Source organism: Streptomyces sp. NPDC029044 (assembly GCF_040637495.1).
In the GTDB taxonomy this organism is placed as follows: Bacteria; Actinomycetota; Actinomycetes; order Streptomycetales; family Streptomycetaceae; genus Streptomyces.
Genome location: NZ_JBEZWN010000061.1, coordinates 1 through 45,009 on the forward strand (window position 1 = coordinate 1; position 45,009 = coordinate 45,009).

Sequence of the window (45,009 nt, forward strand, 5' to 3'; positions counted from 1 at the left end):
GCGTCGATGTCGTCGCCGTCGTCGCTGCTGCACTGGACCCGCCGCATGATCGAGATCCGCAAGCAGAACCCGGCCTTCGGACTCGGCTCGTACACGGAGCTGCCGTCGACGAACCCGGCGGTGCTGGCGTTCCTCCGTGAATACGAGGACGACCTGGTGCTGTGCGTGAACAACTTCTCGCGTTTCGCACAGCCCACGGAGCTGGACCTGAGCGCCTTCGAGGGGCGGCACCCGGTGGAGCTGTTCGGCGGGGTCCGCTTCCCCGCCATCGGCGAGCTGCCGTACCTGCTGACCCTCGGAGGGCACGGGTTCTACTGGTTCAGGCTCCGCAAGGAGACCATGTGAGGCCTGAAAAGGCCTGTTGAGGCCTGATCCGCGGGGCGGGCGGCAAACCCCCGCGGCGGGGCGTTTCCTCCGCCCCGCCCGGGGCACGCATGAGTAACACCCCGCCCGCCCGCGTGAGCCGGAGGGGCGCCGTCCGGAGCCGGCCGCAGGCGCCGGAGGCGCACCGAGAATGGGTGAAAGGACGCGACGCCATGTCGGAAGCCGTCACACGCACCGTCACCACCCCGCCCGGCCTCCTTGTCTCCCTCGATCCGCTGCTGCGGGAATGGCTGCCGCGGCAGCGCTGGTTCGCGGGCAAGGGACGGCCGGTCACCGGGTTCACGCTCGTCGAGGCCACCGAGCTCCTTCCGGCCACGTCCAAGCTGGGCCTGTACCACCTGCTCGTCCGCGCCCATCAGCCCGTCGTGCCGTCCCACGGGGCCCCCGGTCACCCGGGCGACTGCTACCAGCTGCTGATAGGCGTGCGCGAGGCGCTGCCGCCTCGGCTGGCGCCCGCGCTGATCGGACACGTGCCGACGGGACCGCTGGCCGGCCGGACGGTCTACGACGCCCTGCACGACACCAGGCCCGCGGAGCTGCTCCTGGAGGCACTGCGCACCCGGGCCCGCATCGGCAGGCTGCGCTTCGACCGGGACCCCGGCCACGACATCCGCTCGGGTCTGGTGCCGCGCGTGGTGACCGCCGAGCAGTCCAACTCGTCGGTCGTCTACGGAGATACGTTCATCCTGAAGCTGCTTCGGCGGATCGTGCCCGGGGTCAATCCCGATCTGGAACTGCCGCTGGCCCTGGCCCGCGAGGGCTGCCCCCGGGTGCCCGCGCCGACGGCCTGGATGGTCGCGGACATCGCCCCGACGGCGGACCCGGTCGTCCCGGCGGGCCCGGTGGGCCTCGCCGGCCAGCCGTACGTCCTGGGCGTGCTCCAGCCGTTCCTCCAGGGCGCCTCCGACGGCTGGGAACTGGCGCTGCGCGAGCTGGCCAAGGGCGAGGACTTCAGCGCCGAGGCGCGGGCTCTCGGCCGGGCCACCGCCGAGGTGCACACCGCGCTGGCCCGGGCGTTGCCGACGGTCACGCTCGGTCACATGCAGCTCCAGCTGATGGTCGACGGCATGATCGAGCGGCTGGACGCGGCCGTCCAGGCGGTACCCGCGCTGCGGCCGTACGCCGGCGGGCTGCGGTCCGCGTTCACGGCGCTGGGCGACCTGGCCGCCGAGGGCCGCACCTGGACCGCGCAGCGGGTGCACGGCGACCTGCACCTCGGCCAGTGCCTGCGCTCGCCGTCCGGCGCGTGGTGGCTGATCGACTTCGAGGGCGAGCCGGCCCGGCCGCTGGCCGAGCGGCGCATGCCGCAACCGGCCGTGCGGGACGTCGCCGGGATGCTGCGGTCCTTCGACTACGCGGCCCGCTCGGCCGATCCGCCCCAGGCGGAGTGGGCCGAGACCTGCCGCGCCGCGTACTGCTCCGGCTACGCGGAGGCCTCCGGCCGCGATCCGCGCACCGACCCGGTGCTGCTGCGGGCCTACGAGACGGACAAGGCGATCTACGAGGTGGTGTACGAGGCCCGGCACCGCCCCGACTGGCTGCCGGTGCCCCTGGCCGCCATAGACCGGCTCGCCTCGACCGGCCACCTGACCTGACCGACCACCCCTCGTCCTGGAGGCTCCGCCCGTGACCCCCCGCCCTGAGTCCAGCGGTTCGCGTCCCAAGGGGACCGCCGGGGAGAAGATCCCCGAGCAGCCCACGGCCGCCCAGCAGAAGAGCGCCGCGAAGAAGACGGCGGTGCCCAAACAGGCAGCGGCGAAGAAGGCGGCCCCCGCGAAGGCGACCGCCAAGAAGGCCGCCGCCGGCAAGACCACCGTCGGCAAGACGGTGGCCAAGAAGGCGGCGACGAAGAAGGCCGCAGCCGAGAACACGACGGCCGAGCAGCCGGCGGCCGGGACGGCGGCGGCGAAGAAGACCGCCGCGAAGAAGACAGCCGCCGGGAAGCCGGCCGCCAAGAAGGCCACGACGGTCAAGGCGACGGCGGCCAGGACCACTGCCGTGAAGGCCGCGGCTTCCAAGTCCACGGCCGGGGAAGCCGTCGCCGGCAAGGCGGCCGCGAAGTCCCCTGCGGCGAAGAACACCGCGAAGAAGGCCCCGGCCAAGAAGGCCACCACCGCCGAGAGCGCCGCTGCCACGGCCACCCCTGCCGAGGCCGTCGCGAAGAAGGCCGCCCCCGCCCAGGCCACCGCAAGGAAGGCCGCCGCGAAGAAGACCGCTCCCGCCACGGGCACGGTCGCCAAGAGCGGCGCGAAGAAGACCACCGCCGGCAAGGCCGTCGCGAAGAAGAGCGCGGCCAAGAAGACCCCCGCCCGGAAGGCCCCTGCTCGGAAGGCTCCTGCCCGGAAGGCTCCCGCCGGACGGGCCCCCGCCCTGGAGGCCGCTTCCGCGCAGGTCGTCCCGCCGGAGATGGAGGTCGCCGTATCGCCCGCCGTCGACGCGGCGGACCGGGAGCGGCTGCTCGGCGGCACGCACCACGACCCGCACTCCGTGCTCGGCGCGCATCCGGTGCCGGGTGGCATCGCCTTCCGGGCGTTCCGGCCGTACGCCCTGTCGGTGACCGTCGTCGCCGGGGAGCTGCGGGCCGAACTGCACGACGACGGGGAGGGGTTCTTCTCCGGCCTGCTGCCGCTGCGGGAGGTCCCCGCGTACCGGCTGATCGTGGAGTACGAGGGGACGGTCCTGGAGACCGAGGACGCGTACCGCTTCCTGCCCACGCTGGGCGACCTCGACCTGCACCTGATCGGCGAGGGCCGGCACGAGGAGCTGTGGACGGCGCTGGGTGCGCACCCGATGACCCACGAGGGCGTGACCGGCACCCGGTTCGCGGTGTGGGCGCCGAACGCGCGCGGTGTGCGCGTGGCCGGCACCTTCAACTTCTGGGACGGCACTGGGCACGTCATGCGGTCGCTGGGCTCGTCCGGGGTGTGGGAACTGTTCCTGCCGGACATCGGCGAGGGCGAGCTGTACAAGTTCGAGATCACCCGCCCCGACGGCTCGAAGACCCTGCGCGCCGACCCGCTGGCCCGCCGCACCGAGGTGCCGCCGGCGACCTCCTCGGTGATCACGTCCTCGGCGTACGAGTGGGGCGACGCCGAGTGGCTCGCGCGGCGCGCCGACGCCCCGGCGCACGAGGCGCCGTTCTCGGTGTACGAGGTGCATCTGGCGTCCTGGCGCCCCGGGCTGACATACCGTCAACTGGCGGAGCAGCTGCCGGGGTACGTGAAGAACCTGGGGTTCACGCACGTGGAGCTGATGCCGGTCGCGGAGCATCCCTTCGGCGGCTCCTGGGGCTACCAGGTGACCGGCTTCTACGCGCCCACGGCCCGGCTGGGCACGCCGGACGACTTCCGGTACCTGGTCGACAGGCTGCACCAGGCCGGCATCGGCGTCCTCATGGACTGGGTGCCGGCGCACTTCCCGCGTGACGCGTGGGCGCTGGCCGAGTTCGACGGCCGGCCGCTGTACGAGCACGAGGATCCGCTGCGGGCCGCGCACCCCGACTGGGGCACCCTGGAGTTCGACTTCGGGCGCAACGAGGTGCGCAACTTCCTCGTCGCCAACGCCGTGTACTGGTGCGAGGAGTTCCACATCGACGGGCTGCGTGTGGACGCCGTCGCCTCGATGCTCTACCTCGACTACTCGCGCGAGCCGGGCCAGTGGACGCCCAACGAGCACGGCGGCCGGGAGAACCTCGACGCGGTGGCGTTCCTCCAGGAGATGAACGCGACCGTGTACCGCAGGGTGCCCGGCGTGGTCACCATCGCCGAGGAGTCCACCGCCTGGGACGGCGTCACCCGGGCCACCCACCACAAGGGCCCGAGCGGCTTCGGCGGGCTGGGGTTCGGGCTGAAGTGGAACATGGGCTGGATGCACGACTCGTTGCAGTACATGAGCCACGAGCCGGTGCACCGCAAGTACCACCACGGGGAGATGACCTTCTCGATGGTGTACGCGTACAGCGAGAACTACGTGCTGCCGATCTCCCACGACGAGGTCGTGCACGGCAAGCGCTCCCTGGTGTCGAAGATGCCCGGCGACTGGTGGCAGCAGCGCGCCGGGGTACGGGCCTACCTCGGCTTCATGTGGGCCCACCCGGGCAAGCAACTGCTGTTCATGGGACAGGAGTTCGCGCAGGGCGCCGAGTGGTCCGAGGCACACGGCCCCGACTGGTGGCTGCTGGACCCGGGCTACGGGGCGGAGCCCGACCACCGGGGCGTGCGTGACCTGGTCCGCGACCTCAACACCGTCTACCGGGCGACCCCGGCACTGTGGCGCCTGGACACGGACCCGGCCGGTTTCGAGTGGATCGTCGGGGACGCCGCCGACGACAACGTCCTCGCGTTCCTGCGGCTGGACCCGGAGGGCGTCCCGGTGCTGGCGGTGTCCAACTTCGCGCCGGTCACCCGCCAGGACTACCGCCTGGGCGTCCCCGAGGACGTGCCCGCCTGGCACGAGGCCGTCAACACCGACGCGGCCCGCTACGGCGGCAGCGACGTCACCCACCCCGACCCGGTCAAACCGGAACCCCAGCCCTGGCACGGCCGTCCGGCGAGCATCCGACTGACGCTGCCACCGCTGGCGACCGTGTGGCTGCGGCCGGCGTAGAGAGCCGGGGAAGAGACAGGGCGTTGACGGGAGCGGCTCACACCGCCGTTCCCGTCAGCGTGTGCGCGAGGTGGTCGGCGAGGGGGCACAGCCAGTCGCTGCGTGCGTTGCCGAGCAGGTGGTCGCCGTGCGGGACCGACAGATGGGTGCCGTGGGGTGCCAGGCGGGCCAGCGGCTCGCCGTTCGTCACGCCGGGGATGACGTCCTGGCCGCCGTCGACGACGAGCAGGGGGGCCGTGATGCGCGGTGCCAGCCCGGCGAGGTCCACGGTACGGGCGAAGGCCCGGGCGGGTCCGGCGCCTCCGGCGCGCCGGGTCATGATGTCCCGCACGGGCGGGGGCAGTTCGGCCCAGTCGAGACGGAAGGGGCCGCTGACGGTGGCGACGGCCGCCACACGCGGTTCCAGGGCCGCGGTCCGCGCGGCGTGGTAGCCGCCCAGGCTGAGGCCGACGAGGCCGGCGCGTGGGACGCCGAGGGCGTCGACGACACGGCCGACCACCTGCTCGTAGTGGGGCGTGAGGGTGGTCGTGGCCGCGAGGACTCCCTGTCCGGGGCCGTCCATCGCGAACACCGCCAGTCCTCTGGCCAGCAGCGCCGAGGCCAGGTCGAGGAACTCCTCCTTGGCCGAGTCCAGGCCGGGCACCACGATCACCGTGCCGCGGGCGTCGGCGGGGCCGCGCAGCCAGCCGGTGAAGCCCTCACCGCTGACCCGCCGCGCCTCGGGCTCCAGCACGCTCAGCGCCCGGCCCAGGGCCCGGTCCGCCTCGGCGGCGGCCCGGTCCGCCTCCGCGTACGGCGCGAGAGTGGCGAGGTGGAACCACCGGGCGGCCATCAGGAGGTGTTCGCCCGCGGACCGGGCCGATCCGGCCTGCTCGGCGCGCGCGACGCAGGCGTGTCCGGTGCGGAGGAAGGAGGGGCCCCAGTCGGCCAGGGAGGTGAGGCCGTCGGTGACCCGCCGGTATGCGTGGGGGTCGACGCCCGCGCCGGTGGCGCGGGTCCACTGGGCGGCGGCGAACTCTGGGGCGTTCATCGGGTTCCTCCCGTCAGCAGGACGGCCTTGCCGCGTATCCGGCGCTCGCGCAGGTCGATCAGTGTGCCGGCGGCGTCCGTCCAGTCGGCGATCCGGCCGATCTCCGGGTGCAGCCGCTCCTGCTCCACCAGGCGCACGAGCGTCGCGAGGTCGGGCCCGTAAGGGGCGCCGGCGTAGTGGAAGTGCTGGAGGGTCACCCTCTCGGGCCCGCCGAGGAGCTCGAAGAAGTCGAGGGTCGCCGGGGTGCGGCTCGCCTGGCCGAACCAGACGGCCAGCCCGCCCGGGCGGGTCTTGAACAGGGCCACGGGCAGATCCCGTCCGCCGGTGGACTCCAGCACGACGTCGAACGGTCCTCGGGCCGCCGCCACCTCGTGCACGACGTCGGCGCCCAGCTCCGCGAGGCGTTCACCGCGCTGCGGCGTGGCCGTCACCGCGGTCAGCTCGGCTCCGGACCCGACGGCCAGTTCGGTGACGTAGTGGCCGACCCCGCCCGAGGCGCCGGTCAGCAGCACCCGGGTACCGACCAGGGGACCGGCCGTGCGCAGCAGGCGCAGGGCGGTGATGCCGGCGAGGGGCAGGGCCGCGGCCCGGACGACGTCGACGCCGTCCGGGAGCGGTGCGAGGGAGTGCGTGGGCACCGCCGCGTACTCGGCCCAGCCGCCGTACGCCGGGTGTCCGGCCACACGGGTCCCGATGGCGGGGCCCGAGCCGTCGGCCGCCGCCTGCACGACGAGTCCGGCGATGTCCTTGCCGGGCAGCAGCCCCGGGCGGGGGTGTTCGAGGAGGAACGTCTCGCCCCGGTTCGGTGCGAACGCCTCGACCTTGACCAGTGCCTCGTCCGGCTCCGGGACGGGCGGGGGGACCTCGGCGAAAGCGACCGGGCGGGCCGTCTCCCCCGTGGGAATCAGTCTTCGCATGCCGACATGCAACCCGCCCGGCCGGCGAGCGATCCAACAACGGACGAGCAGGACCGACAACTTTCGGTTGTCACCTAGGGTGGTAGGCCATGGATCTCGACATGGCGCAGGTCAGGGCCTTCGTACGCGCCGCCGAGGAGCTCCACTTCGGGCGGGCGGCCGGCACGCTCGGCCTCTCCCAGCAGGCGCTGTCCAAGCGGATCGCGCGGCTCGAATCGCTCCTCGGCACCGCGTTGTTCGAGCGCGGAGGCAAGGCGGTCGGCCTCACGGAAGCGGGGCGGCGCTTCCTCGCGCCGGCCCGGCATGCGCTGGCCTCGGCCGAGTCGGCGGTCGCGGCCGCGGTCGGACCGGATCGCCCCCTGCGGCTCGACGTCTGGGGACACCTCTACGCGCCGCTGCGGACGGTGGCCCAGGTCGCCGGAGACGCCGGGGAGCTGACGCTCGGGCACGGACGCGATCTGCCGTCGGTGACGGCGTCCCTGCTGCGCGGCGACATCGACGCGGCCTTCGGCCGGGTCCACCCACCCCTGCACACCGGGCTGACCCACCGCCTGGTCCGCCTGGAGCCGGTGGACGCCGTGCTCAGCGAGAACCATCCGCTCGCGGCCGAACCAGCGCTGCGGCCGGACCAGTTGGGGGACAGCGTGCTGTGGGCGCCCGGCGCCCTGGACCGGCTCGACTTCCTCCACCGGTTCGCCCACCGGTTCGGCGTCCCCACGACGGCCACGACGCTCAACCTGGGCCTCGTCCCCTTCCTCTCCGAAGTGGCGGAGGACCCGCGACGCTTCTCGCTGCTGCCGGCCGACGTGCCGCTGCCGGACGTGCCGGGCCTGCGTTCGGTCCCCTTGGCCGACCCCACGCCGCTCTACGCCTGGTCCCTGCTGTGGCGCACCGGCAGCGGGCACCCGGGGCTGAGGACCCTCACCGCCGCCTTCGCCGCGCAAGCGGGGCGGCGCCGATGGCTGGAGTACGACCCGGCAGGCGACTGGCTGCCCGAGCCGCCCGTGAACCCGCGTGCCGGCAGGGCGGGTTGAGCCCATGCGCTGTGACAGGCCTGTGACCGGAGGAGTGGCCTCCGCCACAGCCCGGCCGGTCCGGCCCTGGTGGGGTGGCCGCATGGATGCCATTCGGTTCACCTCGCCGGGCCTGTCGTGCTGATGGGCTTCGGAGTCTCGACGGCCTGTGCCGTCGGCGCGCTCGTCGCGGGGGCCGGGGTCGTCGCGATGGCGCTGCCCGGGCGGCCCGAGCCGTGGCCGGCGCATCTGCTGCGCCGGGCCGCGGCGACGGCGGCGTGGGCGGCCGCGGCCGTGTACTCCCTGGGGTTGTTCACCGTGCTGATGTCGGAGCAGGCGTTCGGCGACGGCGCGGACTCGATTCCGGCCCCGGCCTGCCGCGACGGCTTCGACGAGGCCACGCGGGACGGGCTTTCCCATCACCGGTCCTCCTACCTGCCGCTGCGCTTCGACTGCGTCCGCCACGACGGCTCCGTCTATTCCAGCGATGCGAGCTACGGGTGGATGAACGGGGCGAGCGCCTCCCTCGCCCTGTCCGCCGCCCTGTTCGCCATCGGCGCGGGCTACGCGACCGAACTGCGCGCCCGCAAGGCGGCCGTGACGCCATGACGCTGCTTGCCGTCTTCACCGGGCTGGTGGTCGGATGGGTCGCGCTCCGCGGGCTGCTGGCGCATCCGCTGCTGCCGCTGTGGGTGCGGACGTCGACCTTCTGGACGGTGCCGCTCACCGCGGTCACCTGGGCGTTCATCATGGTGGCGGACGATCCCGTCCTGTTCCCGGAAACCGCCCCCTGTCCCAGGGAGCCGTACCTGGAAGGCGTCCTCGGGAGCGGGAAGGTGTGGGGGGTCTCCACTCCGTTCCCACCGCGTGCCTACTGCGAATGGGAGGACGGCACCGTCTACGAGCTCACGCCCGGGGCGGAGTTCCTGTTCTGGGTGTTCTTCGCCATGACGGTCGTACCGCTCGCCACGGGGCTGTGGCACGCACTGCGGGATCCGGAGTCGCTCCTGCGGTAGGCGGCCCCGCACCCGGGCGGATGCGGGGCCGCTCCATCACTCGAAGGCCTCCGCCAGGGCCTCCGCCAGGGCCTGCGGCAGGGGCCCGGTGTGCAGGACGCCCAGCCGCTGGGTGGCCCGGGTCAGGGCCACGTACAGGTCACTGGTGCCGTAGCGGCCGGGCTCGACCACGAGGACGGAGTCGAACTCCAGGCCCTTGGCCTGGCGCGGGTCGAGCAGGACGACCGTCCGGGTGAGGTCGGGTTCGGCGCCCGCCGTGACGCCGTCCAGCCGTGCCGCGAGGGAGCGGTGCAGGTCGCGCGGGGCGATCACCGCGAGCCGGCCCTCGGCGGGGGTGAGCTCGCCGACCGCCTTGGCCACGGCACCGGGCAGGTCGTCGGTGGCGCGGGCCCAGGGGCGCACGCCCGTGGAGCGGACCGAGCTGGGCGGTTCGAACCCCGGCTGCTCGGCGCGGACCACGGCCGCCGCGACGTCCATGATCTCGGCCGGAGTGCGGTAGTTGACGCCCAGCCGGGTGTGCTCCCAGCGGTCCTCGACGAACGGGTTGAGGATGCCCGACCAGGAGCCGACCCCGGCCGCCTCCGCGGTTTGGGCCGGGTCCCCGACCAGCGTCATCGAGCGGGTCGGGCTGCGCCGCATCAGCAGCCGCCACGCCATCGGCGACAGCTCCTGCGCCTCGTCGACGATGATGTGCCCGAACGCCCAGGTGCGGTCGGCGGCGGCACGCTCGGCGGCGCTGCGGTGGTCGTCCTCCTCGTGCCGCTCGGCGAAGCGCTCGGCGTCGATGATGTCGTGCGCGGACAGCACCTCGGAGCTCTCGGGGTCGTCCTCCTCCTTGTCCTCGAACTCGTAGGTCCGGGACGCGTAGGACACGTCCAGCACGCCCTGCGCGTAGGCGATCTGCCGCTGCCGCTCGCGCTCGGCGCGGTTACGGGCGAGCCGGTCGTCGTCGCCGAGGAGTTCGGCGGCCTCGTCGAGCAGCGGCACGTCCGCGACCGTCCAGCGCCGGGTCACCGGGCGGCGTACGGCGTCGGCGTCCTCGGCGGGCAGGAACTCCCCCGGCGCGGCGAGGAAGTCCGCGACGAGCCGCTGCGGGGTCAGCAGCGGCCACAGCCGGTCGACGGCCGACCACACCTCCGGGTTCTCGGCGAGGTCGTCGCGGATCTGGGTGATGTCGCTGGGGTCGAGCAGGCTGGACCCGTCGAAGGGGTCGGTGCCGATCCGCTCGGCGTACAGGTCGGTGAGGGCGTTGAGGATGTGGCCCTCGAAGTGCTCGCGGGCGGCGTTGTGCGGCAGCTGGGCGGCGCGGGTGCGTTCGCGGGCGACGTTGACGAGGCCGTCGTCGAGCATGAGGACCTCGCGGTCGTGCTCGATGGCGATCACCGGGTCCGGCAGCGCCTGCCGGCCGCGCACGACCTCGGCGAGCACGTCGGCCATGCCGGCCCGGCCCTTCACGGCGGCGGCCTCGGGCGTGTCGGTCGCGGTCGCCTTGACGCCCGGGAACAGCTCGCCGACGGTCGCGAGGAGCACACCCGTCTCGCCGAGGGAGGGCAGCACCTCGCCGATGTAGCCGAGGAACGCCGGGTTGGGCCCGACGATCAGTACGGCCCGCTTGGCGAGCAGTTCCCGGTGCTCGTAGAGCAGGTAGGCGGCACGGTGCAGGGCGACGGCGGTCTTGCCGGTGCCCGGGCCGCCCTCCACCACCATGACGCCGCGGTGCGGGGCGCGGATGATGCGGTCCTGATCGGCCTGGATGGTCTGCACGATGTCGCCCATGCGGCCGGTGCGCGCGGAGTTGAGGGCGGCGAGCAGCACGGCGTCGCCGGTGGGGTCCTCGTGGCCGGTGCGGGTCTGGTCGCCGAGGTCGAGGATCTCGTCGTGCAGATGGGTGACCCGGCGGCCGTCGGTGGCGATGTGGCGCCGGCGCCTGAGGCCCATCGGGGTGTGGCCGGTGGCCAGGTAGAAGGGGCGGGCGACATCGGCGCGCCAGTCGATGAGGACGGGGGTGCGTTCGGCGTCGTCGGTGCGCAGGCCGATGCGGCCGATGCGGTGGGTGACGCCGGAGGTGAGGTCGATCCGGCCGAAGCACAGGGAGCCGTCCACCGCGTTCAGCGCGGCGAGCAGCCCGGAGCGCTCGGCCACGAGGATGTCCCGCTCCAGTCTGGCCTGCATGGGGGTGTTCCCCTGCGCGAGCGCGTCCGTGACGGAGGTCTCGGCGTCGCCGCGCAGCGCGTCCACGCGCGCGTACAACCCGTCGATGAATTCCTGTTCCTGTCGCAATTCATCGTCCGGAAATTCGGTGTTTGACAATTCCGCTCCCGCCCGGATATACTGTGCTCACTGAACTTCACCGTGACTTCATTCGACTTGAAGTCACGAACAAACAAATATACGCAAGGAAATCCCCCGAGCGCAATTGCTCGGGGGATTTCCTGTTGTCCGGGCGGGTCGCCTAGAGCACGTCGGCCAGCTCCTCCAGCAGCTTCCGCTTGGCCCGCGCGCCGACCATCGCCTTCACGGGCTCGCCGCCGCGGAACACCATGAACGTCGGCATGGAGAGCACCTTGTAGGCGTTGGTCGTCGTCGGGTTGGCGTCGACGTCGAGCTGCACCACCTTCAGCCGGTCGCCCTCCTCCGCGGCGAGGGCCTTGAGCACCGGGCCCATCTGCCGGCAGGGCGGGCACCAGTCGGCGGTGAACTCCACCAGCACCGGGAGCTGGGCGCCGAGCACCTCCACGTCGAAGTCCGCGTCCGTCACATCGGTCACTCCGGTCAGTCCGGTCGCTCGGGTCACCATGGGTTCCCTCCCAGCTCGCATGCGGGCTCCGGACCGCCCGGAACCTCCGCCTCGGCGGCCAGCTCGGCCCGCGCCTGCTCGGCCCGCTCCAGCTGCCGGGAGACCGTCTCCCTCACGGTGCTCAGCTGGCCGATCAGCGCATCGAGTTCGCCCAGTTTGCGCCGGTAGACCGCGAGCGAGGCCGGGCAGGAGTCGCCCTCGGGGTGCCCGGCGCGCAGGCACTCCACGAAGGGCCGCGTCTCCTCCAGGTCGAACCCGAAGTCCTGGAGCGTCCTGATCTGCCGCAGCAGCCGCAGGTCGCTCTCGTCGTACGTCCGGTATCCGTTGCCGCTGCGCCGCGCGGGCAGCAGCCCCCGCGACTCGTAGTACCGCAGCGTCCGCGTCGTGGTCCCGGCCCGTGCGGCCAGCTCGCCGATTCGCATGCGCTCGAACGTAATCCTTGACCCCGGCGTCAAGGCAACAGCGGTTTCCGCTCCACCGGAGAGGTCAGCACGATCGACGTGGTGGTGCGGCCCAGCGCGGAGACCGCCTCCAGGACGTCCTCCAGATGGGCGGTGTCCCGGACGGCGACCTTGAGGATCCAGCAGTCCTCCCCGACCACGTGGTGCACCTCGGTGATCTCGGGCCGCTCGATCAGCTCCAGGGTTCTGGGGTGCTTCAGGTTGTAGCCGCCGTGCGGGTTGACGCGGATGAACGCCTGGATGCCGTAGCCGAGCCGGGCCGGCACGACATGGGCGCCGTAGCCGCTGATCACGCCCGCCGCCTCCAGCCGCCGCACCCGCTCGGTGACGGCCGCGGGGCTGAGCCGGACCCGGCGGCCCAGCTCGCTGAGCTTGATCCGGCCGTCGGTCTGGAGCAGTTGGAGGATCTGCCGGTCCAGCGCGTCGAAGGCCACCGATGTTTCGTCGGCGGCGGTCCGCAGATGCCGTGGTTCTTTCGGTGCGGCGGCCTGAACTCCCATGGTTCCCCCTTCAGGGCGTGGACGTACGCCGGGAGAATTATGGCCATGGAGAAGGTCCTGGAAGTACTGGTCATCGGCGGCAACCGTTACGTCGGAAAGCGTCTCATCGCAACGTTCCTCGCCGAGGGCCACCGCGTCACCGTGCTGAACCGCGGATCCTCCCCGCCGCCCACCGGCGTGCAGCACCTGCGCGCCGACCGGGACGACGAGCGGCAGCTGACCGACGCGCTCGGCTCGCGGGTCTTCGACGTCGTCGTCGACCAGGTCTGCTACACCCCGCGCCAGGCCGCGATCGCCCGTCGCGTCTTCACCGGGCGCACCCGGCGCTATGTGATGACCTCCACGGTCGAGGTGTACGAGTACGAGGACTCCGACTCCCTGGTCCGGGAAGAGGCCGTCGACCCGTCCACCGTCCCGGTCGACGCCGGGCTGCCCTGGAACGATCCCGCGTTCCTGGAGGCCCACTACGGGGAGGGCAAGCGGCAGGCGGAGGCGGTCCTCGCGGCCGGGCCGGGGTTCGCGTCCACGGTGGTGCGGGTGGCCCATGTACTGGGCGGGGACGACGACTTCACGGGCCGGCTGGCCCACTATGCGGAGCGGCTACGCACCGGGGAGCCGATCGCCGTGCCGACGGTGAACCGGCCGGCCACGTACGTGTACGTCGAGGAGATCGCCCGCTTCCTGGCCTGGGCGGCGGGCGAGGACTTCACCGGGCCGGTGAACGCCGCCTCCTCCGGGACTCTGAGCACCGAGGAGCTGTGCGCGGCGGTGGCCGCTCATGTCCCGGGCGGCCGGGCCGAGTTCCGGCCCGTGGAGGTCGGCGAGGTCTCGCCGTTCTCCTTCCGCCGCTCCTACGGCATGGACAACGCCCGGGCCGCCCGGCTCGGCTTCACGTTCGGCGAGGCCCGGCAGTGGTTGCCGCGTGCCGTCGCGGAGACGCTCGGGAAGGGCGACTGACGTGCGTCACAGGATTCTTGGCGGGCTGCGGGTGAGTGCGGTCGGGCTGGGCGCGATGCCGCTGTCCATCGAGGGACGACCGGACGAGGAACGTGCCGTGGCCACCGTGCACGCCGCACTCGACGCGGGCGTGACCCTCCTGGACACGGCCGACTCGTACCACCTGCCGGGCGCGGAGCCCGGGCACAACGAACGTCTGGTGGCCCGCGCGCTGGCCGCCTACGGCGGTGACACTTCCTCCGTCCTGGTGGCGACGAAGGGTGGCCGCGGCCGCCCGGCGGGCGGTGACTGGACGGTGAACGGCCACCCCCGGCACCTCAAGGCGGCCGCCGAGGCGTCGCGCAAGCGGCTGGGCGTGGAGGCGATCGGCCTCTACCAGTTGCACAAGCCCGACCCCGCCGTGCCCTTCGAGGAGTCGGTCGGCGCGCTGCGCGAGCTGCTCGACGCGGGCACGATCCGGCTGGCCGGTGTGTCCAACGCGGACGCGGAGCAGATCCGCCGGGCGTACGAGATCCTCGGCGACCGGCTGGTGTCGGTGCAGAACCGGTACTCCCCGGCCGTCCGGGACAGTGAGCCGGAGCTGCGGCTGTGCGAGGAACTGGGGCTGGCGTTCCTGCCGTGGAGCCCGCTGGGCGGGCTGGCCCGCAGCTCCCTCGACGGTCCGTCGCGCACCGAGGGGGCGGAGCGCTTCGGTGCCTTCCACGCGGTGGCGGCAGAGCGCGGTGTCAGTCCCCAACAAGTCGGGCTGGCCTGGCTGCTGGCCCGGTCCCCGGCGGTTCTCCCCATCCCGGGAGCGAGCCGGCCGCGGACGATCAAAGACTCGGCGGCCGCGGCGGACCTGCTGCTCACCGCGGAGGAGCGGGCCCGGCTGGACGAGGCGGCCGAGCCGGATCGGGCCCCGGCCCCGTACGCCGACGCGGCGAGCTGACCAGTCCCTGGGTCGCTGTAGCGTGCTCGACGAAGGAAAGCGGGCAGCAACAAGCGGGACAGGAGCGGGAATGCCAGGCGGCATACACGGCAGCATGATGAGACCGGCGGACGGGGCGGATGAGCCGCCCGCTGAGGCCGTGAGACCGTGGAAGTCGGTGCGGCGCACCCTCGCGTTGGTGGTTCTCGGGTGGGCGACCGCTGTCGGCACTACCGGCCTCGCGTACCTGACGCTGGGGTCGCAATGGATCCCCATCACAGTCGGGGTGGTGCTGTGCCTGGCGTTCGGCGTGGCGCTGATCTTGCTCCATCAGGCCTTGTGGCTGACGGTCCTGTCTTCGGTGCCGGCGCTCTTCGTCCTCGTCGGGGCCGTGCAGTACGCGCCTGAAGCAGCGCTGGAGTCGCGCGGTGTCCGGGAGAACGTCGTCATCGTGGCCGACAGTGAGGCCGCAACGTCGAGCGGCAATCACCGCTTCACCCTTCGCGCCACGAACGGAAACGAGCTGGAGGAGAAGCTGGGCCACGACGGTGACATGCGGGCTCCCGAGGTGGGCGACCGGCTCGATGTCATTCGTGATCCGAAGGGCGAAGTGCCGATGGAGCAGGCGGATGACGTGGACGCCGCGGGGCGGATGGGTGGCCTGGTCTCCGGCACGGTGGGCTGGACGCTGATCGCGGTTCTGGCCGGCTGGCGTGGCCACGTCCGACGCCGTCGTGGCCTCGGCGAGTCCCTGGGGCTTCGACTCGCTTACTGACGGCGGCTTTCAAGGAGAACCGGAGACGGTCGCTGCCGGCACCGTCCGGCCGCGGCGCACGCCTCGGGCGGGGGGCACGCCCTCCGCGTGGGCCGTGCGACGCACCGGCGCTCCCGGACCCGGGGATGCGTGTGGCGCCTGCCGCCCTTCGGCGCAGGCGCCACTCTCGCAACCGGTGCCCTAGCGGGCCCCGGCCGACGCCGGTTCCTTGTCCTCCTCGGCGGGCTCGTCCACCGGCTTCGCCCTGCCGGGCAGCAGCAGCGCCACCGCCACCGTGCCGACGCCCAGGACCAGGGCCCCGATCAGGCTGGTGTGCGCGACCGCGTCGGAGAAGGCGGACCCCACCGCGTCGGCCATCTGCCGGGCGCCGTCGCCGAGTTGACCGGCCTGCGCGCGCAGCCGCTCCGCCTGCTGCGGATCGCCGGTGTGCGCGGCCTGCTCGGTCAGCTGCCGGGCCTTGTCACCGAGGCCCCGGGCGACGGCGTACCCGGCGCCGACGGAGTCCTGGGCCGTAGACAGGGCGTCGGCGGGGAGCTTGCTGCCGGCCGACGCGTCCGAGAGGTGGCCGGAGTAGGACGTGGCGAGCAGAGAGCCGAGGATGGCGATGCCCAGCGAGCCGCCGAGCTCCAGCGACGTGTCGTTCACCGCGCCGCCGACGCCCAGCTCCGACTCCGGGAACGCCCCCATGATCGCGTCCGTGCAGGGCGACAGGGCGAGCCCGATCGAGAGGCCGAGGACGACCAGGGGCGCGACGAAGTCGCCGTACGACGAACCGGAGCCGACCTGGGTGAGCAGCGCCAGGGCCGCCGTGCCGCCGACCATGCCGGCCGTGACGGTCCACTTCATGCCGACCCGGGGCGTGAGGAGCCCGGTGAGGGCCGCCCCCACGAACACGGCGCCCGCCAGCGGCAGCATGCGCACGCCGGTGTCCAGGGCGTCGTAGCCGAGGACGAACTGGAGGTGCTGCGTCAGGTAGTAGAAGGCGCCGAAGACCGACAGGAAGAACAGGGCGACGGCGAGGTTGGAGCCGGCGAAGCCGCGGTCGGTGAAACGGCGGACGTCGAGCAGCGGGCGAGGGTGGCGCAGCTCCCAGAGGATGAAGGTGACGAGCCCGGCTCCGGCGACGACCGCCGCCGTGACGGCCTTGACGCCCCAGCCGAAGTGGGGCCCTTCGATGATCATGTAGACCAGCGCGGCGATCCACACCACCGAGAGCAGTCCGCCGCCGTAGTCGATGCGCCCGCGCTCCGCGGCCTTGGACGGCGGTACGAGGACGAGGGCGCCGACGAGGCCCAGGAGTGCGAGGGGGACGTTGATGAGGAACGTCGAGGACCAGCCGTGGTTGGCCAGCAGCGCCCCGGCGACCAGCGGCCCGGCCGCGATGGCGAGCCCGGCCGTGGCGGTCCACAGGGTGATGGCCTTGGCGCGTTCGGCGCGCGGGAAGGTCGCGGCGAGCAGGGACAGCGTGGCGGGCATGATCATCGCGGCGCCGGCGCCCATCACGGCCCGGGCGGCGATGACCGTCGTCGCGCTGTCGGCCAGGTAGCCGAAGACGGAACCTCCCGCGAAGACGACCAGCCCGAGGACGAGCGCACCCCGGCGGCTGTACTTGTCGCCTGTCGCGCCGAGCAGCAGCATCAGCGCGGCGTAGGGGACGGTGTAGCCGTCGATCACCCACTGGAGGTCGGCGCTGGTCAGGCCGAGGTCCTCGGTCATGTCGGGCGCGGCGACGGTGAGGGCGGTGTTGGCCATCACGATGATCAGCAGGCTGAGGCAGAGCACGAGGAGCGCCCACCAGCGGCGTGCGTAGGGGCGGTCCATCCTCTCGGCCGGTTCGTTCATGACGAGTCGCATGGCAGGGGTTGCCTTCCTCGCTGTTTTGCACATGGGTGTGCATTTACACAACGCTGTGCAATCTACGCCGTTGCACAGCACTGTGCAAGTCGATGAGGGAGGGGGCACAATGACGACCATGACCACGGGAACCAGCCGCGCCGACGCCAACCGCCGCCGCATCCTCGACGTCGCCCTCGCCGAGCTGCTGCGTGACCCCGACGCGTCCATGGACCAGATCGCCCGCGCCGCGGGCGTCGTACGGCGGACGGTCTACGGGCACTTCCCTAGCCGCGAGGCGCTGATCAGCACACTCGTCGACGAGGCGGTGGAGGCGCTGTCGGCCGCGCACGCGGCGGGCCGTGCGGGCGTGCGGGATCCGGCGGAGGCGGTGGCGCGCTCGGTGCTGGCGGTGTGGGAGCTCGCCGACCGCTACCGGCTGCTGATCGCGCTCGCCCAGCGCACGGTGACCATGCAGGGCATCCGGGAGCGCCTCGCCCCCGTCCGGGAGGCCGCCACGGGGGTCCTGAGGAACGGCCTCGACCAGGGCGTCTTCAGCTCACCGCTGCCCGCGCCGGCCCTGGCGTACGTACAGGAGCAGATGCTGGTCGCGCTGATGGAGGCGGTGAACGACGGACTGGTGGCAGCGCGAGAGGCGGGCCGCTGCGCCGCGGTCACCATCCTGACCGCGGCGGGCGTGCCCGCCTCTGAGGCCACCGAGCTGGTGGCGAAGCTGAACGACTGAACTTCTCCAAGACCGATGGGTCTTCTCGAAGAGCGATTGATCTTCTGTACCGATGGACCGGGCGGCTGAGCGACGGGGGGACACCCAGCCGCCCGGATTCTGGGGGGGCGGCGCGGCCGTCAGGCCTTCGCCAGCTCCTTCTCGCCGCCCTGCTCGGGCACCTCGACGTGGTCGTCGGCCGGACCGCCGTGGCCGTCGTCGAGCAGCGTCTTCTCGTCGAAGGGCAGCTGACCGGCGAGGACCTGGTTGACCCGCTCCTTGTCGACCTCCTTCGTCCAGGTGCCGATCAGCACGGTGGCCACGGCGTTGCCGGCGAAGTTGGTCAGGGCGCGGGCCTCGCTCATGAAGCGGTCGATGCCGACGATGAGGCCGATGCCGTCCACCAGGGCGGGCTTGTGCGACTGAAGACCACCGGCCAGGGTCGCGAGGCCGGCACCGGTGACACCGGCGGCGCCCTTGGAGGCGACCAGCAGGAAGAGCAGCAGCGGGATCTGCTCGCCGATGGACATCGGCGTGCCCATGGCGTCGGCGATGAACAGCGAGGCCATGGTCATGTAGATCATGGTGCCGTCGAGGTTGAAGGAGTAGCCGGTCGGGACGGTGATGCCGACCACCGGCTTGCTGACGCCCAGGTGCTCCATCTTCGCGATGAGCCGCGGCAGCGCGGACTCGGAGGAGGAGGTGGACAGGATCAGCAGGAACTCGCGGCCCAGGTACTTGAACAGCGTGAGGATGTTCAGGCCGGAGATCACGCGCAGCAGGACGCCGAGCACGATGAAGACGAAGAGGAAGCAGGTGACGTAGAAGCCGAGCATCAGCACGGCGAGACTCTTGAGCGCGTCCACGCCGGCGGAACCGGTGACGGCGGCGATGGCGCCGAAGGCACCGATCGGGGCGGCCCACATCACCATGGCGAGGATGCGGAAGACGAGCCGCTGGATGTGCTCGATGCCGCGCAGGATGGGCTGGCCGGCCGAGCCCATGCCCTGGAGCGCGAAGCCCGCGAGAAGGGCGATCAGCAGGGTCTGGAGGACCGACTCGTTGGTGAAGGCCGAGACGATCGTGGTCGGGATGATGCCGAGCAGGAACTCCGTGGTGTCCTTGGCCTCGGCGTCGACCTGAGCGTGACCGGCGTCCTTGATCGCGTCGGTCACCGCGAGGCCGGTGCCCGGCTCCAGGATGTTGCCGACGACCAGGCCGATGCCCAGCGCGACCAGCGACATCACGGTGAAGTAGACCAGGGCGATACCGCCGACGGCACCGACCTTGGCGGCCTTCCGTACCGAGCCGATGCCCAGCACGATCGTGCAGAAGATGATCGGCGAGATCATCATCTTGATCAGGTTCACGAACCCGGTGCCGATCGGCTTCAGCCCGACAGCGAAGTCCGGCGCGGCCAGGCCCACCGCGATACCGGCGGCGACCGCGATGATCACCGCGATGTAGAGATAGTGCGTGCGGTCCCGCTTGGCCTTGGGTGCGGCAGGTGCCGTATCGGCTGCGCTGGTCACGGCGGCCCTCCTTGACGACGTCGTCGGCATCACCGGCGTGCGGCTCACGTCCGGGGGAAAGGGAGCGGGGAGCTCCCGGAGATGCGTTATGGGGAATGCCGTGACTATGTCCTGCTCTGTGAGCGCGGTCACCCTTCCGTTCATTTAGTTCACAATCAGCCACGAGGCAGACTGACGGCATGCGTCTCTCCGTCCCCGGTCCCCGCAGTCTGGCGGGCCAGCTCTTCGCCATGCAGGCCGTCCTGATAGCGGTCGTCGTGGCCGGATACGCGCTGTTCTCCTACGTCAGCGACCGCAGCCAGGCCGAGGAGGCCGCGACGCGCCAGGCCAGGGCGGTGGCTCGGTCCGTCGCGGACTCCCCGTCCGTGCTGGCGGCGACCCGCACCGCGGATCCGTCGGCGGAGCTCCAGCCGTACGCGCTGAAGGTGATGCGGGACACCGAGGTCGACTTCATCACGATCATGGATCCGCGGGGCATCCGCTGGACGCACCCCGACCCGCAGCAGATCGGCCAGACCTTCCAGGGCCACACCGAGAAGGCGCTGCGCGGCGAGACGTTCACCGAGACCTACACGGGCACGCTCGGCCCGTCCGTCCGCGCGGTCACCCCGATCCAGGACGGCCCGCGGGTGGTCGGCCTGGTCAGCGCGGGCATCCGGGTCGAGGAGATCACCCAGCGGGTGCAGGACCAGCTGACGGCCCTGCTCGGCGTCGCGGCCGGCGCGCTGGTGCTGGGCGCGGTCGGCACGTACGTCATCAACGCCCGGCTGCGCCGCCACACCCACGGCATGAACGCCGCCGAGCTGAGCCGGATGCACGACTACCACCAGGCCGCCCTGCACGCCGTACGCGAGGGGCTGCTGATGCTGGACGGGCAGTACCGTGTGGCGCTGATCAACGACGGAGGGCGTGAATTGCTCGGCGTGGCCGGGGACGTGGTGGGCAGGTCGGTGGCGGAGCTGGGGCTGCCGGCGCCGCTGACGGGTGCGCTGCTGGCGTCGGAGCCGCGGGTGGACGAAGTGCATCTGACGGCGTCCCGGGTGCTGGTGATCAACACCTCACCGGTGTCGGGCGGCGAGCGGCGCGGTACGGTCGTCACGCTGCGCGATGTCACCGAACTCCAGTCGCTGATGGGCGAGTTGGACTCCGAGCGGGGATTCACCCAGGCGCTGCGCTCACAGGCGCACGAGGCGGCGAACCGGCTGCACACGGTCGTCTCGCTGATCGAGCTGGGCCGGGCGGAGGAAGCGGTGGAGTTCGCGACGGCCGAGCTGGAGCTGGCGCAGGCCCTGACGGACCAGGTCGTGGCGGCGGTGAGCGAGCCGGTGCTGGCGGCGCTGCTGCTGGGCAAGACGGCCCAGGCGAACGAGCGGGGCGTGGAGCTGATGGTCTCGGAGGAGAGCAGCCTGGACGACGGCCTGCTGCCCGAGTCGCTGCCGGCGCGGGACCTGGTGACGATCCTCGGCAACCTGATCGACAACGCCGTGGACGCGGCGCAGGGCAGCGTAGGGGCCCGGGTGACGGTGGCGGCGTACACCCGGGCCTCCGACGACATCCCGGAGCTGGTGCTGCGGGTCTCCGACACGGGCCCGGGCGTGGACCCCGAGCACGCCGAGGCGGTCTTCCAGCGCGGCTTCTCGACGAAGCCGGCGGGCCCGGGCGGCCGGGGCCTCGGACTGGCGCTGGTACGGCAGACGAGCCAGCGGCACGGGGGCTCCCTGACGGTGGCGGAGGCCGACGGGGGCGGGGCGGAGTTCGAGGTACGGCTTCCGCTGCGGGATCCCGGGACGGCGGCCGATGGCGTGCCCTTCGGGGTTGCGGCGGCCAGAGGCGCTGGAGGCGACGCATGACGAGCAGCGAGAAGGCCATCCGCGTCCTGGTGGTGGAGGACGACCCGGTCGCCGCCGACGCCCACGTCCTGTACGTCAGCCGGGTGCCCGGCTTCGTGGCCGTGGGCAAGGCGCACACGGGCGCGGAGGCGCGGCGGGCCCTGGAGCGCACGCAGGTGGACCTGCTCCTGCTCGATCTGCACCTGCCGGACGTGCACGGGCTGCACCTGGCCCGGTCGCTGCGGGCGGCCGGTCACCACGCGGACGTGATAGCGGTGACGTCGGCGCGCGATCTGGCCGTCGTCCGCGAGGGCGTCTCGCTCGGGGTCGTGCAGTACGTCCTGAAGCCCTTCACCTTCGCGACCCTGCGCGACCGCCTCGTGCGCTACGCCGAGTTCCACGCGGCGGTCGGCGAGGCGAGCGGCCAGGACGAGGTGGACCGGGCGCTCGCGGCCCTGCGCGCACCGGGCCCGGCCGCACTGCCCAAGGGCCTGAGCGCGCCGACGCTGGAGCGGGTGACGATCGCCCTGCGCGACAGTGCGGAGGGCCTCACGGCCGCCGGAGTCGCGGAGTCCGTGGGCATCTCCCGCATCACGGCCCGGCGTTACCTGGAGCACCTGGTCGACGCGGGCCGCGCCGCACGCCGCCCGCAGTACGGCACGGTGGGGCGCCCGGAGTTGCAGTACCGCTGGGTCACGGGCCAGTGACGGCCCATCAGCCATGAGGTCGTGCCCGTGCGCCCCACCGCGGTCAAGGGCTGCCCGGTGCCGCGCCACGGGACCCGGGCCGAGGGTTGAAGGGTGGTTTCCCCACGGGACCCGGGCCGGGGGTCGAAGGGTAGTTCGCCCACGGGACCCGGGCCGAGGGTCGAAGGGTGGTTTCCCAACGGGACCCGGGCCGAAGGTCGAAGGGTAGTTCTGCCCACGGGACCCGGGCCGAGGGTCGAAGGGTAGTTCCCCCCACGGGCCCCAGACCGGGGGTCGAAGGGGGGGGTCCCCCACGGGAACCGGGCCGGGGTTCAGTCCGCCGTGTCCTGCGGCAGCACACCCGCGCGGAACGGCTCGACTCCCTCCAGCCGCCGCACCCGCGTCGGCTCGATCAGCAGCATCACCCGGCGCTCTCCCGGCAGCAGCCACGGATAGCGGTCCTCGCCGAGGTACTTCCGGGCCAGCCGGTCCATCGACCGCTCCGCTGCCTCCCCCTCCACGAACCGCACGACCGTCCCCCGGATCTCGGCGCGGTCATAGGGGTTCGCGGGGTCGTGGTGCGACAGCGAAACGTACGGATTGCGCCGCAGGTTCTCCTCCTTCACCCGCCCCATCGAGGTGTTGACCATGACGTACTCCCCTTCGATGTCCGCCCACATGGGCGACACCTGAGGCGCCCCGTCCGCCCCCACCGTCGCGAGATGCCAGAAGTTCGGCGCGAGAAGACGCTCGCGCATATGCCCGTTGAGCTTGCCGTTCATGTGCCCCACCGCCTTTCCGGGCCCGCTGTCGCCGGACCCGGCGCCATCCTCGCTGCGGTTCCGCCCCGTCCGGAAGGCGATCTTCAGCCCCGGTCGAACCCGTCGGTAGCCGTAGCTTCCTACAATCCGTGATCCTGGCCGAACAGACCGTAGTCAGCCCACCGTCGCCGCCCTAGCTTGTGGCCCGTGCGCCGACCTTCAGCCCGCCCCAGCCACTCCCCTCCCTCTTCCCCGGCCCCGTCCGCCCCCGCGGCCCCGCCCTTCAACGCCCCCGTCGCCCGCCGCCTGCGCGCCGCCCTCGGGATGGCACCCGAGCACGTCGCCCACGGCATGCGCGTCTCGTACGGACATCCCCACATCACCCCGGACCACGTGATGGCCTGGGAACGCGGGGCCGCCGCCCCGACCAACTCCGAACTCACCGCACTGGCGGGCGTGCTGTGGTGCTCGCCCGCCGACCTCATCGGCAGACCCCGCACCCTGCGCGAACACCGCATCGCCCGCTGCCTCGCCCCGGAGGACGTGGCCCGGGCCGTGGGGCACGACGTGCAGGCGTACCTGCGCATGGAGGAGACCGACACCTGGCGCGGCACGGACCGCCAGTCCGCCGCCCTCGCCGATCTGCTCGGGCTCGGCCTGCCCGACTTCGTCACCGTCACCGGCCGGAACGCCAAGCTCGGCGACCTCCTGCGCAGCGCCGCCACCACCCGCTGGCAGGCCTACGTCCGCCCGGTGTCCAGACTCGTGCCCCTGGACCGGCGGTTCCTGGAAGAGGCCCTCCAGGGCCTGCACGAGGACTACCAGGGGCACATGGCCGCGACCCTGAGCTGGGGCGGCGGCAGCGGTGACGCGGGCGGCGCCGGCCAGGACTTCCTCGACCGGATCGTGGAGCACTTCTGGACGAAGCTCCAGGACGACACCGGCCTGGAGGCCGGCGGCTAGAAGACCGACTCCGCCTCGTCCATCCGGTCCTTCGGCACCGTCTTCAGCTCGGTCACGGCCTCCGCCAGCGGGACCATCACGATGTCCGTCCCGCGCAGGGCGGTCATCCGGCCGAACCGTCCCTCGTGCGCGGCCTCCACCGCGTGCCAGCCGAACCGCGTGGCGAGCACCCGGTCGTAGGCGGTCGGCACGCCGCCGCGCTGGATGTGGCCGAGGATGACCGGCTTGGCCTCCTTGCCGAGACGCCGCTCCAGCTCGTGGGCGAGGGCGGCGCCGATGCCCTGGAAGCGCTCGTGGCCGAACTTGTCTATGGCGCCCTTGCCGTAGTCCATGGTGCCTTCGGCGGGGTGGGCGCCCTCGGCGACGCAGACCACCGCGAACTTCTTGCCGCGGGAGAACCGCTCCTCGACCATCTTCACGAGGTCGGCGGGGTCGAAGGCCCGTTCCGGCAGGCAGATGCCGTGCGCACCGGCCGCCATGCCGGACTCCAGGGCGATCCAGCCGGCGTGCCGGCCCATGACCTCCACGACCATCACCCGCTGGTGGGACTCGGCGGTGGTCTTCAGCCGGTCCATCGCCTCGGTGGCGACGCCCACCGCGGTGTCGAAGCCGAAGGTGCGGTCCGTGGAGGAGATGTCGTTGTCGATCGTCTTCGGGACACCCACGACGGGCAGGCCCGCGTCGCTCAGCATGCGCGCGGCCGTCAGCGTGCCCTCGCCGCCGATCGGGATCAGCGCGTCGATGCCGAACTCGTGGATCATGTCGGAGGCGTTCTCGCAGGCCTCGCGGAGCCGGTCGCGCTCCAGGCGGGACGACCCGAGGATGGTGCCGCCGCGGGCGAGGATGCCGCTGACGGACTCCAGGTCGAGGTTGCGGTAGCGGCCGTCGAGCAGGCCCGCGTAGCCGTCCTCGAAACCGATGACCTCGTCTCCGTAGTTGTCGACCGCCCGGTGCACGACCGACCGGATCACGGCGTTCAGGCCGGGGCAGTCGCCGCCTGCGGTGAGAACTCCGATACGCATCGTGCTGTGTCTCCTGCTCGCTGTTGACACCGGTGAGCCACTGCCGATTGTTTCACGCTCCACAGCCCGGTGCGGCACCCGACTCTGATGGGCGCCTTATATACCGGCAGAGGTATTGTCAAGAGGGTTCTGCTCACCTCGGTGGGCGATTTTTGTGCCCCAGGCTGGACAGCAGTGGGGCAAGAGGCGTACCCCCATCCGAGACGAAACGGAGAGCGCGCGTGACCCGCAGCGTGTACGTGACCGGCATCGACCGAGGCGACGGACGCCAGGTCGTCGAACTGGGGGTCATGGAGCTCCTCACCCGGCAGGTCGACCGGGTGGGCGTGTTCCGCCCCCTGGTCCACGACGGGCCCGACCGCCTCTTCGAGCTGCTGCGCGCCCGCTACCGGCTCACCCAGGACGCGTCGACCGTCTACGGCATGGACTACCACGAGGCGTCCGCACTCCAGGCCGAGGCCGGAACCGACGAGCTGGTGTCCACCCTCGTCGACCGCTTCCACCGGGTCGCCCGGGACTACGACGTCGTCCTGGTCCTCGGCACCGACTACGCCGACACCCAGCTCCCGGACGAGCTGTCGCTCAACGCGCGGCTGGCCAACGAGTTCGGCGCGTCCGTGATTCCGGTCGTCGGGGGCCGCAAGCAGACCGTCGAGTCGGTGCTCGCCGAGACGCGCAACGCCTACCGCGCCTACGACACCCTGGGCTGCGACGTCCTGGCCATGGTCGCCAACCGGGTGGCCCGCGAGGACCGCGACGACATCGCCGGCCAGCTCGACTCCAGGCTGCCCGTGCCCTGTTACGTCCTGCCCGACGAGCCCGCGCTGTCCGCGCCGACCGTCTCGCAGATCGGCCACGCCCTGGGCGCCAAGGTGGTGCTGGGCGACGACTCGGGGCTCGCCCGGGACGTGCTCGGCTTCGTCTTCGGCGGCGCGATGCTGCCGAACTTCCTGGGCGCCCTGACCCCCGGCTGCCTCGTCGTCACCCCGGGCGACCGCGCCGACCTGGTCGTCGGCTCCCTTGCCGCGCACAGCGCCGGCACCCCGCCGATAGCCGGCATGCTGCTCACCCTGGACGAGGTGCCCGGCGACGACATCCTCACCCTCGCCGACCGCCTGGCGCCCGGCACCCCGGTGCTGTCGGTGGCCGGCACCAGCTTCCCCACCGCCGAGCAGCTGTTCTCCCTGGAGGGCAAGCTGAACGCGGCCACCCCGCGCAAGGCCGAGCGGGCCCTCGGCCTGTTCGAGCGGTACGCCGACACCGCCGACCTGGCCCGCCGGGTCTCGGCGCCGAGCAGCGACCGCGTCACCCCGATGATGTTCGAGCACAAGCTGCTGGAGCAGGCCCGTTCCGACCTGCGCCGGGTCGTCCTGCCCGAGGGCACCGAGGAGCGGGTGCTGCACGCCGCCGAGGTGCTGCTGCGCCGGGGCGTGTGCGACCTGACCCTGCTCGGCCCGGTCGACCAGATCCGCAAGAAGGCCGCCGACCTCGGCATCGACCTCGGTGAGTCCCAGCTGATCGACCCGGCGACCTCCGAGCTGCGCGACGCCTTCGCCGAGCAGTACGCGGCCCTGCGCGCCCACCGGGGCGTCACCGTGGAGCTGGCCTACGACGTCGTCTCGGACGTGAACTACTTCGGCACGCTGATGGTCCAGGAGGGCCTCGCCGACGGCATGGTCTCGGGCTCGGTGCACTCCACGGCCGCGACCATCCGCCCGGCGTTCGAGATCATCAAGACGAAGCCGGACGCCGACATCGTCTCGTCCGTCTTCTTCATGTGCCTGGCCGACAAGGTCCTCGTCTACGGCGACTGCGCGGTCAACCCGGACCCGAACGCCGAGCAGCTCGCCGACATCGCCATCCAGTCGGCGACCACGGCCGAGCGGTTCGGCGTGGAGCCGCGGATCGCGATGCTGTCGTACTCCACCGGCACCTCCGGCTCCGGCGCCGACGTCGACAAGGTGCGCGAGGCCACCGAGCTGGTCCGCTCGCGCCGGCCCGACCTGAAGATCGAGGGCCCGATCCAGTACGACGCCGCCGTGGAGCCGTCGGTCGCGGCGACCAAGCTGCCCGGATCCGAGGTCGCCGGGCAGGCGAGCGTACTGATCTTCCCCGACCTGAACACCGGCAACAACACCTACAAGGCCGTGCAGCGCTCGGCCGGCGCGATCGCCGTCGGCCCGGTGCTCCAAGGCCTGCGCAAGCCGGTCAACGACCTGTCCCGGGGCGCCCTGGTCCAGGACATCGTCAACACCGTCGCCATCACGGCGATCCAGGCCCAGACCCCCGCCCCGTCCCCGAGCGAGAAGGCGACCGCCCCGTGAGCAGCCCGACCCGTGTCCTCGTCCTCAACTCCGGCTCCTCGTCCGTGAAGTACCAGCTGCTCGACATGCGCGACAGCAGCCGGCTGGCGGTGGGCCTGGTCGAGCGCATCGGCGAGCAGACCTCCCGGCTGAAGCACACCCCGGCGGGTGGCGAGAGCAGGGAGCGCGGCGGTGCGATCGCGGACCACGACGCCGCGCTGAAGGCCGTGGCCGAGGAGCTCGCCAAGGACGGACTGGGCCTGGACTCGCCCGAACTGGCCGCGATCGGGCACCGGGTGGTGCACGGCGGAAAGACCTTCACCGAGCCGACCGTGATCGACGACAGGGTGCTCGCCGAGATCGAGCGGCTCATCCCGGTGGCCCCGCTGCACAACCCGGCCAACCTCACCGGCATCCGCACGGCCCAGGTGCTGCGTCCCGACCTGCCGCAGGTCGCCGTGTTCGACACCGCGTTCCACACGACCATGCCGGAGTCGGCCGCCCGTTACGCGATCGACGTGAAGACGGCCGACGAGCACCGCGTGCGGCGCTACGGCTTCCACGGCACCTCGCACGCCTACGTCTCCCGGGCCACCGCCGAGCTGCTCGGCAAGGACCCCGCGGAGACGAACGTGATCGTGCTGCACCTGGGCAACGGGGCGTCGGCGTCGGCCGTGCGGGGCGGCCGCTGCGTGGACACCTCCATGGGTCTCACGCCTTTGGAGGGGCTCGTGATGGGTACGCGCTCCGGAGACATGGACCCGGCCGTCATCTTCCATTTGATGCGTGTTGGTGGAATGTCCGCCGACGAGATCGACACTCTTCTCAACAAGAAGAGCGGGCTGATCGGTCTGTGCGGTGACAACGACATGAGGGAGATCCGCCGCCGGGTCGACGAGGGCGACGAGCAGGCGGAGCTGGCGTTCGACATCTACATTCACCGGCTGAAGAAGTACATCGGCGCCTATTACGCCGTGCTCGGGCGGGTGGACGCGGTCGCCTTCACCGCCGGTGTCGGCGAGAACGCGGCTCCGGTGCGGGCGGCCGCCCTGGCGGGCCTGGAGGAGCTGGGCCTGGCGGTGGACGGCGAGCGCAACGCCGTGCGCGGCGACGAGGCCCGGCTGATCTCGCCGGAGGGGGCCCGGGTCGCGGTGGCGGTGGTGCCCACCGACGAGGAATTGGAGATCGCGACACAGACCTACGCGCTGGTAATTGGTTCGGGGAATCACACCTGAGCGGCATCCCGCCCTTTTGTATTTTCCGCCAGACGGAATATTCCGTTGCGAAACAAACCGATAGGATCGCCCCCATGCGCCGTTCGAAAATCGTCTGTACTCTCGGCCCCGCGGTCGACTCCCACGATCAGCTTGTCGCGTTGATCGAAGCCGGCATGAACGTGGCCCGCTTCAACTTCAGCCACGGCTCGCACGCCGAGCACCAGGGCCGGTACGACCGGGTCCGTGCCGCCGCCAAGGAGACCGGCCGGGCCATCGGTGTCCTCGCCGACCTCCAGGGCCCCAAGATCCGTCTGGAGACCTTCGCCGAGGGCCCGGTGGAGCTGGTGCGCGGTGACGAGTTCACCATCACCACCGAGGACGTCCCGGGCGACAAGACGATCTGCGGGACGACCTACAAGGGTCTGCCCGGCGATGTCACCAAGGGCGACCAGGTCCTCATCAACGACGGCAACGTCGAGCTGAAGGTCACCGCGGTCGAGGGCCCCCGGGTGAAGACGATCGTCATCGAGGGCGGCGTCATCTCCGACCACAAGGGCATCAACCTGCCCGGCGCGGCCGTCAACGTGCCCGCGCTGTCCGAGAAGGACGTCGAGGACCTCCGTTTCGCGCTGCGCATGGGCTGCGACCTGGTCGCGCTGTCCTTCGTCCGCGACGCCAAGGACGTCCAGGACGTGCACCGCGTCATGGACGAGGAGGGCCGCCGCGTCCCGGTCATCGCCAAGGTGGAGAAGCCGCAGGCGGTGCAGAACATGGAGGACGTCGTGATGGCGTTCGACGGCGTGATGGTCGCCCGCGGTGACCTCGCCGTCGAGTACCCGCTCGAAAAGGTCCCCATGGTGCAGAAGCGCCTGATCGAGCTGTGCCGGCGCAACGCCAAGCCGGTGATCGTGGCGACCCAGATGATGGAGTCGATGATCACCAACTCGCGTCCGACCCGCGCCGAGGCCTCGGACGTGGCCAACGCGATCCTGGACGGCGCCGACGCGGTCATGCTGTCCGCCGAGTCGAGCGTGGGCGCGTACCCGATCGAGACCGTGAAGACGATGTCGAAGATCGTCGCGGCGGCCGAGCAGGAGCTGATGTCGAAGGGCCTCCAGCCGCTGGTGCCGGGCAAGAAGCCGCGCACGCAGGGCGGTTCGGTGGCCCGGGCCGCGTGCGAGATCGCCGACTTCCTCGGCGGCCGGGGCCTGGTGGCCTTCACGCAGTCCGGCGACACCGCCCGCCGTCTGTCGCGCTACCGCGCCGTCCAGCCGATCATCGCCTTCACCACCGACGAGGGCACCCGCAACCAGATGGCGCTGAGCTGGGGCGTGGAGCCCCACGTGGTGCCGTTCGTGAACAGCACCGACGAGATGGTCGACCTGGTCGAGCAGGAGCTGGTGAAGCTGAACCGCTTCAACGAGGGCGACATCGTGGTCATCACGGCCGGTTCGCCCCCCGGCGTGCCCGGCACCACCAACATGGTGCGGGTCCACCACCTGGGCGAGGCCAAGGGCTGATCCACGAGGGGCCGTGAGGGCCCGTACACAGCACCGAGGGCGCCTCCTGGGATCCAGGGGGCGCCCTCGGTGTGTGCGGCTCCCGAACGGGCTCTGAGGGGCGCTCAGTCGGTGACGAAGTTGTGCAGCCCCGGCACGTGCAGGGTCCCGCCGAACTGGCCGGCCTGCTGCACCTTCACGTTGGTGAAGTAGATCAGCGGGATGTTCAGCGGCGGCGGGTGCTCCGGGTCGAACGTGATCGGGATCAGCCCGAGCAGGTTGCCGGAGATGCTCTCCGTGTACATCACGGTGTCGCCGTCGCGGATCGTGGACGTCGAGCCCTTGGCCGCCTGCACGTGGTAGGTCTTGCCGGACTGCTTGTCCTTGACGGTCTGGTGCAGGTCACCGATGTCGGTGCCGCCCGAGATGACGTACTTCAGGACCTTCTTGACGGTGCCGTTGGCGGTGCGCACCTCGACGACGCCCTTGTAGTCGGCGCCCTTCAGCGTCAGCGAGCTGGCGTTGAGGAACCACGGGTCGTCCGGCAGCGGCACCTTGTTGTCGACGCCGCCCTCGGCGTCGGTGGCGGCCGGGCAGTCGTCGGGGTCCGTGCTGGCGCTCGGGGAGGGGCTCGGGGAGGCGGTGGCCTCCTTCGCCTTCTCCGCCGCGGCCTCGGCCGCCTTCTCGACGGCCTTGGAGGTGTCCTCCACCGTCTTGCCGGTGTCCTTCACCGCGTCGGACGCCTTGCCGGTGGTGTCCTCGACGGTGTCCTCGACCGTGCCCGTGGCCTTCTCGGCCGCGTCCTGCTCGGCACCGGAGGCGTCCTCGGCCGGCTTCTCGGTGCTCTCCGACGCCGAGGCGGACGGGGTCGGGCTCGCCTCGCCCTTGTCCTCGTCCTTTCCGCCGTCGAAGATGCCGCCGATCGCGTCGCCGATGTCCTCCAGCACGTTGCCGCGGGACTCGGAGGGCGAGGGGGACGGAGTGGCCTCCGCTTCGCCGCCGCCCGTGGCGGGCGCGCTCGTGGGCGGGGTCGGCTTCGGCTCGGGCTTGTCGTCGGAACCTGAATCCGACGAAGAGGAGCCGCCGTCGTTCGCGTCCGTGCCGCCCGAGGGGGACGGCTCGGGGGCCGTGTCGCCCTGGTCGTCCTTCTCGTCCGTCGCGCCGTCGCTCGCCGAGGGGGACGGCGTGGGCGAGGCGGACTCGTCGCCCTTGGAGTCCTTCCCGGAGTCCTCCAGGGCCGCCACGCAGTCCTTGTACTCGTCGGCCGTCAGGCTCTTCGACGTCGGCGCCGCCGGAGTGTCGCTGTCGGCTATCGCGAGCGTCGACGTGAAGCCCATGCCCATGAGCACCGCCGTCGGCATCGCCGCCATGGCTATTGCCTTGCCGGTCGGCCTGCTGAACCTGGTGAACAGCGGCTTCTTGGGTGCCGCGTGGCGCGGCCCGGTTCTCACACGGGACGCCCCCACATCAGCCCCGTGGGTCACCTCGTCAGCCGGCACTGTGCCTCCCGTTCGCCCCGTTGGCCGGGTTCGTTCCTGACAGATCGTTCGGCTCGTCCACCCCGTCCACGGGCCGCAGCACCGTGGTCTCGTGGTCCGTTGCCCCGGGAGCCTCGCCCGTGCCGGTGCTGGCCATGGCGGCGGGCTGTCCCGCGGGACGTGCGCCCGGCGCCCAGGCCACGGCCATCGCCCCGCCCACCAGGGCGAGGAGGAAGCCGATGAGGAAGCCGCCGAGGTTGGACACCGGGATGGACACCAGCGCCAGCAGGATGGCCGCGACTCCCGCGAAGACGCGGACGTGCTTCTGGAACCAGAGGCTGACGCCCAGTACGACGAGCAGCACGCCGATGATCAGGGACCCGGCACCCGCGGTGGTCGCCATCGCCAGCGTCAGGTGGCCGATCTGGAGGTTCGCGTACGGGAAGTAGGCGATGGGCAGTCCACTGAGGAGGACGAACAGCCCGGCCCAGAACGGCCGCTCACCCCGCCAGGCGCGGAACTGCTGCCTCCGGAGGGTGAACTGGCCGGTGGCGGCAGGAGTCTCGGCGCTCATGGAAAAACAGCTCCCTGGTACAGCGTTGCTGTGGTGGTGATGTGGGCCCCGCGTGAAGGCGCGGCCGGAAGGTGGACGGGCGGGGGCGCCACCGGCTCCCCCGCCCGTCATCGAGTGCTTAGTAGCACTCCTTGACACCCGTCGACAGCGACATCTTCAGGCCGCTGAGCTTGAAGGTTCCGGCGGTGGTCGCCCACGCCGTCTGCTTCACGTCGGTCAGGGTCGCCTTGTCGGCCTGCTGGGCGAAGCCGTACGGGTTCGCCGTCTCGCCCTTCCTCATGGCCGGACCCTTGTTGGCGTCCTTGGCGGCCACACCGATGTCGATGTTCTCGAACGTCGCGTCGGCACTGAGGTCGGCGACGTCGATGTAGAGGTTCTGGGCCTCGACCGGCTTCGCACCCTGACCCGCACGCAGGATCAGGCTGACGTTCCCGAGCACCGGAATGTTCGGGGTGACGACCGACTGACACAGGTTCTTGATCGTCGCCTGCTTGAACGACGAGACCGCGACCGGGTGCACCGACTTCTTGCCGTCGAGCGTGTACCCCTCGTCGAGGGCGCCGTACTGCGAGAAGCCCGTGCCGACGAGCTGGTCGGTCGTGACCTTGAACGACTGGCCGGAGACACTGAACGACGCGGCGAGAGCGCCCTGCGCGAGGGCGACACCTATCGCAGCCGTGGCGGCGACGCTGGGCACCATCACCACAGCGAACCGCTTCCATCTGGTCCCGCCACGCACCTGGGACTCCATATTTCCTCCTTCTCGGACGTACATCTCCTGTCCCGGCTCGCCCCGATGGGCGGCTCAGCCGGGCAGGGATGGGAGAAGTGCTACGTCCTCGGGAAGGAGAGCGCCTGCACTCGGCGGCGCAACTGCGCCCGAATCACCGGCGATCACCCCCGAGCGACAACCACTGGTCGCGCCTGACACGCATCACGCACAACCCTGCTGGACAGGCTTCGCCGGAAGGGCGAAGACCCCCCTGTCCAAGAGCCGGCGCCACTGCCGCCGGCTCTGCTCGGTGGGGACCCAGGACGTCCCGTGACCCAACCGGCTGCCGGGGTACGGGATTGGACCGAGCGTGGCCGATCGTGGTGCATTCTCGCCGCCCGCACAAGGGGGTTCGTTACTCGCTAGTAACGGCCGGATAACCGAACAACGACCCATCGGTCTCGGCCGACAACGCAGGGTGGTCTCGAACGCCGGTACAAAGCTGTTGATCGATGGACAGAATCCGACAGATCAACGCCTGTGACTTACTCGTAGTAACAGCGGCCGCGATTACCAAGATTTGGTAAAGCGCGGCCGCAGTGACCTTCTATCGGCAAACTTTTCACGCGGGCACCACATGCCCCCGCGTTTAACGACTGGTCAGAATAGGGCGCGCGCCAGGGCCCTGCGCGCCGCGATCACCCGGGGATCGTCGGGCCCGACGACCTCGAACAGCTCCAGCAGCCGCATCCGTACGGTGTCCCGGTCGTCACCCACCGTGCGCTGCACGGTCTCGATGAGCCGGCCGAACGCGTCCTCGACATGGCCGCCCACCAGATCCAGGTCGGCGGCGGCGATCTGCGCCTGCACATCGGCCGGCTTGTCGGCCGCGTCCCGGCGCACCTGCTGCGGGTCGACGCCCTGCACCCGCTGGAGCAACTCGGCCTGCGCGAGGCCCAGCTTGGCCTCCTCGTTGCCCGGGTCCTCGTTCAGTACGTTCTTGTACGCCTGGACGGCGCCGGACAGATCGCCCGAGTCGAGCGCCTGCACAGCGGCTTCCAGGAGCCCGTCGTGCGGGCCGGCCGGCCGCTCGGAGGCCTCCGGGGCACCGCCCGGCTCGGCCTCGGGGTCGACGGTGAGACCGGTCAGGCCGAAGCGCTGCTCGCCGACCTGCACCAGCTGGTCGAGGGTCTGCCGGATCTGCGCCTCGCCGGCCGCTCCCTGGAAGAGCGGCAGCGCCTGACCCGCGACGACCGCGAACACCGCGGGGATTCCCTGGATGCCGAACTGCTGCATCAGCATCTGGTTGGCGTCGACGTCGATCTTGGCGAGCAGGAAGCGGCCGTTGTACTCGACGGCCAGCCGCTCCAGGACCGGGCTGAGCTGCTTGCAGGGCTCACACCACTCGGCCCAGAAGTCGATGACGACGGGCACCTCGGCGGAACGCTGCAGGACGTCCCGCTCGAACCCCGCCTCGTCGACGTCGATGACGAGATCGGCCGGGGAGATCGCCCCCGTCCCGCCCTCCCGGGCGGACTGCGCGCGCGCCTGCTCCGCCTTCGCCTTGGCCTCCTGGGCCGCCTTCACCGCGGCGAGGTCGACGACTCCGCTCATGGACATGTTCCGTGGCTGCATGCGCCTATCCTCCCCCGTCCTGCGCGCGCGTGTGAAAAACGGTGTGAAAGCCGGGCCGGTCCGGTGCCTTCAGGCGCCGGGTCCCCACCCCGCGCCGGGTGTGCGAGGCCCGCGTACGTCCATCACGGGCTTTCGCTACGAGTCGTAGCGTAATGCCCCGCCGGGGCGTCGGGACACCACCCCCCGGTGATCTCCCTCACGGCCGTGACGGGAACCGCCGGGTCTATGGTCGAAAGATGCAGAGCCGCAGCCCAGCCAGCCGCACCGGGCGCCCGCGCAGCGCCACGGCGGACGCCGCGATCCTGGCCGCGACCCGCGATGCTCTGGTGGAACTGGGCTGGTCCAAGCTCACTCTGGGGGACGTCGCGACGCGCGCCGGGGTTGCGAAGACCACCCTCTACCGCCGCTGGGCGGGCAAGAACGAACTGGTCGTCGACGCGGTCGCGGAACTCTTCGACGCGCTGGAGCTCCCCGACCGGGGCTCCCTGGCCGCCGACATCGAGGGTGTGGTCCTCCAGTTCGCCTCGATCCTGGCCCTTCCCGAGGCGCGGAGCGGTCTGATGGCGGTGGTGGCGGAAGCCACCCGGGACGAGGCCCTGCGGGAGCGCATCCGGGCGTCGGTCGTGGACCGCCAGAAGCGGCTGGTCCTGGAGGGCCGTTCGCGGGCCCAGGCCCGCGGCGAACTCCCCGCGGAGCCGGACCCGGCCTCGTCCGCCCGCGCGGTCGACCTGATCTTCGACATGGTGGCGGGTGCGGTGGTGCACCGCACGCTGGTGAGCGCGGAACCGGCGGACGAGGAGTGGGTCCACCGCTTCACCGGCGTGCTGCTGCGGGGACTGGCGGGAGAGGCCGCCCACCCGGCCGACGGCTGAGCCGCGCCCCCGCCCCGGCGGCCCGCTCAGGAGGGCCGGCCGCCGATGGTGATGTCGCCGTGGATGTCCCGGCCCTGGATCACCGTGGTCTGGGTGCCACCGGAGATCTCGTTGTGCACGTCACCGGAGGGTGCCGCGACCTCCGCGTCCGCCCGCCGCCGCCAGATCTCCAGCGCGACGGCGAAGTCCGGGTCCTGCCGGGCGCGTTCGTTGAGCAGCGCGGCGAGCTGTCCGGCCCGCTCCTCGGTGCGCGGGGGTTCGGCGGGCACCGCCGGCTCCTCGTCCCCGGCACGCGAACCCCTTCGGGTGACGAGGTCGCGCAGGGACGCCCAGATCTGCTCTCCGGCCGCACCTGCCGTCCCCGAGGCGAGAGCCACGAGCAGTCCTGCCGTGATGGGCTCCACGAAGGTCCTCCAGTCGTCAGCGGATCGTGCACTGCTGCGTATGGTGCCGCACGACGGTCCGCGCCCACGGCAGTACGGCAGGACCGCCGACCGACGACCGGCGACGTCACCCGGCCCGGGCGGCGGCCCAGCGGGTGCGCTGGTGCACGCCGTCCGGGGGCAGTGCCGGGTGCCCCGCCGCGGACGGCAAGGGCGCTCCGGCCGGGTCCCGGTCGTCGCGCGAGAAGCCGCCCGCCCCCGGCGGAGCCGGGAACCGGCCGACACCGGCCCGCGCGGCCAGGACGACCTCAGAACCCTGCGGGCTCCGTGTACACCCCCCACTCGTCCCGCAGCACCCCGCAGATCTCCCCGAGCGTGGCCTCCGCCCGTACGGCGTCCAGCATCGGCTCGATCATGTTGGCGCCGCTGCGGGCGGCGGCCAGCATCGCGTCGAGCGCGGTGCGCACCGCGGCGTCGTCACGGGACGCCTTGCGCCCGCCCAGCGCCCGGACCTGCTCGCGCTCCACCTCGTGGCTGACCCGGAGGATCTCCAGGTCCCCGGTGACCGACCCGTCGTGACAGTTCACGCCGACGACCCGCTTGTCGCCCTTCTCCAGCGCCTGCTGGTAGCGGAACGCCGACTCGGCGATCTCCCCGGTGAACCAGCCGTCCTCGATGCCGCGCAGGATGCCGGAGGTGATCGGGCCGATGGGGTGCCGCCCGTCGGGGTGTGCCCGCAGACCGCGCTCCTTGATCTGGTCGAAGATCTTCTCCGCGTCCGCCTCGATACGGTCGGTCAGCTGCTCGACGTACCAGGAACCGCCCAGCGGGTCGGCCACGTTGGCGACGCCGGTCTCCTCCATCAGCACCTGCTGCGTGCGCAGCGCGATCTCCGCGGCCTGCTCGCTCGGCAGGGCGAGGGTCTCGTCGAGCGCGTTGGTGTGCAGCGAGTTCGTGCCGCCCAGCACGGCCGCCAGGGCCTCCACGGCGGTGCGTACGACGTTGTTGTACGGCTGCTGCGCGGTGAGGGAGACGCCGGCCGTCTGCGTGTGGAAGCGCAGCCACTGGGCCTTCTCGGACCGGGCGCCGTAGACGTCGCGCATCCAGCGGGCCCAGATGCGCCGCGCCGCGCGGAACTTGGCGATCTCCTCGAAGAAGTCGACGTGCGCGTCGAAGAAGAAGGACAGGCCGGGAGCGAAGACGTCCACGTCCAGCCCGCGCGAGAGGCCCAGCTCCACGTACCCGAAGCCGTCCGCGAGCGTGTACGCCAGCTCCTGCGCGGCCGTCGAACCGGCCTCGCGGATGTGGTAGCCGGAGACGGACAGCGGCTTGTACGCGGGGATGCCGGCCGCGCAGTGCTCCATCAGGTCGCCGATGAGCCGCAGGTGCGGCTCGGGCTGGAAGAGCCACTCCTTCTGGGCGATGTACTCCTTGAAGATGTCCGTCTGGAGCGTGCCGTTGAGGACGGACGGGTCGACGCCCTGCCGTTCGGCGGCGACCAGGTACATGCAGAAGACGGGGACCGCCGGGCCGCTGATGGTCATCGACGTCGTGACGTCGCCCAGCGGGATGTCCTTGAACAGGACCTCCATGTCGGCCGCCGAGTCGATGGCGACGCCGCAGTGCCCGACCTCGCCCAGCGAGCGGGGGTCGTCGGAGTCGCGGCCCATGAGCGTCGGCATGTCGAAGGCGACCGAGAGCCCGCCTCCGCCGTTGCGGAGGATCATCTTGTAGCGCTCGTTGGTCTGCTCGGCGTTGCCGAACCCGGCGAACTGCCGGATGGTCCACGTGCGCCCTCGGTAGCCGGTCGCGTACAGGCCGCGGGTGAAGGGGTACTCCCCCGGCCAGCCGATCCGCTCGAACCCGTCGTAGGCGTCTCCGGGCCGCGGCCCGTACACCGGCTCCACGGGATCGCCGGAGAGCGTGGTGAAGTCGGCCTCGCGCTTGCGGGCGGCGTCGTACCGGGCCTGCCAGCGGCGGCGGCCCTCCTCGATGGCGTCAGTGTCCATACCCTCGAATTTACTAGGACGTCCTAGTAAATGTCGATGGGAGAACCGCCGTACGCGTCGGTACGGCGGTCTCGTCAGGCCTTGGCGGCAGCCGGGGCCGGCTCGCCGACCAGGGGCTCGACCTGGCGGGTGATCTTGCGCTCGACGAAGAAGGCGGCGAAGGGAATCGTCCCGGAGAGCAGCACCCACAGCAGCTTGCCGAACGACCACCTGGCCTTGGAGCCGAGGTCGAAGGCGAACACCAGGTAGATGATGTAGAGGAAGCCGTGGGCCTGGGAGACGGCGAAGGTGACGTCCTCGCCCATGTCGAAGCCGTACTTGAACACCATGCAGGTGCACAGCACGAGGAGCATGACGGCGGTGACGTAGGCCATCACCCGGTAGCGGGTCAGGACGCTCTTTTTCATGCGTACGAGCGTAACCAGCCGTTCCGGGAGATCTTGCCCGGGGCCCGGGCTCGCGCCGGTCAGCTCTCGTCGAAGTCGTGTGCCGCGACCCGCAGCGGGCGCAGCATCGCGAAGATCTCCGCACACTCCTCGGCGTCGTACACCCCGAGACCGAAGTCCATGGCCATCAGGTCGCGGGTGGCCGACTCGACGACCTCACGGCCCTTGCCGGTGATGGAGGCGAGGGTGCCGCGTCCGTCGTTGGGGTTGGGGCGCTTGTCGACCAGGCCCGACCTGACCAGCCGGTCGACCGTGTTCGTCACGGACGTGGGATGCACCATCAACCGCTCGCCGATCTTGGACATCGGCAGTTCGCCGGCCTTGGAGAAGTTGAGCAGCACCAGGGCCTCGTACCGCGCGAACGTCAGCCCGTACGGCTTGACCACCGCGTCGACCTCACCGAGCAGGATCTGGTGCGCGCGCATGATCGAGGTGATGGCGGCCATCGACGGCACGCTGCCCCAGCGCTGCTTCCAGAGTTCGTCGGCGCGGGCGATGGGATCGAAGGGAAGACTGAGCGGCTTCGGCACGAAGCCGACCTTACCGGCCGGTCACATGGTGGTCAGCCCTGTCTCGCCCTTCGGTCGGGCGGCACCGGTTGCGGCAGGGGCACGGACAGGCCATGTCCTTTCCAGGACACTTCGTTGCCGTGTGTAACGATTGGCGTCCCCTTCGTCACTGCACGTCACCACCAGGGAGCGGCATGCCCCGGCTGATCCACGCCCTCGCGGCACTCGCGGTGCTCGCTCTCGCCGCGGGCTGCTCGTCCCGCGCCGCGACGACGTCCGGCGCCGACGCCGGGAAAGCCGCCTACGCGGCCGGCTCCTCCCCCTTCTGGACCGACCCCGAGAGCCCCGCGGCCCGGCAGGCCCGGCTCTGGCAGCGGCAGGGCCGTGGGCAGGACGCCGAGCTGATCCGGCGGATCGCCGACCAGCCGGTCGCGCTGTGGCCCGCGGGCGGGACGGACCCGGCACCCATGGTGAGGGCGGCCGCCTCGGCCGCGGGCCGGCAGGGGAAGACCGCGGTCTTCGTCGCGTACAACATCCCGCACCGGGACTGCGGCGGGCACTCGGCGGGCGGGGCGGCGGACGAGAACGCCTACCGGGAGTGGATCGAGAGGTTCGCCGGCGCCCTCGGCGATGCCGAGGCCCTGGTCGTCCTGGAGCCCGACGCGCTCGCGCACGTCGTGGACGGGTGCACCCCGCGCGAGTACCACGCCGAGCGCGAGCGGCTGCTCGGCGAGGCCGTCGCCCGGCTCAAGCAGCAGCCCGGCACCAAGGTGTACCTGGACGCGGGCAACGCGGGCTGGATCCGGGAGCCGGACAAGCTCGTGGAACCGTTGAAGCGGGCCGGGATCGAGCAGGCCGACGGCTTCGCGCTGAACGTCTCCAACTTCGAGACGAACGAGGTGACCACGGCGTACGGAGTGCGTCTCGCCGGAGCCCTCGGCGGCAAGCACTTCGTCATCGACACCAGCCGCAACGGCAACGGCCCCCTGCCCGGGGTGTGGTGCAACCCGCCGGGCCGGGCACTCGGCACCCCGCCGACGACCGGCACCGGCGAACCCATCGTGGACGCCTTCCTGTGGATCAAGCGGCCCGGGGAGTCGGACGGAAGCTGCGAGGGCGGCCCGGCCGCCGGGCGCTGGTGGCCGCAGTACGCCCTGGAACTGGCCCGCAACGCCACGGGCTGACCCGGGCCCCGCTCCCGGCGGCTACTCGGCGAGGTGCCGCTCCACGGTCTCCACCTTGGACGTGAGGCCGTCCGTCACGCCGGGGCGGATGTCCGCCTTGAGGACGAGGGAGACCCGGGGTGCCCGCCGCTCGACCGCGGCCACCGCGCGCCGGACGACGTCCATGACCTCGTCCCACTCTCCTTCGACGGAGGTGAACATCGCGTCGGTACGGTTCGGCAGCCCCGACTCGCGCACCACCCGCACGGCGTCGGCGACGTACTCCCCCACGTCCTCACCGACCCCGAGCGGCGTCACGGAGAAGGCGACGATCACGCGCTCACCACGCCTTCCTTGCGGGCCCGCGTCGCGATGACGGCGTCCTCGGCCTCCCGCTTGAGCTTGCGGTCGGCGAAGAAGCCGCCGGTGGGCAAGACGGACAGCACGAAGTAGAGGGCTGCGGTCTTCAGGTCCCACTTGGTGCGGTTCCAGGCGTCGGCCCAGAAGATCACGTACAGGATGAACAGGACGCCGTGGATCAGGCCCATGGGGAACACCGCGTCGAACTCTGTGGTCCGCTTCAGCACCGAGCAGACGAGCAGGAGGAGGAAGGAAGTCGCCTCGGGCGCCGATACCAGGCGGAGGCGGCGGATGGCGGTGGCGGTCTTGAGGTCCACGGGTCACCTTCGGTGGGAGTAACGCGGCGGTCGGGTCGGTCGGGACGGCATGCGCGGGTCCGACGGTTTGTGAACGCGCGCACAAGCGTCCCGCCCATTGTGGCAAACCGCCGCGGGCCCTCCGGCCCGGGGTCCGCCTCCCCCGCCCCCGGCGACCCCAGGGGTGCGGTCAGGGTCGTTCTCCTCCCACGGGCCCTGTCCGCGGGGCCCGGCCTGCGGCTACCTTCCAGTCGTGGCGATGTTCCGACTTCAGAGCAGCAAGGTGCTCGCCGTCGACATGACCGGGGATGCCGTGAAGGCGAAGAACGGCTCGATGGTCGCGTACGACGGGGAGATGGCTTTCAAGAAGCTCAGCGGCGGCGGCGAGGGCATCCGGGGCATGGTGACCCGGCGGCTGACCGGTGAGCAGATGACGTTGATGGAGGTGAAGGGGCGGGGGACCTGCTGGTTCGCGGACCGGGCCTCCGAGATCAACCTGGTCAGCATCCAGGGCGACAAGCTCTACGTCGAGTCGAGCAACCTGCTCGCGACCGACGGCGGGCTGCGCACGGGCACGGAGTTCACCGGCCTGCGCGGCGCCTCGCAGGGCAACGGGCTGTTCACGACGACCGTCGAGGGCCACGGCCAGGCGGCGATCATGTCGGACGGCCCGGCGGTGGTGCTGCGGGTGAGCGCGCAGTACCCGCTGACCGTCGACCCGGGGGCGTACGTGGCGCACCAGGGCAACCTGCGGCAGTCCTTCCAGTCCGGTGTGACGTTCCGCACGTTGCTCGGCGAGGGCGGCGGCGAGGCCTTCCAGATGCGGTTCGAGGGGGACGGCCTGGTGTACGTGCAGCCGAGCGAGCGGAACACGATCGCGGGAGACGTGTGAGATGGCCTTCCGGGAGATCAACGCGAAGATGATCGAGGCGACTCTCGCGCCGGGTCAGCGGCTGTTCAGCCAGCGCGGCGCGATGCTCGCGTACCGCGGCGAGGTGTCGTTCACGCCCAACACGGCGGGCGGCCAGGGCGGGATCATGTCGATGATCGGCCGCCGGGTCGCCGACGAGGACACGCCGCTGATGACCGTCGAGGGCAGCGGCACGGTCCTGTTCGGGCACGGCGGGCACCACATCCAGGTGATCCGGCTGAGCGGCGACACGCTGTACGTGGAGGCGGACCGCCTCCTGGCCTTCGAGGGCTCGCTCCAGCAGGGCACCATGTTCCTGGGCTCGCAGGGCGGCGTCATGGGGATGGTGCGCGGACAGGTCAGCGGCCAGGGCCTGTTCACGACGACGCTGAAGGGGCAGGGCGCCGTCGCGGTCATGGCCCACGGCGGCGTCATCGAGATCCCGATCACCCCGCAGCGGCCGGTCCACGTGGACCCCCAGGCCTACGTCGCCCACCACGGCGACGTCCGCAACAAGCTGTCCACGGCGCTGGGCTGGCGGGACATGGTGGGCCGCGGCTCGGGGGAGGCGTTCCAGCTGGAGCTCAGCGGCAGCGGTGCGGTGTACGTCCAGGCGTCGGAGGAGAAGCTGTGAGCACGTACGGAAGCCCCGGCGCCGGCCCCGTGGTCTTCGACCCGGCGACGCTGCCGCCCGACGACAACGTCAACGCGTACACCTTCTGCGTGGAGCTCAAGGGGAGCCAGTGGTTCCTTCAGAAGGGGAAGATGATCGCCTACTACGGCTCGATCGACTTCAACGGCGTCGGACACGGCCGGCTGGACCGTCTCGTCCGTACGTCCTTCCATTCGCCACTGCACGCGAGCGACTGGGTCGTGGCGGAGGGCTCGGGCAAGATGCTCCTCGCCGACCGGGCCTTCGACGTGAATTCGTACGACCTCGAAGAGGGCAACCTGACCATTCGCTCGGGCAACCTCCTCGCTTTTCAGCCAACTCTGTCACTGAAGCAATCAATCGTGCCGGGTTTTCTGACCCTCATCGGAACCGGAAAGTTCGTGGCCGCGTCCAACGGGCCGGTGGTGTTCATGGAGCCCCCGATCCGGGTCGACCCCCAGGCCCTGGTCGGCTGGGCCGACTGCCCCTCCCCCTGCCACCACTACGACCACGGGTACATGACCGGCGTCATGGGCGGTCTACGTGCACTGACGGGCCTGGGCGGGGCCTCCGGCGAGGAGCACCAGTTCGAGTTCGTCGGCGCCGGGACGGTGCTGCTCCAGTCGTCGGAGACCCTGATGGCGGAGCAGGCCACGGGGGCCGTTCCGCATCAGGCCGGCGTGCCCGGCGGCGGAGCGCACAGCCCCCAGACGGGGCAGTCCGGCGTACCGCGTCTTCCCGGACAGCTGGGGGACCTCCAGCGTCGCTTCGGGCTGTGAGCGGTAGTCTGCGGAGTGTGACATCGAACGCCTGCGCACTGCTGTTCGCCAGGTGTGCGCCGTCACACGCCACCCCTCACTAGTTCGCCTTTCAACATTTTAGGTAGACTTCATTCATGGAGACCGAGACGGCCACCCGCTGGCTGACCGATGCGGAGCAGTGCGCCTGGCGCACCCACCTGGAGGTCAACAGGCTGTTGACGTACCAGCTCGAGAAGGACCTGCAGCCGTTCGGCCTGACAATGAACGACTACGAGATCCTGGTGAATCTCTCCGAGTCCGAGGGCCAGAGGATGCGGATGAGCGACCTCGCCTCCGCCACCCTCCAGTCCAAGAGCCGCCTCTCGCACCAGGTCACGCGTATGGAGAACGCGAACCTGGTCCGGCGGGAGAACTGCGAGTCGGACCGCCGGGGGCTCTACGCGGTCCTCACCGACCACGGCATGGCGACGATGCAGAAGGTCGCGCCGCACCACGTGGCGTCCGTACGCAGGCACTTCATCGACCTGCTGTCCCCCGAGGCCCTGACCGAGCTCGACAAGGCCCTCAAGCCCATCGCGGAGCACCTGCGCGGCCACCGCGGGCGCCCGTAGCCGGACGCCCCCTAGGCGAGCGGCAGGCGGAGTTCGAACAGGGCTCCGCCTGCGGGCCCCCGCCCGGCCGTGAGCGTGCCGCCGTGCCGGACGGCCACGTCACGGGCGATGGCGAGCCCGAGACCGGCTCCGCCGTCGTCGCGACTGCGGGCCGCGTCCAGCCGGACGAACCGTTCGAAGATCCGCTCCCGGTCGCCGTCGGGCACGCCGTCACCGTCGTCGGCCACCCCGACCACGGCCCGGTCGCCCTCGCACCGCACACGGACGGTGACGGCCGACCGGGCGTGCCGCTGGGCGTTGTCGAGCAGATTGGCGAGCACCCGGCCCAGCTGCCCCCGCGATCCGGCCACCTCCACCGGCTCCGCGTCCACGGTCACACCCGTGCGCCCCTCGGCCTCCTCCCGGGCCAGCCCGGCGAGGTCGACCTTCGCGTCGCTCGGCCGCTCCCCCGCGTCCAGCCGGGCGAGCAGCAGCAGATCGGCCGCCAGCCGCTGGAGCCGGACGGTGTCCTCCACGGCCCCGTCGAGGTCCAGCAGCTCGGGGTGCGCGGCGGCCACCTCCAGCTGTGTCCGCAGCGAGGCGATGGGGCTGCGCAGCTCATGGGAGGCGTCGGCGACGAACCGCCGCTGCCGCTCCACGGACGTCTCCAGCGCCGCGAGCGTCTCGTTGGTGGTACTGGCGAGCCGGGCGATCTCGTCGTGCGTGTCCGGCTCCGGAACGCGCCGCGCGAGGTCCTCGGACTGGGTGATCGCGGCCATCTCGCGCCGGATCCCCTCCACGGGCCGCAGGGCCCGCCGGGTCACCAGCCAGGTCACGGCCGCGACGACACCGAGCAGCAGCGGGAACCCGATCAGCATCACCGTCAGCGCGGTGCGCACGGCCCCGTGCTCGGCGGCCAGCGGGGCACCGGCGTAGACCTTGAGGTGTCCCCGGTCGTGGGTCTCGACCTCGACGGCGGCGAACCGGTAGTCCTGCGCCTCCCCGTCGATGGTCGCGGACCCGTTGCTGAAGAGGCTCTCCCCGGAGATCTCACCGGGTTCCAGGGCCTCGCCCGCGTCGTCGTCGTCGCCGTCCGCCGAGGGCGTCGTAGCCGGCCGCGGCTTCACCTGGCCGCTGTCCGTCCCGCTGATCCGCTCCAGGTCCTCGCTGGCCGCGACCAGCCGCTTGTGCTCGTCCAGCACCTGCACCGGGCCGTCGTCGCCGTCCAGCCCGGAGAGCTTGTCGTACGGCGTTCCGGCGGCCAGCTCGGAGGCGACGGCCCGCGCGGAGCGTTCGGCCTGGGTGCCGGCCTCGCCGATCAGATTGGACCGCAGGGACAGCAGCACGGCGGCCCCGGCCGCGACGAGCGCCACCGCCACCACGAGGGTCGCTCCCAGCGTGGCCCGTGCCCGGACGGACCCGAACAACCGCCTCACGGCGCCTTCTCCAGCCGGTAGCCGGCCCCGCGCACGGTCCGGATCAGCCCCGCCCGCAGCTTCCGCCGCAGCGTGCTGACGTACACCTCGACGATGTTCGGATCACCGTCGTACGCGAAGTCCCAGACGTGCTCCAGGATCTCGGACTTGGACACCACCTCGCCGGCCCGCAGCACGAGCTGCTCCAGCACGGAGAACTCCTTGGCGGTGAGGGCGATCTCCTCCTCGGCCAGGAACACCCGCCGGGCCGCGGTGTCCACCTTCAGATCACCGAGCACGTGCACGGGCGACGACCCGGCCCCCTGCCCGCGCCGCCGCAGCAGCGCCTTGACCCGGGCGACCAGCACGACGTACGAGAACGGCTTGGTCAGGTAGTCGTCCGCACCGGTGTCGAGCCCCTCGGCCTCGTCGTACTCGCCGTCCTTGGCCGTCAGCATCAGGATCGGCACGTCGTGCCCGGCGGCGCGCAGGGCGGCGCAGACCCGGTAGCCG

Annotated in this window: 44 protein-coding genes; 22 read left to right on the forward strand and 22 right to left on the reverse strand. The window is 71.6% G+C overall.

What is annotated here, in order from left to right:
* From AB0E85_RS32310 to glgB, 3 genes are all read left to right on the forward strand, one after another.
* The coding region (locus tag AB0E85_RS32310; protein WP_361934731.1) for an alpha-glucosidase C-terminal domain-containing protein at nt 1-345 on the forward strand (345 nt) is incomplete at its 5' end.
* Nucleotides 346-536: 191 nt separating this feature from the next.
* Nucleotides 537-1,979 carry a maltokinase gene (locus AB0E85_RS32315; protein WP_361934734.1) on the forward strand — a complete coding sequence of 481 codons (1,443 nt, stop codon included), beginning with the start codon at nt 537-539 and terminating at the stop codon, nt 1,977-1,979.
* A 31-nt stretch (nt 1,980-2,010) separates the two neighbouring features.
* On the forward strand, nt 2,011-4,989 hold the full coding sequence (gene glgB / locus AB0E85_RS32320; protein ID WP_361934736.1) for a 1,4-alpha-glucan branching enzyme: 2,979 nt from the start codon (nt 2,011-2,013) through the stop codon (nt 4,987-4,989).
* A 37-nt stretch (nt 4,990-5,026) separates the two neighbouring features.
* Here the strand turns inward: glgB and AB0E85_RS32325 are convergent, their stop codons facing one another.
* Together AB0E85_RS32325 and AB0E85_RS32330 are read right to left on the reverse strand one after the other, a co-directional pair.
* Nucleotides 5,027-6,019: an alpha/beta fold hydrolase gene (locus AB0E85_RS32325; protein WP_361934739.1), complete on the reverse strand. Its 993-nt coding sequence runs from the start codon at nt 6,017-6,019 to the stop codon at nt 5,027-5,029.
* Complete coding sequence (locus AB0E85_RS32330; RefSeq protein WP_361934741.1) at nt 6,016-6,936, reverse strand: zinc-binding dehydrogenase; 921 nt, start codon at nt 6,934-6,936, stop codon at nt 6,016-6,018. The genes AB0E85_RS32325 and AB0E85_RS32330 overlap by 4 nt, the downstream gene beginning before the upstream one ends.
* 89 nt (nt 6,937-7,025) lie before the next feature.
* Here AB0E85_RS32330 and AB0E85_RS32335 point away from each other — a divergent pair, with 89 nt between their 5' ends.
* The 3 genes from AB0E85_RS32335 to AB0E85_RS32345 all read left to right on the forward strand — a co-directional run bounded on the left by AB0E85_RS32335 (nt 7,026) and on the right by AB0E85_RS32345 (nt 8,965).
* Complete coding sequence (locus AB0E85_RS32335) at nt 7,026-7,970, forward strand: LysR family transcriptional regulator (RefSeq protein ID WP_361934744.1); 945 nt, start codon at nt 7,026-7,028, stop codon at nt 7,968-7,970.
* 123 nt (nt 7,971-8,093) lie between these two features.
* Nucleotides 8,094-8,558, forward strand: coding sequence for a hypothetical protein (locus AB0E85_RS32340; RefSeq protein ID WP_361934747.1), 465 nt, complete (start codon nt 8,094-8,096; stop codon nt 8,556-8,558).
* Nucleotides 8,555-8,965, forward strand: coding sequence for a hypothetical protein (locus AB0E85_RS32345; protein WP_361934750.1), 411 nt, complete (start codon nt 8,555-8,557; stop codon nt 8,963-8,965). Before AB0E85_RS32340 ends, AB0E85_RS32345 begins: the two co-directional genes overlap by 4 nt.
* 36 nt (nt 8,966-9,001) lie before the next feature.
* Here the strand turns inward: AB0E85_RS32345 and AB0E85_RS32350 are convergent, their stop codons facing one another.
* From AB0E85_RS32350 to AB0E85_RS32365, 4 genes are all read right to left on the reverse strand, one after another.
* The gene (locus AB0E85_RS32350) at nt 9,002-11,245 is read right to left on the reverse strand and encodes an ATP-dependent DNA helicase (protein ID WP_361934752.1); all 2,244 of its coding nucleotides are present in this window, start codon (nt 11,243-11,245) and stop codon (nt 9,002-9,004) included.
* 172 nt (nt 11,246-11,417) lie between these two features.
* Entirely contained in the window at nt 11,418-11,762 is a 345-nt protein-coding gene (locus tag AB0E85_RS32355) for a thioredoxin domain-containing protein (protein WP_361934754.1), read from the reverse strand.
* Nucleotides 11,756-12,184, reverse strand: a complete 429-nt coding sequence (locus AB0E85_RS32360) for a MerR family transcriptional regulator (protein ID WP_361934756.1) — start codon at nt 12,182-12,184, stop codon at nt 11,756-11,758. Before AB0E85_RS32360 ends, AB0E85_RS32355 begins: the two co-directional genes overlap by 7 nt.
* Before the next feature lie 29 nt (nt 12,185-12,213).
* The gene (locus AB0E85_RS32365) at nt 12,214-12,723 is read right to left on the reverse strand and encodes an Lrp/AsnC family transcriptional regulator (protein WP_361934759.1); all 510 of its coding nucleotides are present in this window, start codon (nt 12,721-12,723) and stop codon (nt 12,214-12,216) included.
* Nucleotides 12,724-12,768: 45 nt separating this feature from the next.
* Between AB0E85_RS32365 and AB0E85_RS32370 the strand changes: the two genes are divergently transcribed.
* The 3 genes from AB0E85_RS32370 to AB0E85_RS32380 all read left to right on the forward strand — a co-directional run bounded on the left by AB0E85_RS32370 (nt 12,769) and on the right by AB0E85_RS32380 (nt 15,362).
* On the forward strand, nt 12,769-13,680 hold the full coding sequence (locus tag AB0E85_RS32370; protein WP_361934761.1) for an NAD-dependent epimerase/dehydratase family protein: 912 nt from the start codon (nt 12,769-12,771) through the stop codon (nt 13,678-13,680).
* 1 nt (nt 13,681) lies between these two features.
* Nucleotides 13,682-14,608: an aldo/keto reductase gene (locus tag AB0E85_RS32375; protein ID WP_361934763.1), complete on the forward strand. Its 927-nt coding sequence runs from the start codon at nt 13,682-13,684 to the stop codon at nt 14,606-14,608.
* A gap of 157 nt (nt 14,609-14,765) precedes the next feature.
* Nucleotides 14,766-15,362: a hypothetical protein gene (locus tag AB0E85_RS32380; RefSeq protein ID WP_361934766.1), complete on the forward strand. Its 597-nt coding sequence runs from the start codon at nt 14,766-14,768 to the stop codon at nt 15,360-15,362.
* 180 nt (nt 15,363-15,542) lie between these two features.
* On the opposite strand, the gene AB0E85_RS32385 is transcribed toward AB0E85_RS32380, so the two are convergent.
* Nucleotides 15,543-17,216, reverse strand: coding sequence for an MFS transporter (locus AB0E85_RS32385; protein ID WP_361934768.1), 1,674 nt, complete (start codon nt 17,214-17,216; stop codon nt 15,543-15,545).
* A gap of 109 nt (nt 17,217-17,325) precedes the next feature.
* On the opposite strand from AB0E85_RS32385, the gene AB0E85_RS32390 reads away from it, so the two are divergent.
* Nucleotides 17,326-17,940, forward strand: coding sequence for a TetR/AcrR family transcriptional regulator (locus AB0E85_RS32390; RefSeq protein WP_361934771.1), 615 nt, complete (start codon nt 17,326-17,328; stop codon nt 17,938-17,940).
* 119 nt (nt 17,941-18,059) lie between these two features.
* On the opposite strand, the gene AB0E85_RS32395 is transcribed toward AB0E85_RS32390, so the two are convergent.
* Nucleotides 18,060-19,451 carry a cation:dicarboxylase symporter family transporter gene (locus AB0E85_RS32395; protein ID WP_361934774.1) on the reverse strand — a complete coding sequence of 464 codons (1,392 nt, stop codon included), beginning with the start codon at nt 19,449-19,451 and terminating at the stop codon, nt 18,060-18,062.
* Between the two features lie 179 nt (nt 19,452-19,630).
* On the opposite strand from AB0E85_RS32395, the gene AB0E85_RS32400 reads away from it, so the two are divergent.
* Nucleotides 19,631-21,301, forward strand: a complete 1,671-nt coding sequence (locus AB0E85_RS32400) for a sensor histidine kinase (RefSeq protein WP_361934777.1) — start codon at nt 19,631-19,633, stop codon at nt 21,299-21,301.
* On the forward strand, nt 21,298-21,987 hold the full coding sequence (locus AB0E85_RS32405; RefSeq protein WP_361934780.1) for a response regulator: 690 nt from the start codon (nt 21,298-21,300) through the stop codon (nt 21,985-21,987). Before AB0E85_RS32400 ends, AB0E85_RS32405 begins: the two co-directional genes overlap by 4 nt.
* A gap of 311 nt (nt 21,988-22,298) precedes the next feature.
* Here the strand turns inward: AB0E85_RS32405 and AB0E85_RS32410 are convergent, their stop codons facing one another.
* Nucleotides 22,299-22,748 carry a PPOX class F420-dependent oxidoreductase gene (locus AB0E85_RS32410; protein ID WP_361934783.1) on the reverse strand — a complete coding sequence of 150 codons (450 nt, stop codon included), beginning with the start codon at nt 22,746-22,748 and terminating at the stop codon, nt 22,299-22,301.
* Nucleotides 22,749-22,925: 177 nt separating this feature from the next.
* Here AB0E85_RS32410 and AB0E85_RS32415 point away from each other — a divergent pair, with 177 nt between their 5' ends.
* On the forward strand, nt 22,926-23,690 hold the full coding sequence (locus tag AB0E85_RS32415) for a helix-turn-helix transcriptional regulator (RefSeq protein WP_361934786.1): 765 nt from the start codon (nt 22,926-22,928) through the stop codon (nt 23,688-23,690).
* On the opposite strand, the gene AB0E85_RS32420 is transcribed toward AB0E85_RS32415, so the two are convergent.
* Nucleotides 23,687-24,712 carry an ATP-dependent 6-phosphofructokinase gene (locus AB0E85_RS32420; RefSeq protein WP_361934789.1) on the reverse strand — a complete coding sequence of 342 codons (1,026 nt, stop codon included), beginning with the start codon at nt 24,710-24,712 and terminating at the stop codon, nt 23,687-23,689. The genes AB0E85_RS32415 and AB0E85_RS32420 overlap by 4 nt on opposite strands.
* 221 nt (nt 24,713-24,933) lie before the next feature.
* Between AB0E85_RS32420 and pta the strand changes: the two genes are divergently transcribed.
* The 3 genes from pta (at nt 24,934) to pyk (ending at nt 29,752) form a co-directional block, all read left to right on the forward strand.
* The gene (gene pta, locus AB0E85_RS32425) at nt 24,934-27,036 is read left to right on the forward strand and encodes a phosphate acetyltransferase (RefSeq protein ID WP_361934792.1); all 2,103 of its coding nucleotides are present in this window, start codon (nt 24,934-24,936) and stop codon (nt 27,034-27,036) included.
* Nucleotides 27,033-28,250: an acetate kinase gene (locus tag AB0E85_RS32430; RefSeq protein WP_361934795.1), complete on the forward strand. Its 1,218-nt coding sequence runs from the start codon at nt 27,033-27,035 to the stop codon at nt 28,248-28,250. The genes pta and AB0E85_RS32430 overlap by 4 nt, the downstream gene beginning before the upstream one ends.
* Nucleotides 28,251-28,324: 74 nt before the next feature.
* On the forward strand, nt 28,325-29,752 hold the full coding sequence (pyk, locus tag AB0E85_RS32435; RefSeq protein WP_361934797.1) for a pyruvate kinase: 1,428 nt from the start codon (nt 28,325-28,327) through the stop codon (nt 29,750-29,752).
* A 104-nt stretch (nt 29,753-29,856) separates the two neighbouring features.
* Here the strand turns inward: pyk and AB0E85_RS32440 are convergent, their stop codons facing one another.
* The 4 genes from AB0E85_RS32440 to AB0E85_RS32455 form a co-directional block, all read right to left on the reverse strand.
* Nucleotides 29,857-31,230, reverse strand: a complete 1,374-nt coding sequence (locus AB0E85_RS32440) for a hypothetical protein (RefSeq protein ID WP_361934799.1) — start codon at nt 31,228-31,230, stop codon at nt 29,857-29,859.
* Nucleotides 31,220-31,783, reverse strand: a complete 564-nt coding sequence (locus AB0E85_RS32445) for a DUF6114 domain-containing protein (protein WP_361934802.1) — start codon at nt 31,781-31,783, stop codon at nt 31,220-31,222. Before AB0E85_RS32445 ends, AB0E85_RS32440 begins: the two co-directional genes overlap by 11 nt.
* Before the next feature lie 118 nt (nt 31,784-31,901).
* Entirely contained in the window at nt 31,902-32,534 is a 633-nt protein-coding gene (locus AB0E85_RS32450) for a DUF6230 family protein (RefSeq protein ID WP_033312948.1), read from the reverse strand.
* Nucleotides 32,535-33,155: 621 nt separating this feature from the next.
* Nucleotides 33,156-34,130 carry a tetratricopeptide repeat protein gene (locus tag AB0E85_RS32455; RefSeq protein ID WP_107455405.1) on the reverse strand — a complete coding sequence of 325 codons (975 nt, stop codon included), beginning with the start codon at nt 34,128-34,130 and terminating at the stop codon, nt 33,156-33,158.
* A 236-nt stretch (nt 34,131-34,366) separates the two neighbouring features.
* On the opposite strand from AB0E85_RS32455, the gene AB0E85_RS32460 reads away from it, so the two are divergent.
* Nucleotides 34,367-35,002, forward strand: coding sequence for a TetR/AcrR family transcriptional regulator (locus tag AB0E85_RS32460; RefSeq protein ID WP_361934805.1), 636 nt, complete (start codon nt 34,367-34,369; stop codon nt 35,000-35,002).
* Nucleotides 35,003-35,028: 26 nt separating this feature from the next.
* On the opposite strand, the gene AB0E85_RS32465 is transcribed toward AB0E85_RS32460, so the two are convergent.
* The 4 genes from AB0E85_RS32465 to AB0E85_RS32480 all read right to left on the reverse strand — a co-directional run bounded on the left by AB0E85_RS32465 (nt 35,029) and on the right by AB0E85_RS32480 (nt 38,370).
* The gene (locus tag AB0E85_RS32465; protein ID WP_361934808.1) at nt 35,029-35,406 is read right to left on the reverse strand and encodes a hypothetical protein; all 378 of its coding nucleotides are present in this window, start codon (nt 35,404-35,406) and stop codon (nt 35,029-35,031) included.
* Between the two features lie 287 nt (nt 35,407-35,693).
* A complete protein-coding gene (locus AB0E85_RS32470; RefSeq protein ID WP_361934810.1) occupies nt 35,694-37,394 on the reverse strand; it encodes a methylmalonyl-CoA mutase family protein in 1,701 nt (566 codons plus the stop codon).
* Nucleotides 37,395-37,468: 74 nt separating this feature from the next.
* Nucleotides 37,469-37,801 (reverse strand): DUF3817 domain-containing protein, encoded by a 333-nt coding sequence (locus AB0E85_RS32475; protein WP_361934812.1) that lies wholly within the window; start codon nt 37,799-37,801, stop codon nt 37,469-37,471.
* Between the two features lie 59 nt (nt 37,802-37,860).
* Nucleotides 37,861-38,370, reverse strand: a complete 510-nt coding sequence (locus tag AB0E85_RS32480; RefSeq protein WP_361934815.1) for a MarR family transcriptional regulator — start codon at nt 38,368-38,370, stop codon at nt 37,861-37,863.
* Between the two features lie 173 nt (nt 38,371-38,543).
* Between AB0E85_RS32480 and AB0E85_RS32485 the strand changes: the two genes are divergently transcribed.
* On the forward strand, nt 38,544-39,533 hold the full coding sequence (locus AB0E85_RS32485) for a glycoside hydrolase family 6 protein (RefSeq protein WP_361934817.1): 990 nt from the start codon (nt 38,544-38,546) through the stop codon (nt 39,531-39,533).
* Nucleotides 39,534-39,554: 21 nt separating this feature from the next.
* Here the strand turns inward: AB0E85_RS32485 and AB0E85_RS32490 are convergent, their stop codons facing one another.
* Together AB0E85_RS32490 and AB0E85_RS32495 are read right to left on the reverse strand one after the other, a co-directional pair.
* Entirely contained in the window at nt 39,555-39,848 is a 294-nt protein-coding gene (locus AB0E85_RS32490) for an MTH1187 family thiamine-binding protein (RefSeq protein ID WP_030854324.1), read from the reverse strand.
* Nucleotides 39,845-40,189 (reverse strand): DUF3817 domain-containing protein, encoded by a 345-nt coding sequence (locus tag AB0E85_RS32495; protein ID WP_361934820.1) that lies wholly within the window; start codon nt 40,187-40,189, stop codon nt 39,845-39,847. The genes AB0E85_RS32490 and AB0E85_RS32495 overlap by 4 nt, the downstream gene beginning before the upstream one ends.
* Before the next feature lie 238 nt (nt 40,190-40,427).
* On the opposite strand from AB0E85_RS32495, the gene AB0E85_RS32500 reads away from it, so the two are divergent.
* From AB0E85_RS32500 to AB0E85_RS32515, 4 genes are all read left to right on the forward strand, one after another.
* Nucleotides 40,428-41,060, forward strand: a complete 633-nt coding sequence (locus AB0E85_RS32500; protein ID WP_031105041.1) for an AIM24 family protein — start codon at nt 40,428-40,430, stop codon at nt 41,058-41,060.
* Nucleotide 41,061: 1 nt separating this feature from the next.
* Complete coding sequence (locus AB0E85_RS32505; RefSeq protein WP_361934822.1) at nt 41,062-41,712, forward strand: AIM24 family protein; 651 nt, start codon at nt 41,062-41,064, stop codon at nt 41,710-41,712.
* Entirely contained in the window at nt 41,709-42,509 is an 801-nt protein-coding gene (locus AB0E85_RS32510) for an AIM24 family protein (RefSeq protein WP_361934825.1), read from the forward strand. Before AB0E85_RS32505 ends, AB0E85_RS32510 begins: the two co-directional genes overlap by 4 nt.
* A gap of 116 nt (nt 42,510-42,625) precedes the next feature.
* On the forward strand, nt 42,626-43,102 hold the full coding sequence (locus AB0E85_RS32515) for a MarR family transcriptional regulator (protein ID WP_361934827.1): 477 nt from the start codon (nt 42,626-42,628) through the stop codon (nt 43,100-43,102).
* Between the two features lie 11 nt (nt 43,103-43,113).
* On the opposite strand, the gene AB0E85_RS32520 is transcribed toward AB0E85_RS32515, so the two are convergent.
* Together AB0E85_RS32520 and AB0E85_RS32525 are read right to left on the reverse strand one after the other, a co-directional pair.
* The gene (locus AB0E85_RS32520; protein WP_361934830.1) at nt 43,114-44,517 is read right to left on the reverse strand and encodes an ATP-binding protein; all 1,404 of its coding nucleotides are present in this window, start codon (nt 44,515-44,517) and stop codon (nt 43,114-43,116) included.
* Nucleotides 44,514-45,009: response regulator transcription factor (locus AB0E85_RS32525; protein WP_361934833.1), on the reverse strand; the 496-nt coding region annotated here is incomplete at its 5' end. The genes AB0E85_RS32520 and AB0E85_RS32525, both read right to left, overlap by 4 nt.

Coding starts and splice junctions, on each gene's coding strand:
- AB0E85_RS32315 (WP_361934734.1), top strand. CDS start 537: ATGTCGGAAGCCGTCACACGCACCGTCACCACCCCGCCCGGCCTCCTT.
- AB0E85_RS32325 (WP_361934739.1), bottom strand. CDS start 6,019: ATGAACGCCCCAGAGTTCGCCGCCGCCCAGTGGACCCGCGCCACCGGC.
- AB0E85_RS32330 (WP_361934741.1), bottom strand. CDS start 6,936: ATGCGAAGACTGATTCCCACGGGGGAGACGGCCCGCCCGGTCGCTTTC.
- AB0E85_RS32335 (WP_361934744.1), top strand. CDS start 7,026: ATGGATCTCGACATGGCGCAGGTCAGGGCCTTCGTACGCGCCGCCGAG.
- AB0E85_RS32340 (WP_361934747.1), top strand. CDS start 8,094: ATGGGCTTCGGAGTCTCGACGGCCTGTGCCGTCGGCGCGCTCGTCGCG.
- AB0E85_RS32345 (WP_361934750.1), top strand. CDS start 8,555: ATGACGCTGCTTGCCGTCTTCACCGGGCTGGTGGTCGGATGGGTCGCG.
- AB0E85_RS32355 (WP_361934754.1), bottom strand. CDS start 11,762: ATGGTGACCCGAGCGACCGGACTGACCGGAGTGACCGATGTGACGGAC.
- AB0E85_RS32360 (WP_361934756.1), bottom strand. CDS start 12,184: ATGCGAATCGGCGAGCTGGCCGCACGGGCCGGGACCACGACGCGGACG.
- AB0E85_RS32365 (WP_361934759.1), bottom strand. CDS start 12,723: ATGGGAGTTCAGGCCGCCGCACCGAAAGAACCACGGCATCTGCGGACC.
- AB0E85_RS32370 (WP_361934761.1), top strand. CDS start 12,769: ATGGAGAAGGTCCTGGAAGTACTGGTCATCGGCGGCAACCGTTACGTC.
- AB0E85_RS32385 (WP_361934768.1), bottom strand. CDS start 17,216: ATGCGACTCGTCATGAACGAACCGGCCGAGAGGATGGACCGCCCCTAC.
- AB0E85_RS32390 (WP_361934771.1), top strand. CDS start 17,326: ATGACGACCATGACCACGGGAACCAGCCGCGCCGACGCCAACCGCCGC.
- AB0E85_RS32400 (WP_361934777.1), top strand. CDS start 19,631: ATGCGTCTCTCCGTCCCCGGTCCCCGCAGTCTGGCGGGCCAGCTCTTC.
- AB0E85_RS32405 (WP_361934780.1), top strand. CDS start 21,298: ATGACGAGCAGCGAGAAGGCCATCCGCGTCCTGGTGGTGGAGGACGAC.
- AB0E85_RS32410 (WP_361934783.1), bottom strand. CDS start 22,748: ATGAACGGCAAGCTCAACGGGCATATGCGCGAGCGTCTTCTCGCGCCG.
- AB0E85_RS32420 (WP_361934789.1), bottom strand. CDS start 24,712: ATGCGTATCGGAGTTCTCACCGCAGGCGGCGACTGCCCCGGCCTGAAC.
- pyk (WP_361934797.1), top strand. CDS start 28,325: ATGCGCCGTTCGAAAATCGTCTGTACTCTCGGCCCCGCGGTCGACTCC.
- AB0E85_RS32445 (WP_361934802.1), bottom strand. CDS start 31,783: ATGAGCGCCGAGACTCCTGCCGCCACCGGCCAGTTCACCCTCCGGAGG.
- AB0E85_RS32450 (WP_033312948.1), bottom strand. CDS start 32,534: ATGGAGTCCCAGGTGCGTGGCGGGACCAGATGGAAGCGGTTCGCTGTG.
- AB0E85_RS32455 (WP_107455405.1), bottom strand. CDS start 34,130: ATGCAGCCACGGAACATGTCCATGAGCGGAGTCGTCGACCTCGCCGCG.
- AB0E85_RS32460 (WP_361934805.1), top strand. CDS start 34,367: ATGCAGAGCCGCAGCCCAGCCAGCCGCACCGGGCGCCCGCGCAGCGCC.
- AB0E85_RS32470 (WP_361934810.1), bottom strand. CDS start 37,394: ATGGACACTGACGCCATCGAGGAGGGCCGCCGCCGCTGGCAGGCCCGG.
- AB0E85_RS32475 (WP_361934812.1), bottom strand. CDS start 37,801: ATGAAAAAGAGCGTCCTGACCCGCTACCGGGTGATGGCCTACGTCACC.
- AB0E85_RS32485 (WP_361934817.1), top strand. CDS start 38,544: ATGCCCCGGCTGATCCACGCCCTCGCGGCACTCGCGGTGCTCGCTCTC.
- AB0E85_RS32500 (WP_031105041.1), top strand. CDS start 40,428: ATGTTCCGACTTCAGAGCAGCAAGGTGCTCGCCGTCGACATGACCGGG.
- AB0E85_RS32505 (WP_361934822.1), top strand. CDS start 41,062: ATGGCCTTCCGGGAGATCAACGCGAAGATGATCGAGGCGACTCTCGCG.
- AB0E85_RS32515 (WP_361934827.1), top strand. CDS start 42,626: ATGGAGACCGAGACGGCCACCCGCTGGCTGACCGATGCGGAGCAGTGC.